Consider the following 57,671-nt stretch of genomic DNA (forward strand, 5'->3'; position numbering starts at 1 on the left):
CCGTATTCTCCCCGTTCAATGATGGGGATCCTGCTTTATGGGATCATGAAAGGACACTGCTCGCTCAGAGCACTTGAACACCTGGCGCGTTTAGATTTGGGGTGTATTTTTGTCAGTTATGGCGTGACACCTGATCACGCCAGCCTTGGGCGTTTCATTTATCAGCATCAAGCTGTCCTGACAGGGACGTTTTTTAAAGAACTGACCTTATCTGTTTTGCGCCGCAGCCAATCCGGGATTTCGTGCCTGGCGGGTGACGGAACAGTGATTGAAGCTGCGTGCTCTTATTATCATCTTTTGACTCAGGAAGCGATTTCACGAGAAAAAAGCGCCCTCACGGCAGCGCCCGCTACTGCGCGGACAGAAAAACGCATTAAGCAATTGGAACAGAGCGCCGAAGTATTACGGCGCCGACAAGAAAATCGGGAAAAAAAGGGTAAAGATGGCAGCCAGCTGCGTATTAATCCAACAGAACCAGAAGCGGTCGTCCAGAAGCTCAAGCGGGGAAAGGGATTTTCAACGGCTTATAAACCGTCTGTTTTAGTCAATACCAGGCGGATTATTGTCGCCCAGACCGTCGATCCGTCCAGTGAAACACAGGTGATGGCGGATTTATTGACGCAGAATTTCAATTTATCGGGATATCATCCGGACAAATTGTTATTGGATGCCGGTTATTTCCATGACGCGGTGATAGCTGAGACACAAAAATATCAAATCCGGCTGTTTTGCTCTGAAAATTCCCACCGGCAGACCCCCCGGAAAATTTACCCCAAATCGTTATTTATCTATGATGGCGAGCAAAACAGTTATACCTGTCCTGCCCGCCATCAATTATCCCTGAAAAGCACAGTAGCCGGGTCGGAAAAAACGCGAGGCTATCGGGTTTATGGCGGTGCCAATTGCGTCCAATGCAGGCAAAAAAACCAATGTACGCAGGCCAAAGGCGGGAGAAAAATAAAACGCTATCCGGAAGATGAAAAGCGGGATGAACTTCGTTTGCATATGGCGACCCCTGAATCAAAACAGATATTGAGTCAACGAAAGAGCATAGTGGAACCGGTATTTTCAGCCTTGCGAGGAATTCAGGGGCTGGAGCGCTTTCGGCGTAAGGGATTGTCAGCGGTAAAGTTGGAATTTACCCTGCATGCGATGGCCTATAACTTATCAAGAGCGGTAGCTCTGATATTATGGGTGATGTTTAGCCTGTTATTCGGACAAATAACAGGCACTAAAGAAGGGGAGCTGGATTCAATTTGACGCGTTGAAAAAATGACCTCAACCCTTTTGCGACACCCTCTTTTCAACGAGGTTTGTCAGAGGTCTGAGCCTCCAAAGAGGCTGCAACAGATTCAAATTTGCTTGTATTAACGTGATCAGTACAGCTTTTTCGCAGTTTCCAGCCAATCCTGTTTAAACACACGTTTCATATTCTGCACTGCATCAATGATGTCATGATGAACAAGTTTCTCATTCTGGATACCAACACAACGGCCACCATAACCTTCCAACAGCAATTGAATGGAATATGCTCCCATACGGGAAGCCAGAATACGGTCATAAGCGACCGGAGAACCACCACGCTGAATATGGCCTAAGACGGTTGCACGGGTTTCATGATGAGTCTCTTTTTCGATATGCTTCGCAAGTTCATAGACATCACAAACATGCTCAGTCATCGCAACGATCGCATGGCGTTTACCTTTATCGATACCCGCTTTAATCTCAGCGACCAATTCATCACGACTGAATGAGACTTCAGGCAGAACGATAAACTCACAACCTCCCGCAATAGCGGCTGACAGAGTAAGATCACCACAATAACGTCCCATCACTTCAACAATGGAAATACGTTTGTGGGAAGTTGAAGTATCACGCAGGCGGTCAATGGCTTCAACAACCGTTTCCAGCGCGGTGAAATAGCCGATGGTATAGTCCGTACCCGCCACATCATTATCAATGGTACCCGGCAGACCGATACATGGGAAACCGGCTTCGGTCAGTTTCTTCGCCCCAAGATAAGAACCATCACCGCCAATAACCACCAGTGCATCAAGACCGATTTTTCTCATGTTCTCAATAGCGATAGCACGAACTTTCTCATCCCTGAACTCAGGGAAACGGGCTGACCCCAGAAAAGTACCACCGCGGTTAATCATGTCGGATACACTGAAACGATCAAGTTTCTTCATACGGTTTTCATACAAGCCAAGATAGCCATCATAAATACCGAAAACCTCTAACCCTTCGGTTAATCCTGCACGAACCACACCACGAATAGCCGCATTCATACCCGGCGCATCACCGCCACTCGTTAAGACACCGATTCTTTTGATTTCGTTGATCATGATGACCTCTAAACTTGTAGATGTAATAATTGCAAACCCGCTAACGGCGGACTTCGTATGCTATCACTTTACCTGAAACAGAAATCTGCCTTTCTAACCTGTTATCGCCCAACGTACTGAGGCAATCATGCTGAATTGATTCAACCCTGCATATAATACGGTAAAAAACCAAGTCTGCATTAACAATAAGTCCCTTTTTGAGATCAATTTAACTGAGAATAATTTAATTATAGCTCCGCGACTCCTCACGCTGATCGGGAATACGCCTTATCAACAAAAAAGAGGCCAGTACTGTGGGCAACCTACACCACAGTACTGATCAATCACCAATAACCCTCATTCATTGCACTGGTATCTTTCCACTACGTATAGAAATAACGTGTCAGATGGAAAAATACTGGGGCGGCAAAACATAAAGAATCGATTCTGTCTAACATTCCGCCATGACCTTCAATCATTTCACCAAAATCTTTGATACCACTATCGCGTTTTATCGCTGACATACACAAACCGCCGATAAAGCCCATCAACGTAATCGCCAACGACATCAAACCCGCCTCCCACGGAGAAAATGGCGTTACCCAGTAAAGTGACATCCCCAATAAAACGGAAGCCAAAATACCACCGGCAAAACCTTCAACGGTTTTATTCGGGCTTAACTTAGGCACAATCGGATGTTTGCCAAACAATTTACCAAACACATACTGCAAAACATCCGACATCTGCACCACAATCATTAAAAACAGCAATAATTCGACATTCTCCCCTTCATAACCTGGAATATCCAACATTAATAAAGCAGGCGCATGGCTAATACAGAATACAGCAACTAACATCCCCCACTGTATTTTAGCTGTCCGCTCCAGAAAGTTCGTCGTATCTCCAGCCAATGCAATACGGGCAGGTAAAAACAGGAAAACATAAACAGGAATGAAAATAGAAAACACGCCATACCACTCAATACCAACAGCAATGTATTGCAACGGCATGAAAATAAAGAAACACCAGAACATGGCCTCATGGTCACTTCGTCGTGTTGGTGTCAAAGTGAAAAATTCCCGTAAAGCAAAAAATGACATACTTGCAAATAATAAAACTGAACCGATTGGCCCAACAATGACGGACAACACACAAACAATGCACATTCCCCACCAACCGCGAATGCGGGCATTCAGATTCTCAATTGTCGGATGGCTTCCCCCTGAATGCTTAGAGGCCAGTATTGCCCCAATAATACTGGCAATAATTAACGGCACAAACATGCCACCCAGCAACAAAAGCAATTTATTATTAAGCATGGTCATAGTATTAACGCCTCCAATGCCAGGCGAGCCCGCTGTAGAAAATCAGCTTTTTCCTCGTTTTCACCTAATTTTTCCAAAGGCCGGCCAAATGTCGCCGAACAAATAACCGGAACAACAAGTGCCGAACCTTTTGGCAAAACCCGGTTTAAATTCTCCAGATAGACAGGAATAAGCTCAACATCAGGGTATTTCTTGGCTAAATAATACAGACCACCTTTAAATTTATTGATTTGCTCGCCACTTCCCCGCGTCCCTTCCGGGAATAAGATCAAAGACTCCCCACGCCTTAATACATCCTCCATTGGTATAAGCGTATTTTCTTTTAAACCATCCTCCCCTTTGCGATCAATCAGGACAGCCCGAAAAACTTTATTGATAAAATATCTGCGCAGCCCCGTCTTACTCCAATAATCACGGGCAGCGACCGGATGCACCCGATAACGTAATACCCGGGGAAATCCGGCCCAAATAACTAATCCATCCAAATGGCTGGTGTGATTGGCATAATAAATCCGGGCAACTACCGATGGCTTACACCCAATCCAACGAATACTCACCCCGGTTAATAAACGGCAAAGCCCGGACAGAAAAGAGCCCATCCCTTTACTTACCAATGTCACTTCTTGTGATCTATTCATTACAAGCATCCTTCTCTTGCAATTCAGCCAATATGACTCTGGTTCGCCGAATACATGTCCAGAGACAGCCCAACGTGATAACGACTAATATCGCAAACAAAAGGTACTGGCCCCATAACTGAGATAAAAAAGCGGCGACGATTGAACCAACAGTAATTAATGCCATTCGGTGCTGTTTCGCCATCGGGCCAAGGAAACGCTGAGGCAAACCACAAGTACCACCTAATAAACGAATATAGGCTGTCAAAACAGCCAATAATGCAGCAATACAGCCAAGAGAAATCGCAAATGGAAAAAGTGTTAAACCATATCCCAATCCAATCAGAATAAAAGAATCCGCAATACGATCTGGAAGATCATTAAAAACAGCGCCGGCAGCCGTCTTCAATCCCCCTTCAACAGCAACCATCCCATCCAATAAATTACACATTAACCTGGCTTGAATAAGTATCGCTCCAGTAATCAATAAAACTGAAGTCAGCCAGAAAGGTTTGACCAAAAAACAAACCGCAAAACACAACCCAGCTAATACAGCAAAAACAACACTGGCAACAGATATGCCATTTGGTGTCACCCCTCTATATTGCAGCCACTTAGCCGTTCTCCCGACCCATATTGCATTACGTGTTTTGATCGGACGCCTATCTTTCACCTCATTACCAGACATATCATTTCCCTTCCAAAAAACAAATGAACAATCAAATCCACTTAAGTTAAATGAAATAAGATAAACAGGATTGGTTAGAATAACAACAATAAAAAAACCTGCCGGAGGGAGGAGGGAAAGGTTTTGGTGTCAGCATCATCTGCTGTACAGACTAGCCCGACAATGGCAGTGCTGACCGTGGTAATAGTGCGCGCGCCCTTGTTGATTTCCAGCACGCGGACGCCATGACGATAGTCTTGTGCCATAGCGAAGAGGGTGATTCCGCTACGGTGATCACTTTATTCTTCTGGAGGTGTGCAATATTCTGAGAATTTTTATATTTTCTATATCCTCATCGTAACGATAGAGATAAATTTGCTCCCGGTCAGTCCTTTAGAGGGTGTCAATAAGCTGGGTTTCAAGTTCGGTCTGCTTCTGTTTGATAGGAGTTATTTCGCCTATTTGTTGAGAAAGTGTGCTCACGGCTTCCACCGTGGCCTGCTGCTCTTGGGCGCATAATTCGACGGACTGATGGATATCGTTAAAGCGGGCATCGTCAGATTGCTGCTTCACTGGTGCTTGGTGGAGCATGAGATCCTTGTTTGATCTTGCGGATTGGTGCGGGGAATGGGGGGGTTTATGTACCCTTTGCGCACCCGCAACAAAAGAATAAAAAACGATCACTTTGTTAATGATAAGGATATTTTGATATCGTTAACACCACAGGCACGCGCATAGCGACTGAGTGTATCAATGGATGCCTTAACGATATTTTTTTCTATTTTTGATACAGTCGGTGGTTTGATACCCATTTTTTCAGCAACCTGAGCGCTGGTCAGCCCAGCATTTTTCCGCCATTCAGTCAGCATATTCTGCATCTCAATCGCTAACTCAAGCTCTTTCTCCTCTTCCGCTAACGTGGCTTTAAATCGGGGGTTTTCTTTGGTTCTTTCCTCAATGTAGAGGTCTAAATCATCACGCATCATATTTCCTCTTAATCTCTTGATGGTTCTGTCAGTTCATTTTTTCGCGCAATCGCTATCCTGAGTTCATTTAGGGGATGAAAGAAAAATTGCGCTGCTATGTCTCAGCACGGGTGCCAGATGGGGACAAGCAACGCACGTTCTACGCCACACATTCGCAAGTCATTTTGTGATGAAAGGTAGAAACATTGTTGCACTGCAACAAATACTCAGTCATGCCAATATACAACAAACTATGGCGTATGCTCATCTAGCACCCGACTATTTGCAATCACGTTAAATCCACTAAATGGAGGCATAGAAATTTAGCAATAACAAGCAACCGTAGCACTCAAAAGTGTCCACATTTAAGAATTTTCGCGTTACTTACAGTTGCTTATAAAATTTTTATCTGGTTGACTTTAAAGTAAATTAACCTTAGCCAGATAAAAAAATCCCGCCAAAAGGCGGGAGAAAAGACAGGGATGGTGTCTATGGCAAGGAAAAATTTCGTTTGCTACTATTTACTTTACTGCTATGGGTATTACAAATCAGTTCGGTAACTGAGACACATGCTGCTGATGATGTTGCTCCAATTGCACCTGCTGCTCAGGAGTCAACAATTGGTACATCTGATGATGAATACGGGCCATTTCTACCTGACGTTCAACATTATATTTAACCATCTTTTCAACCTGGGCCTTTACTGCCGCTTCATCAAAATCTTTCGCGGTAACCAACTTACGCATCTCTTCACGTTCTGCGCGACTCATAGACATTGATGAACGCTGTTGATGCTTTTGCCCCACCAAATCACGCATTTGCTGACGTTGTTGCTCAGTTAAAGTGATACCATTAAACATATGGTCGTTATCACCGATGTCATTATTACGGTAATGATGGTTTCCCTCGCTTTTATAACCACAAGGCGCACAATTACCGGGTATTGTAGCAGCGTGCACTATACTTGCTGTTTCAGCTAAAAATACTGTCGAGCCAAGAACAAATATTGACGCTAAAACTAACGCTGCTATGTTACGCATTAAACAACTCCTCGTTTCCCCGAACGATGCTATTCGATTCAAATTGTGGACAACTATACCTACGCGGCTGCAAACTAGCGTCAGAGCTTGTAAAAGAACGTAAAGTCGTGGAATAGCAAAGTTTGTTATCGTATTTTTGCTCTTGGAGGAAGTAATCGATGCATAAAATCCTATTAGTTGATGATGACCGAGAACTGACATCACTATTAAAAGAATTACTTGAAATGGAAGGATTTAACGTTGTTATCGCTCATGATGGAGAGCAGGCATTAAAATTCCTTGACGATTCAATTGATCTGCTATTACTCGACATTATGATGCCGCGTAAAAATGGCATTGCAACACTGAAAGAACTCAGGCTAGGCCATCAAACCCCGGTTATTATGCTGACAGCACGTGGCAGCGATTTAGATCGCGTGCTGGGGCTGGAATTAGGTGCAGATGACTATCTCGCCAAACCATTTAACGATCGTGAGTTGGTAGCACGTATACGCGCTATCCTTCGCCGTTCAAACTGGAGTGAACAGCAACAGGCAGAAAATGGCCCTCCCTCTCTTCAGATTGATAAACTACACTTGAACCCTGGCCGGCAGGAAGCCAGCTTCGCAAACCAAATACTGGATTTAACCGGGACTGAATTCACCTTACTCTATTTATTGACTCAACACTTAGGTCAAGTTGTTTCCCGCGAACTCCTGAGCCAGGAAGTATTAGGTAAACGACTGACCCCGTTTGACCGGGCAATTGATATGCATATTTCCAACCTGCGCCGTAAATTACCTGAACGAGAAGATGGCCTGCAATGGTTTAAGACATTACGTGGTCGCGGATATTTAATGATTTCCGCAACATGATAAACAGTCTAACAGCACGCATCTTCGCCATTTTCTGGTTTACCCTGGCATTAGTCCTGATGTTGGTCTTAATGGTGCCGAAACTGGATTCCAGGCAACTAACCTCCCTGCTGGAAAATGAATACCGGCAGGGCGTCATGCTGGAACAACATATTGAAGCAGAATTAGCTCAAGACCCGGCTAATGATTTACTTTGGTGGCGTCGTTTATTTCGCGCAATTGAAAAATGGGCACCACCAGGACAACGCCTGATCCTAGTAACCAGTGAAGGACGAGTTATTGGCGCCCAGAGAAGTGAAATGCAAGTTGTCCGCAACTTTATCGGCCAATCAGATAACGCGGATCATCCGAAAAAGAAAAAATATGGCCGTTCTGAGATGTTAGGGCCATTTTCTATCCGGGATGGGGAAGATCATTACCAACTTTATTTAGTTCGCCCGGCGAACAGCCCGCAGTCAGACTTTATTAACCTAATGTTTGACCGGCCACTACTATTATTAACGGCCACCATGTTAATCAGTGCGCCATTACTATTATGGCTGGCATGGAGTTTAGCCAAACCTGCCCGTAAATTAAAAAATGCCGCCGACGATGTTGCGAAAGGTAATTTACGTCAACATCCCGAACTGGAAGCGGGGCCACAAGAGTTTCTGGCAGCGGGTAACAGCTTCAACCAAATGATCAGCGTATTAGAGAGAATGGTCACAGCACAACAACGGCTCATCTCCGACATCTCCCATGAACTGCGCACGCCTCTTACCCGTCTGCAACTCGCAACGGCATTACTTCGCCGCCGTCATGGTGAAAGCAAAGAATTGGAAAGAATCGAGACAGAAGCCCAACGTCTGGACAGCATGATTAACGATCTATTAGTGCTCTCCCGCAGCCAGCATAAAAACGAACTTCTGCGGGAAAATATCAAAATAACCGATTTATGGAACGATATTCTTGATAACGCCATCTTCGAAGCTGAACAAATGGATAAAACCCTTGAAGCAACCTTACCACCGGGTTCCTGGACCATTTACTGCAACCCATTAGCGCTTGGCAGTGCTTTTGAAAATATCGTGCGTAATGCCTTACGCTACTCCCACCACCATATTGCGGTCACATTCCATGCTGATCATCAAGGGCTCACCATTACCGTTGATGATGATGGTCCAGGCGTCACCCCGGAAGACCGCGAACACATATTCCGTCCTTTCTACCGTACAGACGAAGCCCGCGACCGGGAATCCGGCGGCACAGGCCTTGGCCTGGCGATTGTTGAAACCGCCGTTAGCCAGCACCGCGGCTGGGTACGTGCTGAAGACAGCCCATTAGGCGGCTTGCGTCTGGTCATCTGGCTGCCGCTTCATGGACGGTAATACAAATATCAAGATCACCTAACCTTATTCTATCAATTCATCAAACAAGTATTCTGTCAGGCTTGACCCGGAAGGGCTGACAGTTTACTCTTTTCATTAATCATTAAAAAATCTTATATTTTGTTTCTTTTTATTGCGACAGGTAACTAAGAAAAACATTTAAAAATCATCAAATTAAATGAAATTACAGAACTATATGGATTTCTGGGAACCAATAACCTAGTGCGGTAGCTTTACTATTATTTCACTATTTATTATTTCAACAATAGACCTTACACAAACTATTTAAAAATAGCCTGTTAAAGTTTCACCTGTCAAATAACACTTATGAAAATAAATAGCACCCTAATTAGAAACTGCGAAATATTATTTATTTTCACAAGTTCATTTTCAGGTCACAATATTAAAGGCAAAATATGTCATCACTAAACATTCTCACCGATAAATTTGATAATAAAACAGCCATTATTGCCATTGTTGGTCTTGGTTATGTTGGCCTACCGTTAATGCTGAGATATAACGATATTGGCTTTAAAGTTATTGGGTTTGATATTGATAAAGAAAAAACAGATAAATTAAACTCAGGCCAAAGTTATATCGAACATATTCCCGCAGCCAAAATTAATCAGGCCATCCATTCCGGTTTCGAAGCCACAACAGATTTCAAAAAAATAACCAAATGCGATGCAATTATTCTTTGCGTCCCCACACCGTTAAATAAATACCGTGAACCCGATATCAGTTTCGTGATTAACACCACGGAGATGATAAAACCCCATTTAAGAGCCGGACAACTCCTCTCCTTAGAAAGCACCACTTATCCCGGCACAACCGAAGAAGAGTTATTACCCCGGGTGGAAGAAAACGGGTTAACCGTGGGTGAAGACTTCTTCCTGGTCTATTCACCCGAACGCGAAGATCCCGGTAACCCTGATTTCGAAACCCGAACCATCCCCAAAGTCATTGGCGGTCATACTGAAAACTGCTTAAAAGCCGGGATGGCCGTTTACCAACCGGCGATTGACCGGGTGGTTCCCGTCAGTTCAACCAAAGCGGCTGAGATGACTAAACTGCTGGAGAACATACATAGGGCTGTCAATATTGGTTTAGTCAACGAAATGAAACTGGTTGCCGACAAAATGGGCATTGATATCCATGAAGTGATTAAAGCCGCTGCAACCAAACCTTTCGGCTTTGTCCCTTATTACCCCGGCCCGGGATTAGGCGGTCACTGCATCCCGATTGACCCCTTCTATTTAACCTGGAAAGCCAGAGAATACGGTATCAATACCCGTTTTATTGAACTCTCCGGTGAAGTCAATTCATCCATGCCGGATTATGTTGTCACCAAAACTGTCTTAGCCCTGAATAAAGCGAATAAATCCATTAATAATAGCCGCATCTTAGTTTTGGGTATTGCCTACAAAAAGAATGTTGATGACATGCGAGAAAGCCCGTCGGTACATATCATGGAAAGACTCAGGGATTTAGGCGCCAATATTGAATATTCCGATCCTCACGTCCCAGTATTCCCTAAAATGCGTGAACACCATTTTAACTTAATCAGCCAGCCTATCACGGAAAAGAATCTCAAAGAATTTGACTGCGTTATTTTAGCCACCGATCACGACAAATTTAATTATGAATTCATCATTAATAACGCCAAATTAGTCGTTGATACCCGCGGTAAATATTCTCCGAATCACCAAAACGTTATCAAAGCTTAATCCAGGACGAACCATGCTTAACATAATTAAAGACAGAAAAATAAAATTCGCTTTAGTCGGTTGTGGAAGAATTGCTAAAAATCATTTTAATGCTCTGGAAACACATCAAGAAAACGCTGAATTAGTGGCAATCTGTGATAACGATCAAGCGGTATTAACCGCGACGATAGAAAAAACCGGCGTCCCAGGTTTTAACGACCTCAATACCATGCTGGATAATATCACCGCCGATATCATTATCCTGACCACCCCCTCCGGCCTGCATCCCGAACAAGCCATTGCCTGCTTTAATAAAGGCTTTCATGTCGTCACAGAAAAGCCGATGGCAACGCGACTGGCCGATGGCGAAAACATGGTCAAAGCCGCAGATAAAGCGGGAAAACGCCTCTTCGTCGTCAAACAGAATCGCTTAAACGCGACATTACAATTACTAAAACGCGCGGTCAGTGAAAAACGTTTTGGCAAAATCCATCTGGTTCACCTCAATGTTTTCTGGACCCGTCCGCAAGAATATTATGATCAAGCCGCCTGGCGGGGCACATGGGAATTTGATGGCGGCGCCTTTATGAATCAGGCGAGCCATTACGTTGATTTAATTGAATGGCTAATCGGCCCGGTCAAAGATGTGCAGGCCATGACATCAACACACCTAGATATCGAAACGGAAGATACCGGGGTACTGAACATCCGCTGGCGAGACGGGACCTTAGGCTCAATGGCCGTCACCCTGTGCACTTACCCCCAAAACCTTGAAGGCTCTATCACCATTCTGGGTGAAAAAGGCACCGTCCGGGTGGGGGGATTGGCCGTCAATGAAATCCAGGAATGGCGTTTTTCCGACGAAAAAGAGTATGACCGGCAAGTCAAAGAAGCCAGCTATGAAACCACTTCCGTTTATGGCTTTGGTCACCCGCTTTATTATAAAAATGTCATTGATGTCATGAAAGGCGAAGCTAATCCCATCACGGATGGCCGAGAAGGATTAAAATCATTAGAACTGCTTATCGCTGCCTATCTCTCAGCCCGAGATAATAAAACCATTTCTTTACCTTTAACGTATTAAATAAAGGGAAAAGATATCATGTCAACCGAACACGTAATGATACATCCCAGTGCCATCGTTGATGAAGGGGCCCAAATCGGGAAAAACAGCCGCATTTGGCATTTTACGCATGTTTGTTCCGGCGCCCAAATTGGTGAAGGCTGCTCTTTAGGGCAAAATGTCTTTATTGGTAACCAAGTCACCATCGGCAATCACTGCAAAATACAAAATAACGTCTCTGTTTATGACAACGTTCATTTAGAAGAGGGGGTATTTTGTGGTCCGAGCATGGTGTTTACCAATGTTTATAATCCACGTTCATTGATTGAAAGAAAAAGTGAATATAAAACCACCCGGGTGAAAACAGGCGCCACATTAGGCGCCAACTGCACAATTATCTGTGGCACCACCATTGGCGCCTATGCCTTTATTGGCGCCGGTGCGGTCGTGAATAAAGATGTGCCGGATTATGCCCTGATGGTCGGCGTACCGGCCAAACAGATTGGCTGGATAAGTGAATTTGGTGAGCAATTAGATTTACCGCTGCACGGACAAGCAATAACAACCTGCCGGCACACTCAACATATTTATCAACTCAACCATCATACCGTGACCCGAATTAAAGTATAAAAGGTAAAGAAAAATGCAATTCACCGACCTCGCGGCACAACAAAGCAGAATTAAAGATAAAATTGACGCGAATATCCAGAAAGTCCTCACCCACGGAAAATATATTTTAGGGCCCGAAGTAGCGGAATTAGAAGAAAAGCTGATGGCCTACACGGGAGCCAAATATTGTATTACCTGTGCAAACGGCACCGATGCCCTGCAAATTGCCTTAATGGCGATTGGCCTCAAACCCGGTGATGAAGTTATCACCCCCGGATTTACCTATATCGCCACCGCGGAAACCGTTGCGCTGCTGGGCGGCATTCCGGTCTATGTTGACGTCAAGCCCACAACCTATAACTTAGATCCGGCTTTACTGGAAGCCGCTATTACACCAAAAACCAAAGCGATCATTCCGGTTTCTCTATATGGGCAATGTGCCGATTTTGACGAAATTAATGCCATCGCCGAAAAACATAACCTAATCGTAATAGAAGACGCAGCCCAAAGTTTTGGCGCAATTTATAAAGAGGAGCGCTCCTGTAATTTAACGACTATCTCATGCACCAGCTTCTTTCCCAGCAAGCCCTTAGGCTGCTACGGTGATGGCGGGGCTATTTTCACCAACGATGAAGAACTGGCGAAAATTATCCGTCAAATTGCCCGTCATGGACAAGACAGGCGATACCATCATATCAGAATAGGTATTAATAGCCGTTTAGATACCCTGCAAGCGGCCATTCTGCTGCCCAAACTGGACATATTTGAGGAAGAAATGGCATTACGTCAAAATGTGGCAGAAAACTATAATCAAGCGTTGAATGCCATCGGCATCATAACCACGCCATATATCGAGCCACACAATCTTTCTGCTTATGCGCAATATACTATCCGGGTTAAAAACCGCGATGAATTGCAACACAGATTAAAAGCACAAGGCATTCCAACCGCGGTGCATTACCCCATTCCCTTGAATAAACAACCCGCGGTTGCCAGCAATATTGTTCTGCCTGTCGGTGACGAAATAGCCCAGGAAGTGATTAGCTTGCCTATGCATCCTTATTTATCCATAGATTTAATTAACAAAATCTCCAGCGCAATTTAACTCTATGAATAATAAGTTTATAAAGAATTTATCTGGCTTATTACTTTCGTCATTATTAAGCCAGATATTATTACTGCTATCAACACCTGTACTAACAAGATTATTCTCACCTGAAGAATTAGGAATTTATGCTTCACTTTCATCCATTTTAAGTATTTTGGCAGTAGGGGCTTGCCTCCGTTATGAATTTTCAATAAGCGCATCAGAAAAAGAACGTGAAATTAATTCATTAGTCACGTTATCTTGCATAACTTCAATCATCATTAGCTTTATAACAATCACTATTTTTGCAATATTTCATATTCCAGAAAAAATAATTATAGGAAACCACATATACTATATACCTCTAGGTATTATTACTTACGGGTTTTATAGAGCAATGAGCTTCAACAGCATAAGGAAAAGACAATACCGTGAATTCTCTATTACTAAAATAGCTCAAACGGTCACTATGATTAGTATTCAAATAATTGGCGGCATAGCTAGTTTAGGAGCAAGCAGTCTTATCTTAGGGCAGATATTAGGCCAATCATTAGGCGTCCTATTTTTACGTAAAAAATCCCAATATCGCCTGGTAATAAGGAAAAACGAGTTTAGAAAAATAAGACTTCTCGCTAAGAAATATTATAAATTTCCAGTTTATGACTTCCCTGCCAGTTTAATTAACACTGTTAGTAATGAACTACCTCAATTGTTTATAATGTCTGCATACGGACTAAAACCCGCAGGATTTTATTTAATTGCATCTAAAATATCAGGTGCACCGATTACACTGCTAAACCAAACAGTTTCGTCTATATTACAAGGATATTTAAAAGGTACGCCTGCATCATCTTTCTTAAAAATTAAAAAAACATTCTATTACCTGGGACTAATTTCTCTTTTATTTGCCATAGTAACATACTTGATTGGTATACCAACCATAACTTTTGTTTTCGGTGAAGAATGGTATGAATCAGGTAAATATCTATTATGCTTAATACCTCATTTATCTGGACAGATAATATATTCATCTTTATCGATATATTTATCCATTTATGAACACCAGAAGAGCAATTTATTTATTCAATCAACATCTATTATATTAAGATTTACAGCCCTTCTCGTCGGATATTTATTAGGGGATATTTACCTCACCCTTTTATTATTTTCACTCACAAGCTTCAGTCTTTATCTAATGAGTACAGCTTATATCTTAAGATTATCTTTTATGCGGAAAAGAGGATTAGAATGAAAAAAACAAAAAATATAATTAAAATAATTCCATATATAATCATCGTAATAATCGTCAGTTATACATTCAATAAATATGCTTATGAGATAGATGAATTCAACAGTAATGTTAGAAACTTAGTCATGAAAGGGAAATTTACCCAACGTGAATTTAATAGCAATGGTTTTCCATTATCACATTCACCGCGTATCCCTAAGCCATTTCTATCCCCGTTTTATGTCGTTCACTATGGAATAATATACTCATCCTTAAGTTTAGAGAAAGACAATACCAATATATTATGGAGAACGGATTCATCCTTATCAGGATGGAATGTACCACCCCCTAAATTCAATAAAGAGGAATTAATTTCTAATTTTAAATTCTCAGCCGATTGGCTATTGAATAATATCAAATTATTCCATGGTGAGAATCATTACCTATATGATTTTGATTGGCCATATAAAGGATATGAAAATAATAAACTCTCTGCTCCCTGGTGGTCCGGATTAACAGATGCATATGCAATTACTCTCTTATTAAGAGCTTATGACTATTTTGGTGATGATAAATATCTATTAACCGCCCGTTTACTATACAAATCATCGCTAGCTCCGGCCAATCAAGGCGGTAGCTTGACAATTTTAGATAATATGCCCTGGATCGAAGAATATGTTGATCCTAAAGCAAGTCCAGACAAATTAGCCTTTGTATTAAACGGAATGATTTACTCTACGTATGGGATTGAATCCTTCGAAAATTATCTCAATATAGATAAAAGTAAAAGAATGTCCGAAAATTTATATAAATCAATCAGTAGCAATATATTTAAATTCAACATAAAAAATGAATGGTCCAGCTATGATTTAGTTGGTAATCCGGCGAATATGAAATATCATAGAATACAGACCCTTCTTCTAAAAGATCTTATAGATAGAAATCAAAACTTTAAAAATAAAGAAATAATAAAATTATATAATAATTGGAATCGATCCGTCTCTAATATAGGGTATTATTACATAAAGCATGGGCCTATTAGTTGGGCATACTATCAGTTTATCACTATGTATTTACTATCTATATTAGTATTATCAATCATTTATTTTTTTATTAGAAAAAATGCAAAATAAAATCAAAATAATACTAAAAATATTCCTATATCAGGTAATTATATATCTAAATTCCGTGCTTATATTAGACACATTCCAAGAGGTAAGAGGCTATAATATTAACCCACAAGGTCACTTAAGTATCTTATTCTGCTGGATATCATTATTACCACTAACCTTACTTAATAACCAAAAAAATCCAATTATGGTTTTTTTATGGTTAATATATATAATTTACATTATACCATTGTCAATTATATTTCCTCTAATTAATTCAGCTTCTATATACTCAGTGATTTTCATATCCGCAATAAATATATTATTTTTATTGTCTATATTATTCTTTCGAATAATAAATAGAATTACGTTACCAAAACTACAAATCCCCTGGGATTTATATAAAACAATTATCATAGGATGCGGTGTTATTGTTTTATTCTTTGTTATTACTAACCCTGCATTCAGTTTAATACCACCTAATATATTTAAAGTTTATGCAGTAAGAGAGAACTTTAAAGAAAACACATCATTATTAACTATGTATATTATAACAAGTGGGGGATACGTAATTTCACCATTATTATTATTAGCTTCATTTTATGTAAAAGGTTTTGTTAAATATCTGCTTATTGCAATAAGCATTATGATTTCCTATTTAATATATTGCTCTTCAGGATTAAAAAGCATAGCGTTCATGAATATCACCGTTATAACACTATTTTTCTATATCAAAGGGAAAAAAAATATAAGTAACTCTGTGATAAATATAATCCTATACTCATTCCTTGCTGCCGGATTACTGTATTTTATTTTCGATTTCTATGACCCACTTATACACTGGTTACGCAGAATATTCTTCACACCAACATTAAATACCTTCTATTTTTATGATTATACATTCAATAATAATAGGGAATTCACTAACGATGCTCCAAAGATAATCTCTCGAATATATTATGGCACCATAGGCTCTGCTAATACAGGCTTTATTGGGGACGGTATAGCCAGATATGGTATCGTTGGCTTAATAATAAATTTCTTTATATTTAACATGCTCATCTTAGCAATGAACCTGAGTTCAAAAAAAGTTCCATTTGAATTTTCAACAACATTATATTTACCGTTCGTATACACAGTATCAAACACAGCAATTACAGCACTACTACTGACATATGGGCTGCTGGTATTAAGCATACTATTATTCTTATTTCCTACGAAAAATAACAAGAACTCCCTATGAAAATCACACATATGACATCGGCACATCCACGTTTCGATATACGTATTTTTCTAAAAGAATGTTCTACTTTACAAAGAGAACATGAAGTATCTCTTATTGTTGCAGATGGTAAAGGTAATGAAGTAAAGAATAACATAACGATCATTGACGTGGGTATGCTGCCAGGCCGATTAAATAGAATCTTTAAAACAACCGAGAGAGTTTATAAAAAAGCATTAGAATTAGATTCTGACCTATATCATTTCCATGATCCGGAATTAATACCTATAGGATTACGACTTAAAAAGAAAGGTAAAACAGTTATCTTTGATGCCCATGAAGATGTCCCCAAACAAATTCTTAGTAAACCTTATTTAAATAAATTAGCAAAAACGATTATTTCTAAAACATTCTCTCTCTATGAAAAGTATGCTATCCCTAAATTTAACGGAATTATTACTGCTACACCTTCAATAAGAGATAAATACTTAAAGTTAAATAAAAACACAATAGACATTAATAATTACCCGATATTAGGCGAACTAAGTAATCATAACAACAACTGGGATAAAAAAGAAAAACAAGTATGCTATGTAGGAGGCATATCTGCCATTAGATGCATAGAAGAAATGGTAGAATCAATATTTTACCTGAAGACTGATACAAAAATAAAATTAGCAGGCGATTTCTCTGAAAAAGATTTAGAAAAAAAAATAAAAAGCATGGAGAATTGGCATAAAATAGATGAACTTGGTTTTTTAAATCGGATAGAAACAAAAGAACTTTTATCTAAATCTATTGCTGGGATTGTTCTATTTCATCCATTACCCAATCATATCGATGCCCAACCGAATAAAATGTTCGAATATATGAGTGCAGGAATTCCTGTCATCGCTTCAAATTTCAAATTATGGAAGGATATTATTGTAGAAAACAACTGTGGAATTTGTATCGACCCATTAAACCCTAAAGAATTAGCTGATGCGATAGATTATTTATCGAATAACTATGATATAGCGGAAAGAATGGGTAATAACGGTTTTTTGGCAGTAAATAAAAAATACAATTGGGATATTGAACAGAATAAACTTATTAAATTCTATCAACAATTCGGAAGTTAATAAATATGAAGAAAATAATAACAGTATTAGGAGCAAGACCACAATTCGTAAAAGCAAGCCCGGTGTCTCGCGCCTTACAAAATCATAATAAATTCGAAGAAATTATCATTCATACCGGCCAGCATTTTGATGCTAATATGTCTGATATATTTTTCAATCAATTAAAAATTCCTAAACCTGATTACACGCTTAATATTCATGGTGGCTCGCACGGTGAAATGACAGGAAAAATGTTAATTGAAATTGAAAAGGTACTTATCACAGAAAAACCCGATGCAGTCATGGTATATGGCGATACGAACTCTACTTTAGCTGGAGCATTATCTGCATCCAAATTACATATTCCAGTTATCCATATTGAAGCCGGTTTACGTAGCTTTAATATGGATATGCCAGAAGAGATCAATAGAATATTAACAGATAATGTTAGCTCGATTCTTTTCTGTCCCACAGAGACAGCAATTAATAACCTACAACGAGAAGGCTTCAATTCAAAGCCAGTTAATATAAAAAAAGTGGGTGATGTTATGGAAGATGCTGCCTTATATTTTAGCCGAATGGCAAAAAAACCTGATGAACTTATTCCCACACAACACTTTATATTAACAACACTACATCGTGCTGAAAATACAGATAATCAAAAACGATTAACCGAAATAGTGGACGCATTAAATTATATACATAAAACAATTTACCCTGTTGTACTTCCTCTTCACCCAAGAACTAAAAAAATGTTGGGAAAATATCATTTACATTTAGATGTTCACTTAATCGAACCGGTTGGATATTTAGAAATGTTATGGCTACTTAAAAATACAGATCTGGTTATTACCGATAGTGGAGGACTACAAAAGGAAGCTTTTTTCTTTAGAAAACCGTGTGTAACAGTGAGAGATCAAACTGAATGGGTAGAATTAATTGAAACAGGTGTGAATAAATTATCAGATGCTGAGAATAAAAAAATAACCCAATCAGTTTATAATATGATTAATACTAATATACACTCTGTTCAATCTATATATGGTGGCGGCGTTGCTGCTATAAAAATTGCTGACGAATTAGAAAAATCACTATGAATATAGTCTACATAAATCATTATGCCGGTTCGCCAGATCTTGGTATGGAATTTCGACCATATTATCTAGGCCAAGAATGGCTTAAATCTGGCCATAATATTACCATACTTGCAGCTTCTTACTCTCATGTTCGTACAAAACAACCCAAACTAACAGATAATAAAAAAACCACCAAAAATCTTTGTGGATTGAAGTTTATCTGGTATCCGACCCCTAATTACCATAATAATGGATTAGGCCGGGTAAAAAATATATTCTCTTTCTTAAAGCAGATATGGTTCGATACAAACAACATAATAAAAGAGAATAAACCCAATATCGTTATTGCATCAAGTACTTACCCCTTGGACATTTGGGTCGCAAAACACCTGGCAAAAAAGGCTAAAGCTAAATTAGTTTATGAAGTTCACGATTTATGGCCTCTATCTCCTATCGAAATAGGCGGCATGTCCCCAAAACATCCTTTCATAAGATTATGTCAATTTGCTGAAAATTATGCTTATCGCCACTCAGATACGGTAATTTCAATACTCCCTAATGTACATGCTCATATGAAAGAGCATGGTTTGGACCTGAAAAAATTGCATATTATACCTAATGGCATAGTCGGAAATGATTGGCAAACTGAAAATATCGATCCCATTTCACCTCATATCAGAGAGGTAATCGACCACTGTAGAACAGAAAATAAAATCATTGTAGGTTATGCCGGATCGCTTGGAAAACCCAATGCCATGAACTACCTTATTGATGCTGCAAAATTATTAGAAAAACAAAACTTTCATTTTCTGCTGGTAGGTTCTGGGCTGGAAAAAGAAAATCTAGTAAAACAAGCTAATTTACTTAATTTGAGAAACATTACCTTTAGTGATCCAATACCAAAAACACAGATCCCTGCTCTGCTCCCATTATTCGATATTGCTTATATAGGCTGGCATAAAAAACCTATATATAGATTTGGGATTTCACCGAATAAACTAATAGATTATATGATGGCAGGATGCATAGTATTACATTCTGTTGAAGCGGGTAATGACATTGTTACTGATGCAAATTGCGGATTATCTATCCCACCTGAATCTCCCAAAGCTATTGCAAATGGATTACTTAAATTAAATAAACTCTCAAAGGAAAAGAAAATTGAATTAAGAAATAACGGTAAAAAATACATATCAAAAAATCACACATATAATGCTTTATCAAATAAATTCCTAAAAGCAATGATACATCACAAATAACAGATGCCTTCCTTTCGCGTTACCTGAAATTGGACAATCTAAAATAGAAAAAATTACTGATTGACTTAAAACTGGTTGGATAATTACCGGCCCAAAGCCAGAAGATTTGAACAAAATATAGAAATTATACTTAAATAACTATCATTACTGTCCAAATAGAGGTTATTATTCAATCATGATAAATATATCAGTAATTTGCCCTATATTAAATGAAGAGAAATATATAAAAGGATGTATCGAATCACTTCTAAAACAAGATTATCCTACCGAGCAATTAGAGATTATCTTTATAGATGGCTGTAGCTCAGACAACACTTTAAAAGTCATTCAAAGTTATACGGAGAAATATGAATTCATAAAACTACTATACAATCCTGAGAAACATGTCCCTGCTGCACTGAATATTGGTATAAAAAATTCATCAGGAGAATATATAGCCAGAATCGATGCGCATTCTAACTATCCTAGCAACTACTTATCCAAATTATATAGTTTATCAAAACAGTTTGATATTGATAATATAGGAGGAGTTCTTAATACAAAACCATGTAATTCTACAATGATTGCCCATACTATTGCATATGCCTTAAGTAGTCACTTTGGCATGGGTAATTCCCATTTTCGAATTGGTGTCAATAAAATAAAAAAAGTTGATACAGTGCCTTTTGGTTTTTTCAAAAGAAATATATTCGATAAAATAGGCCTATTTGATGAGGATTTAATTAGAAACCAAGATGATGAATTCAACAGCAGAATTATAAAACATGGAGGTAATATATATCTTGCTCCAGATATTATTATTGATTATTACCCCAGAGATTCAATTAAAAAAATTTGCTCTATGTTCTATCAATACGGTTTATTTAAACCATTAGTCAATTTGAAATTAAAAACAACAACATCATTTCGACAATTAATACCACCGACTTTTGTCTTAGGGTTAATCCTGGGGCCAATCCTCTCATTCATTAGCCCAATATTTTTATATCTATATATAAGCTGTATTTTTATCTATTTATCCCTGGCTTTACTGGTGTCAATAAAAGCCCATATTAAAAATAAAAAAAATTATATTTTCTTACCCTTAATATTTCTGTGCATACATTTATCTTATGGATCAGGGTATCTCATTGGAATAATGAAAATTATATTCAATAAGAAATTCCACGTAAAAAATAAAAGATAAGGATTATATCATGAGCTCTTTTTTTCTCCCTTTTGCACTCCCAGAACTCGGCCAAGAAGAAATTGATGAAGTCATTGACTCACTTAAAACAGGTTGGATAACTACCGGACCTAAAGCCAGAAGATTTGAACAAGACTTTACTCTGTATTTAAATTCTGATGTTGAAGCAATCGCGGTAAATTCAGCAACGGCTGGATTACATTTAGCATTGGAAGCCATTGGTATCCAACCTGGTGACGAAATCATCGTCCCTACCTACACCTTTACTGCAACGGCAGAAGTTGTCCGTTATCTGGGCGCTCACCCTATTTTTGTTGATTCTTTACCTAACAGCTTGAATATTGATCCAGCAGCAATAAGAAAAGCAATCACATCCAAAACTAAAGCGATTATACCGGTACACTTTGCCGGTTTATCCTGTGATATGGATGAAATCATTGCTATAGCTAAAGAATTCAATCTACGAATAGTTGAAGATGCAGCTCATTCATTCCCAACCTTATACAAAGGAAAAAAAATTGGCACTCTGGACACCGATGTCACCGTATTTAGTTTCTACGCCAATAAGACCATGACAACGGCTGAAGGCGGGATGCTAGTAACCCGAAATCCAGACATTATAAAAAGAGCAAAAGTCATGCGTTTGCACGGCATTAGCAAAGATGCTTTTGACAGATATCAATCTAAAACACCAGCCTGGTACTATGAAGTGATTGAACCAGGCTATAAATATAATATGCCAGATATTTGTGCGGCCATTGGTATTCATCAATTACAGAAAATAGACTCTTTTCAGAAGAAACGAGAAGAGATGGCTAAATTTTACGATAGTGAATTAAAAGACTTACCCATTATTTTACCGACTAAACCTAAAGAGCCTAATAGCCAGCACGCCTGGCATTTATATGCTATCAGACTGAATGATGAAGTTAAGATATCAAGAGACGACTTTATAATAAAAATGGCAGAAAAAAATATAGGTTGTTCTGTCCATTTTATCCCACTACATAAACAACCCATATGGAAAAACACCTATTCTCTTGATAAGAATAACTTCCCAGTAGCAGAAGAAAACTTTAAAAAAATTGTATCCATTCCTTTATACACAAAAATGACCCAAGAAGACCAGATCTACGTTATCAAGACAATTAAAGGGATTCTTGGATAAATGAAAATAACTTATTCAACCATAAAAATAGTTTTTGACTTCACTGCATCTTCAATTGGGCTAATCATCCTTTCTCCTATCTTAATCGCGATTGCCATTTGGATAAAAATAGACTCGGAAGGACCCATTTTTTTCCGGCAAAAGCGCGTAGGTCAATATAATAAAGATTTTTATATTCACAAATTTAGAAGTATGACTACCGGTTCAGAACAAAAAGGCCAACTCACTGTAGGTCATGATCTACGTATTACGAACTCTGGAAAATTTATACGCAAATACAAACTTGATGAACTAGCTCAACTCATTGATGTTGTTCGAGGAAAAATGAGTTTAGTCGGACCAAGACCAGAAGTCCCACAATTTATGGATAAATACCCAGATGACGTCAGAAACAAAATATTATCTATCAAACCTGGAATAACAGATTTGGCTTCTATAGAAATGATTGATGAAAATAAAATATTAGCTAAATATGCAGATCCACATCAAGCATATATTGATATTGTGATGCCTATAAAAGCCAAATATTACTTGGAATATGTTGATAATAAATCATTTTTCTCTGATCTGAAGATTATTTTTAAAACAATTTACAAATCAGTTTTAAGGTAATTAAAAATCATGAATAAAAGAATAATTTTCAGCCAAGATAGATTAATAAAGACCATCGTTCTACTAATAGTAGATATATTTATAATCAGTATTTCATACTGGCTAAGCATGTGGCTACGTCTTGACAGAGAAGTACCACTCTACAGTTTACAACATTGGATAACTATTATATTCACCGTACCTTGCACGCTATTTATTTTCTTAAGAATTGGCTTTTATAGATCGATATTGAAATACGTTAATATGAGTATACTGAAATGGGCCATTATTGGCTCATTATCATCGACTCTATTCTTAACCGCATTCTCCTTATATCAACAGGCATTCTTACCCAGAACTGTACCTATTATTTATTTCTCTTTTTTGGTTATATCACTCTGTGGCACAAGGTTCTTATATAGAACACTGCGTAATCTATTAAAATATAAAGGAACCCCAGTAATTATCTATGGCGCAGGAGAATCTGGTCGGCAACTTTTACCCATATTGACAATGCATAGAGAATTCAACCCAATTGCCTTTGTTGATGACAATACCAAATTACATAATTTATCTATCCATGGGGTTTACGTCTTCTCTCCAGAAAAAATAAATTTTCTGATAGAGAAATATAATATAAAGAAAATATTATTAGCCATACCCAGTGCTTCAATATCCAATAGAAAAAAAATAATTGAAAGACTACAAAAAGAACATTGTGAAATACTCACAATCCCAAGCTTCAATGATCTGGTTGAAGGAAAAGCCCAAATAAACTCACTAAAGCGGGTTTCCATTAATGATCTGCTAGGAAGAGAACAAGTTAACCCATTACAAGACTTACTCAGTAAAAACATCAGAAATAAAAACGTCCTTATTACAGGCGCTGGCGGTTCAATAGGATCTGAACTGTGCAGACAAATCATCAATCAGTCACCATCTCAGATAATATTATTTGAGCTAACAGAGTATTGCCTTTACTCAATAGAAATGGAACTGCAAAAAATAAATCTGGAAAAAGATCTCAATATAAATATCATTCCGATTTTAGGTGATATAAAAGACTCAGATAAAATAAATAAAATAATAAACAAATTCAACATTAACACAATATACCATGCTGCTGCATATAAACACGTCCCACTGGTAGAAATGAACACACTGGCGGGTATAAATAATAATATTTTTGGCACACTCTCACTTGCACAAGCAGCAATTAAACAAAAAGTTGAAAAATTTGTATTAATCTCTACCGACAAAGCCGTTCGCCCGACAAACACAATGGGGGCAACAAAAAGATTCGCAGAACTTATACTGCAAGCCTTTGCTAAAGAAAACAGCCATACAAAATTCTCAATGGTTCGTTTCGGCAACGTTCTTGGCTCATCTGGCTCAGTGGTCCCCCTTTTTGAGCAACAAATGGCAAATGGTGGACCAATAACACTAACTCACAAAGATATCACACGTTACTTCATGACTATCCCGGAAGCCGCCCAATTAGTTATCCAGGCGGGAGCAATGGGCAACAATGGTGACGTCTTTGTTCTGGACATGGGCGAATCAGTAAAAATTTATGACCTTGCCCGAAAAATGATTAACCTCTCCGGCCTGACAGTTAAAGATAAAACCAATCCTCATGGTGATATAGAAATCAAAATTACCGGATTAAGGCCAGGAGAAAAACTTTATGAAGAGCTACTCATTGGTGATAACGTTTCTGGCACCAACCATCCTAGAATAATGACAGCAAATGAAGTATTTTTACCTTGGGATAATTTAAACTCATTATTAAATGACTTAAAAATATCTTGTGAAAATTACGATTTTGAAAACATTAGAAAAATTCTTATTAACTCCCCTATTGAGTTTCATCCCAAAAAAGATTGTACTTACGATCTTTTAAAATAATATCTACGCTTTCTAACCGGCTAAATAGATATGATATAACCATATTAATCACTGAAGGAAATGGCTATACCAGCTCACACACCGCATCCGTGAAGAGACTCAATGGATCTGGCTGAAAGTTATATTGATTATCTGGATAAACAACAACCCTATGAAATCTTTAATATACGAATCATTAAAAATCATATAATTCAAAAAATTGAAATAACAAGCCACAAAAACTCATTATTAGATATATCATATGCATTATACTTCCTTCAGTTTTTATCTCAAAAAAGGAAAATGGAAATTATGGAATTGACTTCTTAAATACGAACCTATAACTTTATGAAAAAGCACCAAAATAGCTATGCTTACCAACCGTAAAGTAACAGCAAATGCCTATGGACTGTTCTCTGGTGTTTTTTGGGGACTCACAGGTGTTCTTTTAGCTATTTTATTAAAAAACAACACTCTTTCCTCTTACTTTCTTATTCCTATAATTATTGCCTTCCTGAATGACCTGATTTCATGTACATACATGTTTATATATCTACTATATCAAGATAAATATCGGGCAATAATCGCCATCACTAAAAATAAAAAATATTGGATAATCGTCCTGGCAGCAATACTGGGTGGCCCAATAGGCATGTCTTGTTATATCCTGGCAATTCAACATATTGGTGTTGGTTATACAGCAATTATCGCTGCAACCTACCCTGCTATTGGTTCTCTAATATCATTCTGCCTATTTAAAGACAGAATTCACCTTATAGGAACATTAGGCCTGATATTAGCCGTTGTATGTACCATAATACTAGGCTATTCAACAACAACACAAACAATATCCAGCTGGACAGGCTTCCTTTTTGCCTTTATCTGCGCACTGGGTTGGGGATCTGAAGTTGTTATCAGCTCCTACGGAATGAACAACAATATACCTGCTGACATCGCCTATTTTATAAGACAACTCTCCTCTTCGGTAGGTTATATTATCCTTATCATAGCCTTCATATTCTCTCTGCCTAATGCAATAGACATCTTCTCAAGTTTCACACTATCCAGCCTACTACTAATAACTTCACTGACAACTACCGTCTCATACCTCTTCTACTACCGAGCAATCAGCATACTCCAACCTATTCGTGCTATGGCTTTAAACATCACCTACACCGTTTGGGCAATATTCTTTGCTTACTTCCTTCTGGATGAATCTATATCCATAAAACTATTAATCCTGTGTATAGGTGTTTCTTTAGGATCATTCCTAACCGCCATCAATCCTCGTAATATCAAAAAATTAATATTGGACCTCAAGTGAGTGCAATTATAAAGAATTTCTTCATAATGTAATGGGGTTAAAGTTAACCAATATTCTAGAAAAGCAGGAAGTATAAATAGCGGACTATCATTGTGGACAACATTGAATGGAGGAAATGCCTTATGTACTGAACTGAATGGCTCTACTCCAAAAACACAGGATCATGATATAGGAGAAAGAATTCAATGAATAATTATTATCTAAACCCTTCAAAGTATCCCCACAGATCAGAAAAGATAACATTTTCACACCTTTATTTAATTAAACAGCTAACTGAATCCTTCTTAAGTCTACCGAACTTGACTCTCACCTAGTAAATAACCTCAAATCCAATCACAGGAACGATTCTAACAAAAAACCATCAAAACCCCTGATTGGCCGCCTTATTTTATCAATTAATTAAACAAGCAGCGTATTAAGCTTGACCCGGAGAAGCTTACAGTTTACTCTCCCTCCAAATAGTTACAAAACCTTATCCCCCATTACTTTTTGTTACGACAGACAAAAGTACTGGAAAATCAATATAGTGGGCAAGATTAGAGAATTCTATAGGCGTTCTGGGAGCCAACAACCTAGTGCGGTAGCTTTATTTAATGATTATTAACATGCTGACTCAGGTCTTTCATCTGTATATACAAGGAAATCCCTACATGTTAAGTAAAAATCATTAAATAACCTCATTTAATGGTTAACCATACAATTAACCTAAATCAGTAATAATATAAATAGCTTGACCAAATTAATATGAAAGGCATCATTCTAGCCGGTGGTTCCGGTACCGGATTATGCTCTATAATAATAGGTGTATCTAAACAGCCTTTTCCCTGCATATGATTAAATCCACTATCTGTACTGACGTTAAATACCTTTTCATAATGTGGAAGATGAGAATCTTGCGATTGACTGGCCTTTGGAAATCTCCCCTCAGCTTTCTGTTAAAGACCAAACCGCTCCGACATTTACAGATGCACAATATTATAAGTGAATAATGACTACGATAGTTAAATTGACTCCCTCTCAGGTTAAATTCAGCGCAGTAAAAAATAAAACAATTCTTGAATCTGCGCTGGAATCTAGCGTAATACTAGAATATAGCTGTAAGAATGGTTCATGTGGTATGTGCGAATCACTTCTACTTGCTGGTGAAGTTTCCGATGAACAAGAGCGTGTATATAAGGCTGGCGAGCGTTTCTTGACTTGCCAATGTAAGCCTAGCTCTGATGAGATTGTCATAGAAGCTGAATATTATCCAGAGCTTGCTGAGCTAACGAAAAAAATTGTGCCCTGCAAAGTCAGTTCAACCAGCATAGCGGCAGATGAATATATGGTCATTAAATTCAGGCTACCACCCACTGCATCTTTTGCATTCTTACCCGGTCAATATATTAATCTTCATTATCAAAGTGTGGTACGAAGCTATTCCATTGCCAATGCTACGGTTTCAGAAGGGATCGAATTACATATTAGACAGGTCGCCAATGGGACTATGAGTGGGCTTTTATTCAACGAACTGACTGTGAATACCCTGATGAGACTGGAGGGGCCATTGGGAACATTCTTTGTCAGAGACGATGATCGACCAATTATCTTTCTTGCTGGCGGTACCGGGTTTGCTCCAGTTAAAGCTATGGTAGAAAAACTTATCGAACAAAATTCCAAACGTGATATTCACATCTATTGGGGAATGAACAGCGGAGCTGATTTCTATTTAGACCTTCCGATAGAATGGGCTACCAAGCATGAGAATATACATTACGTACCCGTAGTATCTGGTGAAGATTCTCAATGGTCAGGAAGAAGAGGATTCGTACATAAGGCGGTAATGGAGGATTTTGATAGTCTCTCAGCATTTGCCGTCTATGCCTGTGGATCTCCAATTATGATCGAAGCAGCAAGAGCTGATTTTGTAAAAAATGGATTGCCTGGGAAGCACTTCTTCTCTGATGCATTCACCGTATCTAAATAAATGAGGAAATCATGAAGGCAGTAATATTGGCCGGGGGCTTGGGTACCCGCCTGAGCGAAGAGACAGTGGTAAAACCGAAGCCTATGGTGGAGATTGGTGGAAAACCTGTCTTATGGCACATCATGAAAATGTACTCTGCTCACGGTATTAATGACTTTATCATCTGCTGTGGTTACAAGGGATATGTTATCAAAGAGTATTTTGCCAACTATTTCCTGCATATGTCTGACGTAACATTTTATATGGCAGAGAATCGGATGGAAGTGCATGAAAAACGAGCTGAGCCTTGGAATGTCACCTTGGTTGACACCGGGGATACCTCTATGACAGGAGGACGTCTGAAACGAGTAGCGGATTATATAAGGGACGATGACGCTTTTCTGTTTACCTATGGTGACGGTATTTCCGATGTAAATATTCAGGCCACTATCGATTTCCATCGCAATCATGGAAAACTGGCTACCCTTACCGCCACCTTCCCACCGGGACGTTTTGGTGCGCTTGATATCAACAAGAATAAACAAATCCGCTCTTTCCAAGAAAAGCCAAAAGGCGATGGTGCCATGATCAATGGTGGTTTCTTTGTACTCAGCCCAAAAGTGATTGATCTCATCGATAATGATGCTACTACCTGGGAACAAGAACCGCTAATGACCCTAGCAGAACAGGGCGAATTGATGGCATATGAACATACAGGTTTCTGGCAACCCATGGATACTTTGCGCGACAAACATTATCTCGAAGCATTATGGGAGAAGAGGCAGGCTCCGTGGAAGATTTGGGAGTAAACACCGTGATTGAAGCGAACTTTTGGTGTGGAAAACGCGTTTTTCTCACAGGTCATACCGGTTTTAAAGGGGGATGGCTCTCCCTGTGGCTTGAAGAGATGGGAGCAATTGTTCGCGGGTATTCGCTGCCTGCACCGACTGAACCCAGTCTGTTTGAAGTGGCGAGCGTTTATAAAGGGCTACTCTCTGAAGAGGGAGATATCCGAGATTTCTTCCATCTGCGTGAAACCATAACTGACTTCAAACCCGAGATAGTCTTTCACATGGCTGCGCAGCCACTGGTAAGGCTCTCTTATGATGACCCTATTGAAACCTATTCCACCAATGTGATGGGTACAGTCTATCTGCTGGAAGCTATCAAGCAGGTTGGCGGGGTTAAGGCAGTTGTCAACATTACCAGTGACAAATGTTACGAAAATAGGGAATGGGTTTGGGGCTACCGTGAAAACGAAGCTATGGGTGGCTACGACCCCTATTCCAATAGCAAAGGATGTGCAGAGCTGGTAGCTTCTGCCTACCGTAACTCTTTCTTTAATCCCAAAGATTATGAGCATCATGGGGTCGCTCTGGCATCAGTACGAGCCGGTAATGTGATTGGCGGAGGTGATTGGGCCAAGGATAGACTGATCCCAGATATTTTACGCTCTTTTCAAAATAACGAACCTGTTGTGATCCGTAATCCTCACTCTATTCGTCCATGGCAGCATGTATTGGAACCACTTTCCAGCTATCTGCTATTAGCTCAACACCTTTACCGGGATAGATGTGCCTTCGCTGAGGGATGGAACTTTGGCCCCAATGACAATGATGCCAAGCCGGTACAGTTTATTGTTGAAACGATGGTCCAAATATGGGGAAAGGATGCCACTTGGCAACTCGATGGCACAGAACACCCGCATGAAGCGCATTACCTAAAGCTGGACTGCTCCAAAGCTAAGATGAGAATGGGCTGGCATCCCCGCTGGGATCTGGTCAATACACTGGAACGTATCGTCAACTGGCATAAGGCATGGTTGGCAGGTAAGGATATGCGTGAAACCTCACTGCGCGAAATTCGTGATTACATGGCTGCACAATAAAATGAATCTGCCACGGTCACATGACTTTTGAGGTTTATAGCCGTAATATATCGCCCCTTTATATTTTTGTTTGTCTGCCGCCCTGAGGCCAGCAAAGACAGGTAATACAATCCATTGATAGGAAATGAATTAATGAGTTCTCAAGCATTACGTGAACAGATCTCCTCGCTGGTTGCCCAGTATGCAGAAGAAACGATGGCTCCTAAACCTTTTGTAGCTGGTGCCAGTGTAGTACCACCTTCCGGCAAAGTGATCGGTGCCCGAGAACTGCAATTGATGGTTGAGGCTTCTCTGGATGGCTGGCTGACCGCCGGACGTTTCAATGATGCCTTTGAAAAAAAACTGGGGGAGTATATTGGCGTACCCCATGTGCTAACCACCAGCTCAGGCTCATCTGCCAACCTGCTGGCATTAACCGCACTGACTTCCCATAAGCTGGGTGAACGTGCACTTAAACCGGGTGATGAAGTCATTACTGTAGCGGCCGGTTTCCCGACTACTGTTAACCCGACTATCCAAAACGGTCTTATCCCCGTCTTCGTTGATGTGGATATTCCGACCTACAATATCGATCCGACACTGATTGAAGCAGCGGTGACCGATAAGACCAAAGCTATCATGATCGCCCATACTTTGGGTAACCCGTTTAACCTGGCCGAAGTGCGCCGTATCGCCGATAAGTATAACTTGTGGCTTATTGAAGACTGCTGTGATGCACTGGGTACCCGTTATGACGGTAAAATGGTCGGTACTTTCGGTGATATTGGTACTGTTAGCTTCTACCCTGCGCACCATATCACTATGGGGGAAGGCGGTGCTGTGTTTACCAAGTCAGGTGAACTGAAAACAATTATTGAATCTTTCCGAGATTGGGGCCGTGATTGCTATTGTGCACCGGGTTGCGATAACACCTGTGGCAAACGTTTCGGTCAGCTATTAGGGTCATTGCCTCAGGGTTATGATCACAAGTACATCTACTCTCATCTGGGTTATAACCTAAAGATCACCGATATGCAGGCAGCCTGTGGTCTGGCTCAACTAGAGCGTGTTGAAGAGTTTGTTGAACAGCGTAAAGCTAACTTTGCCTATTTGAAAGCAGGTCTGGAAAACTGCACTGAGTTCCTTGAGTTGCCAGAAGCAACCGAAAACTCTGAACCTTCCTGGTTTGGTTTTCCTATTACCCTAAAAGAGACCAGCGGTATTAACCGTGTTGAACTGGTTAAGTTCTTGGATGAAGCCAAAATTGGTACGCGTCTGCTGTTTGCCGGCAACCTAACCCGTCAACCCTATTTTGCTAACCGTAATTATCGTGTGGTTGGCAAGTTGACCAATACCGACCGCATTATGAATCAAACTTTCTGGATTGGTATTTATCCTGGCTTGACCAATGACCACTTGGATTATGTCATTGCTAAATTTGAAGAGTTTTTTGGGTTGAATTTCTGACAATAAATAGATGGTAGCCAGCAATGGCTACCTTAAAAATAATGAATAGTATATTAAGAGATGATTTACAGAGGTTAATTTCAGATAATAGAAATTTATTTTCATCCTTTCATGAACAAAAAATATTTATTACGGGAGGAACTGGATTTATTGGTAAGTGGTTATTATATAGTTTATGTTATGCCAATGATGAATTAAAATTATCATGTGAGCTCATTGTTATTAGCCGAAATCCAGAAAAGTTTATTCAAGATAATCCTTATTTTAAATTACGTCAGGATGTTTATTTTATTAAATCTGATGTGGTTTTATTACATCCAAATGAACTACCTAAATGTGATTATTATATTCATGCAGCAACGGATGTGGCAGATCCGTCAGGTTCTACAGATTATCTGAGTATAATGGATGTAAATACTAAGGGTACAACAAATATTTTGGAAGCGGCGCGATTAGCTGGCGCTAAGTCGGTTTTACTTCTTAGCAGTGGTGCTGTTTATGGTGCTCAGCCTACTCAATTGGATTATTTTACTGAAGAATATAACGGTGCTCCTTCTTCAACTGATGTTAAGTCAGCTTATGGGTTAGGCAAACGCTATTCAGAATGGTTAAGTTCTTTATATCATTCTAAATATTCATTAAACGTTATCAGTGCTCGTTGCTTCGCATTTGTTGGACCATTTCTACCTTTAGATAAGCATTTCGCAATTGGTAATTTTATTAATGATGCGATACATGGACGAGATATAAATATTGGTGGAGATGGAACACCTCTGCGTTCTTATATGTATGCAACAGATTTAACGAAATGGCTCTTAGTATTAATGCTCAATGGTAAAGGTGCAGTTGCATATAATGTAGGTTCTGATCAAGCTATTTCAATTGCAGAACTTGCACAGTTGGTCTCAGATGTTGTAAATCCATCATCCAAAATTCATATAGCTAAAACCCCCGTCCCAGGCACTCCTCCTGCGAGGTATATTCCCTCTATCCAAAAATCTTATCAAGAACTGGGGTTATCGATTCATACTACGTTGACAAATGCTATTGAAAGAACTGCACATTGGGCAATTGAGGAAAAAAAATGAATTCAGTTATCTTAGGCAATCAGATTAGAAAGTCTGTACTTGAATTGTGTCATAAGAAAAAGGCATCACATATAGGTGGTGCTTTTTCAATCGCAGATGTTCTTGCAGTATTATATAGTAATGTCATGAATGTAAAAGTTGATAATCCCGATTGGCCTGAACGTGATCGCTTATTTTATAGTAAAGGGCATGCATGCACAGCTTTATATGCGGTTCTTCAGGAAAAAGGATTTTTCAAAGAATTAAATCTATTCGAAGATTACACATCAGATAGTTCATACTTTACATCTCATGTGAACCATAAGTTACCAGGTATTGAACTATCAACAGGTAGCCTTGGTCATGCTCTCGGTGTAGCTTGTGGCGTTGCTCTAGCTGCTAGACGCCAAAATAAGAAATATCATATTTATACTATTGTCAGCGATGGAGAATTGGATGAAGGATCGAATTGGGAAGCTATATTATTTGCTCCTCATCATAAATTGGACAATATGACATTGATTGTTGATTATAATAAAATCCAGAGTTTTGGTCGGATTGAAGAAGTTCTTGCACTTGAGCCACTGAAAGATAAATTTGAAGCTTTTCAATGGAATGTTATCGATATTGATGGTCATGACCACCGAGCAATCAAGAATGCATATGATATTAAATTTGATAACCTTAAACCTAAAGTGATTATTGCTCATACAGTTAAAGGAAAAGGGGTTTCTTTCATGGAGAATGAATTGCTCTGGCATTATCGTTCACCAAGTGATGAGGAATATATTAAAGCACTGGGAGAACTGGAGGCGAATAATGCGTAATACTTTTATAAAATCTTTATGCGAGCAGGCAGAAAGAAACGACAAAATATTTTTACTCTGTGGTGATTTAGGTTTTTCTGTTCTTGAACAATTTGCTGAGCGTTTTCCTGACCGCTACTTAAATGTGGGAATTGCAGAACAGAATATGCTACAAGTTGCATCGGGTCTTGCTTTAGAAGGTTATAAAGTATTTGTTTATTCGATAGGTAATTTTCCTACATTAAGGGCAATGGAACAGATCCGTTATGATGTTTGCTATCATAATTTAGATGTGACAATAGTTGCTGTAGGTGCAGGTTACGCTTATGGACCACTAGGAACATCACATCATACGACTGAAGACATCGCGATGATGAGAGCCATTCCTAATATGTTTGTGTGTGCTCCGGGAGATCCTGCTGAAGCTGAATTAGTGGCAAAAGAATTGTGTGAGCGGCATAATGGCCCGGCTTATGTAAGAGTTAATAAGGCTGGTGAAAAACGAATACATATTGAAAAATTAGAATCAGAAAAGGAATTGCCAATCTTTATTAAAAAGAAAGGAAATGATTCAACTGTTGTATTTTCTACCGGAGCAGTCCTCTCCTACTCACTAAGCCAATTAGAATCTGAATATGATGATTATGTGTTATATTCAGTTCCTTTTATCTCAGGTTTAACAAAAGAAGCGATTTTGAAATCAATATTATCTGCCAATAATGTCATTACAATTGAAGAGCATCAGCTTAATGGCGGTTTTGGTAGCCATATTCTTGAGTTATGTAACGATTTATATTCATCCGGAAAATTGTCTGTATTTCCTAAAATACGGAGAATTGGAATAAATAATCAATTTACTGGTGTTGCTGGCTCTCAGGATTATTTAAGAGAAATATCGGGTGTTCATTTTTAATGCTTATAATTATATTATAAATATGTATCCAATAGATAGATGATTATTGTTTGTGAGATATTCATTATGTTTCTTACATGTCCATTAAAGTCTAATTATTAGTTTGTGGTTTTTTAATAGGCTATCCATGGTGGTTAATCCAGAGTTTTCTATTAGTCCATTTGATTTGTGTCGGTCTCTAAATACGGTTTTTCGTGATCGAGATGTGCATTATGTAGCTGATGTTGGTAATAACCAAATGTGAGCTACACACTTTATATTACTAACTAGAAAACAAGCTATGCATCATTCTGTTGGCTTAGGAGCAATGGGATTTATCCCTACCGCAATCGGAATTTCGTATGCAAGTCAATTACCTGTGGTGGTTCTGACTGGTGATGGAGGAGCACAACTCAATATCCAAGAACTACAAGAACTAGATATTATTGTTCGTGAAAATTTACCTAGATTCCCTTGGCATGGTTCGCTCATTTCAAGAAATGTATTTTTATGGTAGAAATTAATCAACATATTGGAATGGTTATAGTTCTTCATTTTGCAGAGTGGGCAAGACTTATTATAATATTATTTCTTTTTTAATATCTGATATAAATGAATTCACAATCTTGGTAGAAAAATTTTTGAATCAGCCTACGCCAATGTTAATTGAAATCTTGATGAGTGAAGCCCGAGAATGTCGTCCAAGATTAGCTTTTGGTAACCCTATTGATAAAAAATTAATTTAAATGAAGGTGGCTATTTTAGGGGCAACGAGTCAAATTGCTAAAGATCTTCTCCGTCAATGGTCAGATAAAAAGCAAAAACATGAATTGTATTTATTTGCACGCCGTATTACCGTAGTAGAAGATTTTATAAGTACTGTAGTTTGGCACAACAATGTTAAGATCTATTGTCTGGAGCAGTTTACATCAACAAAAATAAAATTTGACGCTATTCTGAATTTTATAGGTATAAGTGATCCATCACTTGTTGCTGATCGTTCTACTGAAATTATCGATGTTACCTCTTATAAGATTAAAGCTAATATTATTAATGCAACCGGATTAAAGAAAAATTATTACTCAACTAATTATAAAGCTCGAATGTTCGGATATAATCCATGCTATTCATCATTAGATACTATTTCTATAGAAAGCTCTATGATTTTAAACACCGCAGGAAATAATTTTAATATTTGACCCATAGAAATAAAATTCATTGGTGGTTTATGTTAAAAAATTTAGCATTCATTCTGGGTATAGATAAAGCAATTTTTTATACTTTGTTGGCTAGAGGATGGGGAGCCGCTTCCAGTCTTATTACACTATATTTGATCTCTTTATTCCTAATGCCCAGCGAACAAGGATATTATTATACTTTTGCAAGTATATTGGGAATACAAGTAATTTTTGAACTAGGTTTTGGTGCTGTCTTAGTTCAATTTGTTAGCCATGAGATGGTAGGTATCTCTCTTAAAGATGGTAAAATCTCAGGAATACCTTATCACCTTTCAAGGTTATTCTATTTAATTAGATTGGCTATTCGTTGGTATGCTTTTATTAGCTTATTTGTACTAATATTAATTTTCCCTATCGGATTTGTTTTTTTTAAAAATTCTCCTGCAGATGAAGTTGGAATAATTTATTGGAAGTTACCTTGGCTATTTTTAGTAATAAGTTCTTCACTGTCTTTATTAGTGACACCAATAATATCAATAGCTGAAGGCTGTGGTTTTATCTCTCAAATAGCGAAAATGCGTTTTATCCAATCAATTCTTAGTGGTTTGTTTGCTTGGTTTTTCCTTTCTTTAGGGCATGGATTATATGCAGCTGGGGCCGCGTCTCTATCTTTTTTTCTTGTTAGTATATTTTGGATAAAGGTACATTTTTATAAGATAATAAAACAAGCATTTTGTAAAAATACACAAGATATCAATAATCCTTTATCTTGGATTAAAGAGATTTTTCCTATACAATGGAAAATTGGTCTAAGCTGGTTGTGTGGGTATTTTATATTTCAACTTTTCACTCCATTTGCATTCAAAGTGTTTGGATCATATTTTGCAGGTCAATTAGGGCTTTCATTAAGCCTTGTTACATTGATGTCAACAATTTCTTTATCATGGCTTACGACTAAGATTCCAAAATTTGGTTTTCTCATTGCTAACAATCAATATTATGAACTGAATATATTATACAATAAAGTATTTCTCCAATCATTATACTTCCTTATTTTTCAAATGGCGTTAGCTGTGTTAATACTACATTTTTCAAAAATTATGGAGTTCACTATTGCAACAAGATTTATACCAACTGAATACTTTATTCTTCTCTGTATTACAATACTTGGTAATCATATTGTTGCATGTCAAGCCACATTCATTAGAGCCCATAAAGTTGAAAAATATCTCTGTAATTCAATAGCTACAGCTATTTTAGTCTTTCTAGGACTGTATGTCATTAGTTATACTACACAGGCATATTATATTATAATTTCCTATTTTTTAGTTATTTGGGGTTTTTGTGTTCCTCATAGTTGCTATACATTTTTTCAGTTCAAATCAGCTTGTAATATAAAATAATTTAACGAGTTTATAAAAATGACGTCTTTATCCATTTTAATTCCTACATATAATCATGCTCTTTTTTTGCCGAAATTGTTGAATTCAATAATTAGCCAGCTTCTATCTATAAATAAAAATATTGAAGTGATTATATCTGATAATGCATCGCCTGATAAAACTGAAGAACTCTGTATGGAGTACAACGATAAATATGATTTTGTAACATATTATAGACAAGAAGAAAATATTGGTTTTGAAAATAATGTAGTAACTTTACTGAGAAAAGCAAAAAATGAATATGTATGGATTATTGGTAGTGATGATTGGCTTGAAGATGGAGCTATTAATTACATTTTTGAATGTTTGCAATCCAATACAGGAATATCTGGTTTAACAATGGAAATAAATTCATATTCGAAAGATGAGAGGCCTCTTGTTATTAATGGAAATTTTTCACAAACTATTATATTGAATGGCATGAGTGAAATATACTCATATAAAAAAATGGGGTATCGATTTGGTTTTATTAGTGCTCATGTTTTTAAACGCCAACTAGCATTATATTTGCTAGATAAAAAACTTGTTAATGTTAATGCTCATTTAATCCATAGCATACTGACCAGCATGTGCAATATATGGCCAACATGGATTTTTATCCCTTATGGACTATTAGCCTGGCGTTCAGAAAATGATAATCTTGCAAAAAGAATTGGTCTATATAAACGTTATCTTATTGATATAGATTGCTACCTTAACAATATTGATAAAGCTGTTCTTCAGAAAGATATTAGGGATGAATTTGTTAACAATCAATTAATGTATTGCGTTCGTGGTTATATAGTATCTTCCGCAATGAATTTTTTACCATCTTATTCTATCCGAATTGATTCTTTATATAGATTTTGGTTATACAATAAATATTGGTCTATTATCTTCCCTATTAGCACAATGCCTAATTTTATTATTCGAATTCTAAAAAAACAATATTATTTATTGAAAAATTTAATTTCAAATTAAGTAAAAACTATGACTAAAAAAAAGATAACTATTGTCTTACCCAATTTAAATGCAGGTGGTGCTGAACAAGTTGTTTTAGTATTATCTAAATGGTTGGCTTTTTATGGGCATGACGTGAAATTAGTTCTGTTTAACAAAACCGGACAATTTTTGACTCGTTTGCCTAATGGCTTGGAACCTATTACCCCTAAGTTTAACTTAGGTAAAATTTTTAATTTAATCCAATCTTTTGGAATAATAATTAAGTGTGCCAGGAAATCAGATGTAATATTAGCTGGGTTAGAATTATCCCCAACATATATATGTTATTTGATTGGAGCCCTGACAAATAAACCAGTAATTGGATGGTTGCATATTGATCTTTGTGAGTATTTTAAAAGATTACGTTTTATTCACAAATATATAATGAAATTTATTTACCCTCGCCTAGATGCTGTTGTTGCTGTGTCAGAAGGTGTTAAAGAGACAGCCATTCGCGAAGTATTAGGTGGTAATTGTGCTTCTATTGTCCGAATCTATAATATTAATTATAATCTCAGATCGTATACAGAACAATCCTGCCATATAAACGAAATAATTACTAATAAAAAATACATCCTTGCAGTAGGAAGACTTACTGAGCAAAAAGGCTTTGACCTTATTATTAAAGCACATTCCAAATTAGTTGAGTATAATCCTGATCTTCATCTTCTCATTCTTGGTGAAGGACCAGAACGTACCAAACTAGAACAACTTGTCAAAGAGTTAAAAATTTCTAACTATGTTCATATGCCTGGTTTTGTTGACAATGTTACTAAGTATTATGAACATTGCTGGCTATTTGTTCATCCTGCCAGATTCGAAGGTCTAGGTATGGTGCTTATTGAAGCGATGGCAAAAGGAAAACCAGTTATTGCGACTAATTGTCCATCAGGTCCTAATGAAATTTTATGTGGCGGGGAGTTTGGGGTTCTTATTCCTCCCAATAATATAGACCTAATAATCCAAAGTATTATTAAGTTTGAATCTGATGCTTATTATGAGCATTATTCTATGCTATCAACTAAAAGAGCAAAGGATTTTTCTTATATAAAAATAATTCCAGAGTGGGAAATATTATTAAATAAATTAATACGCATCTAATTAATTGTCAGGGCGGGATTTTACTTCGTTTAAAAATCAATTTCATGACGCTTGTAGGTAAAATCTGATTCATTTTCTTGAATGAAACAATAAATGTCTCACGTAGGAGAGTATTTTTAGGTTAAAAAACAATCCATTTAAAAGTGGAATCCCTCCCTGAATTAATTGTATAAATAAGAATTCACAATAATAGAACACTTGAAAGGAACTCAGTCCGATTTTTACGATCTGACGATTGCTAAAAATCACAAATCACTAAATGGACTGAGTTATGCCTATCATAGCACCAATACCTCGAAATAAACGACAGAAAATGAAAAAGCTTATCCAGAAAACCCGTAAGGACTATGCTAGCCGACAGATGGCACTATCGATGCTATACAAGGGGTATGCGGTTTCCCACATTACCAAAACCCTTTGTACCTCACGTTCTTCGCTCAACCACTGGATAAATTGGTTTACATTATATGGACTGAAAGGGCAGGGAGGGCCTGCCGTCTGGAATGTAGGGCCACTTCTCGCTGTTGTTTCTTTCTTATTACAGCATTCTCCACAACATTTTGGTTATCTTCGTTTACGCTGGAGCCTTGAGCTTATCACTCATAAAATCAATATATTACTCTCTCAAAGTACACTTTATCGCTACTTTTATCGGTCGCAAATGGTCTGGCTAAGTGTAGCTACAACCTTAAGATTATCTGACCCTGAACGTGATGAGGAAATGGCAAAAATCACTGAAGCCTTATCCAATATCAGAACAACACCCTGTTTTTTTATGAGGATGATGTGGATATCTACCTTAACCAGAAAACCGGGGTAAATTGGTGTTTCAAGGGACAACAAAAGCGTGTTATGACACACGGAAAGAACCCAAAACATTATCTTGCGGGCTACCTCAAGCGAAAACAAAAAAACACTTATGCTGGTGGCTTGAGAAAGGATTCGGATTTATTTATTAAACTGTTAGATAAACCTAATAATCAATAGATCACCCTGATTTTAGATAACTATTGTATTCATAAAAGTTAGAAAGTCATGGCTTGGCTGGCAAAAAATCCTAAATTTGATCTCTTATTTTTACCCAGGGCGGGATTCCACTTTGTGCAAAAATAAATTAATAGGTGAATATTGATAATCTTGTCCATTCAATACGGCTTTATCAATAGGCTTTAATAGCTATTGCGTGTGTTTTTGAATTTAAATTGATTTATTTTCGAGCAGAATGTCCATGTTAAAATGTGAGATCTCCCCCTGTATTTTTACCGGTTTATTCTCCTTAGTTGAATAAAATTGAACACGTCTCTATGGCAATCCCTGCATGAAACCGTGACACGAAAGCACTATTGTAAATTTATGTGGCAATCGCTTAAAAATGTAAAACCTTCATGGAAATAGCTTCATCACAACAGCAAAAATCAGGGATGATAAAAATGAGTGTATCACTATTATGAAGCTTATTTACACCCAATGGATTTTGAGTCGCAGTACAGCGGTAAGGGAATATCCCTTAGAACCTGTTTACGACCTCTAAAAACTGGCCGATAATACAAGGCATGAGAAAAATATACCCCAGCGATATCACTCACGAACAATTTGCCACCGTACAACCTCTTTTAGAAAGCGTACGTAAGATCACCAAACCACGCACGGTTGAGCTGTATGATGTGTTTTGTGGCGTACTTTATGCACTGACGGGCTGCCAGTGGCGCGCACTGCCCAGCGACTACCCGAAATGGGAAACGGTCTATTCCTATTTCGCCAAGTGGAAAAAATCCGATGCAGATGGCGTTAGTGTTCTTGAGCTGGCTTTAAAAAAAGCAGGTATTAGAGGCCCGTATTCTGGCTGGACGCAATGACTGTCCGAGTCTGCTTCTTATTGTGGATGCCCAGAGTGTAAAAAATACCGATACCGCTGAGGAAAAAGACTACGACGCCGGAAAGAAAGTGTCTGGCATCAAACGGCACATAGCCGTTGATATCCTCGGATTATCCCATGCCGTCGCCATAATCTCGGCAAACGTGACAGATCGCAAAGGCGCTCTTGCTACACTGGCCCCTGTTGAAGTCGCAGACCCTGCAAGTCAAATTACAAGAATAAATATCATGGCATCGCACAGCTGTCCCTGGGTAAGGAATGATGATCCATATGTGGAATCGCTGTTCCGCGCGTTGAAATATGTCCCCCTGTGGCCGGAGACAGGTTCACGACTCTGGAGGAAATCCGACCCGAGTCTGGGCAGATTTGCCCGAAGAATATCGTCACAGTGGACTACGCTATGTCACGCCAGCACACGGCATAGAGGAGAGGAGAAAACTGGATGCGGTTTATCGTGTGGGACAACCGTCTCATATTGAACGCTGGTCAGGCAAGACGAAGGAACAGGAAACCTGTTAGCATTGTGATGTGGAATCCAGAACAGGAAGGAAAAGCGGCTTAAATTAATTAGGGATACCAACTACCTTGATACTTATCTATCTTCGATGGCGACAGGTATAACTCAAATAGAGAAATTCAAAATAAATCATTATTTTTTATTTACATTATATAGAATCTTATTTTCACTCTGGTTCTAACATTTAAATTTATTAATAATATTTTAGTCATTGTTAATGACTGGGGGGATATAGTGATTAAATTTTTTTTTACTTTATCAATATGGACTGCAATTTTTATTCCTATTTTACCAAAAATAATGATACTACCTGAAGTTTATATGTATTTTTATGATATACTTATGGTTGTCTTTTTTATTCCTATTCTACTTCTTAAGCCAAAATGCTTATTATTCTCACAGTCCTCAAAATCTCTAACTATGTTCTGGCTTATTATTTTATTTTCATCATTGCTCTGGTCAAATTATATATTTTCTCCAATAGGACTTGCTAAAATATTCAAAGGAATGATTTATATACCTCTCATATATGCAGCATCTCTAGGTGGGATTATTGTACTGAAAAGAATAATATCTATATCTATAATTTCACAATCACTAAATCTAATATTTTATATCCATAACCTAATTTTGAATGGATTTTCAATTTGGGATGCAGAAAAACTATCATCTGGATTTAGTAATAAGTATTTTGATTTTTCTGATTTTATCATCAGAAATATTCAGGGACAAGGTGCTCATGGTATCTGGGGTACATATTGTGCTATGAGCCTCGCATTAGCCTTTTTTTTGTGGAAAAAGGGAAGTATTAGCTGTGGAAAAACTTGCTTAGTAGCAATACTATCCTTAATAAATATTGCTGCAACTGTTAGCCGAGAGTCCGCGCTAATTTTAATTTTGATGATGTTTTTATTCTTTTTCACTTCAGGATTTCGTTATATTTTATATTTTTTCATTACTTCTGTTGCTCTTTGTCTAATCTCAACATCAATAATTTTGTATTTTAATATTGACTTTAAAACAATACCAATTATTGCTAAGATGTTATATACCGTACACTCAGTTGAAATTAATGGAAACGAATCCAATATTTCATTAAGATTAGGGGCTTGGTGGCTCATTATATATAGTTTTATCTCCCAACCCATATTCTTAATTACTGGGGTTGGTTATAATTTAGAGCTCTTAAGTTTTCTAATGAGCAAAAATTCAGATGCAGCAGGAATTTTTAAATATGTTCCTTTACCTGAAAGTTTATTCTTTTTTTCATTATCTTTTGGTGGAATCATATCTGTTTTTGTTATTTCTATTTTCATATTTAATGCTTTTAAATTATTTTTACTGGATCGTGACTCGAAGATACTAGTGTGTTTTTTGGTTGGATTAACAGTTGCCAACATTCTATCTGGTGCCTCAATTCTATCAGATCTTGTTTATAGTCAATTTTTAATGATTCTTGGCTATTTCGTCGGAAACGTTAAATATCGTAATATAATAGCACTACATCATAAAAAAAATATCAAATATTATTAGTAGGTTAAAATTATGGAGAACAGAATTGAAAGTGTTACATATCACATCCAGGGCTGATATTGGTGGTGGTCCGCAACATATTAACACGTTGCTTCAATACGTTAGCAATGATATTGAATACTATATTGCCTGCCCAAAACAAGAACCATACTGGAACAAATATAAAGAACTTATATCTGAAAATAACATGTTTGAAATTCCTTTTAGGAGATGCAATTTAACTTCTTTATTATCAATTCTGAAATTCTGTATAAAAAACAATATAAATATTATTCATTCTCATGGTAAAGGAGCTGGGGTCTATGGGCGCTTACTTAAACTTTTTCTACGATTAAAACACGTACATACACCTCATGGGATTAATCTGAATCAAAAGATATATTTTAAAGAAATTATTTATCTTTCCTATGAATGGTGTACATCATGGTTGACCGACATTGTGATTTTCGTATCTGAGAGTGAAAAACAGAAAGCAATCATTCATAATTTGTACAAAAAAAAAATAGAAAAAGTAATAATCCCTAATGGTGTTCCTATTTGCCCTGACAACAAAAATAATCGCATGTCTCGGGCTTCTTTTAGAAATAATTTTAACTTAGGAGACGATCGTATTATCGTTATATCAATGAGCAGATTCGACAAAGTAAAAAATCTTACTCTAGTAATAGAAATAGCAAAAAAATGCCAAAGTTTGATATTTTTTATTTACGGTGATGGCCCTGAAAAAGATATAGTCATTAAAAAAATCAAAGATGAACAAATTCAAAATGTTATTTTACCAGGTGTTACTCTCGAACCTTATCAAATATTACCATTGTGCGACATATATTTAAGCACATCCCTTATGGAAGGACTTCCTCTTGCTATTTTAGAGGCGATGAGTTGCCAATTACCGATTGTTGCATCAAAAGTCACTGGTAATATTGATTGTATTTCTCATGGAGTTAATGGCTATCTGTATGACTTAGAAGATATAGATAGTGCCGCTAATTTTTGTAATTTATTATATAAAAATCCATGCTTACGTGAAATCATGGGGCAACAAGGTAAAAAAGCTCACAAAAAAAAATATTCGGCGGAACTAATGGCACATCGAGTTCATGAATTTTACTGTTTATGATCTATATTGCGAGTCTATATAAATGCGAGTTTCTATTGTACATGAGTGGTTACTAAGTTTCGCTGGTTCTGAACAAGTAACTGCAAAAATTTTCGATATATTCCCTCAGGCAACATTGTATTCTTTAGTCGACTTTTTGAATGACAGTCAACGACAGAACTTTCATGGAATTTTTCCAATAACTTCATTTATTCAAGACCTTCCATTTGCACATAAATATTATAAGAAATATTTGCCATTAATGCCTTTAGCTGTAGAGCAATTCGATGTTAGTAATGCTGATGTAATAATATCAAGTTCTCATGCCGTCGCCAAAGGGGTACTGACAGGCCCTGATCAATTACATATCAGTTATGTCCATTCTCCAATGCGTTATGCATGGGATCTACAACACCAATATCTAAGAGAATCAGGGCTGAATAAAGGTCTCAAAGGTTGGATAACTAAATGGCTATTACATAGATTACGACTGTGGGATTACCGTACTGCCAATGGTGTTGACCATTTTATTGCTAATTCTCATTTTATCGCCAGACGAATCAAAAAAGTTTATGGTCGTGATGCAACAGTTATCTATCCACCGGTTGCCGTAGATAATTTTCCTTGCGTTGAACAAAAGGAAGATTTCTATTTTACCGCTTCACGCATGGTGCCCTATAAAAAAATGGATCTGATTGTTGAAGCTTTTACTCAGATGCCGGACAAAAAGCTTATTGTGATAGGCGATGGTAGTGAATACAAACGAATAGCAGCACTCGCTGATGGACATTCCAACATTACTTTACTAGGTTACCAGCCGTTTGAAGAACTTAAGTCTTACATGCAACGCGCCAAAGCGTTTGTATTTGCTGCGGAAGAAGACTTTGGTATTACACCCGTTGAAGCGCAAGCCTGTGGCACTCCTGTGATTGCTTTTGGCAAAGGCGGAGCTCTCGAAACAGTTCGACCATTAGGAAAAGATAATCCTACAGGATTGTTTTTCGGAGAACAAAATGTGGAATCACTTTGTTCTACAGTGGAACATTTCGAGCGTAATATTAGTCATATCCATCCTCAGTTCTGCCGTAAAAATGCAGAACGTTTTTCAGAAGTAAGATTTGCTCAAGAATTTACTTCATTTGTTGAAGATAAGTGGCAAGAATTTCAGTCAAAAAAGCAAATTCATTATTAATCAATCGAGATATTGTTATGAGTTCAGTTGTTCCCGTCATCATGGCCGGTGGTTCAGGCAGTCGGTTATGGCCCCTTTCCCGCGAGTTATACCCAAAACAGTTTCTTAAACTTGATGGTGAGTTCACTATGCTGCAAACAACAGTACAGCGTCTGAATGAACTATCAATAGAATCTCCTTTAGTAATTTGCAACGAAGAGCATCGTTTCCTTGTGGCTGAACAATTGCGTCAACTGGGCAAGCTGGCACACAACATCATTCTCGAACCAATCGGGCGTAATACGGCACCAGCAATTGCACTGGCAGCACTCACCGCTCTTCAAACCGCAAGTGAAAGAGAGGACCCACTATTATTGGTGTTAGCCGCCGATCATGTGATTCGGGATGAAGAAACCTTTATTGATGTGGTGAGACAAGCGATCCCTTGTGCAGAGGCCGGTAAACTCGTCACCTTCGGTATCGTAGCTACCCATGCAGAAACTGGATATGGCTACATTCGCCGTGGAGCCAAGCAGGAGGATGCCTTCGACGTGGTGCAGTTTGTCGAAAAACCTGACGTAATGACCGCAGAACAATATTTACAGAGTGGGGAATATTACTGGAATAGCGGCATGTTTCTGTTCCGTGCCAGCCGTTTTCTAGATGAACTTAAAGCGTTCCGACCCGATATTCATTCAGCCTGTGTGGCAGCGGTGGGAACTGTCAATCCCGATCTCGATTTCGTGCGAGTTGATAAGTCGGCATTTCTCGCCTGTCCAAGTGAATCGATTGATTATGCAGTTATGGAAAAGACGGCTGATGCCGTTGTCGTTCCTCTGTCTGCCGGCTGGTCCGATGTCGGTTCTTGGTCTTCCTTGTGGGACATATCGGAAAAGGATGATGATGGTAATGTGTTCATAGGAGATGTATTGCAACACAATAGCAGCAGCAATTACGTTTACTCTGAAAACAACTTGGTTAGTCTTGTCGGCGTAAAAAATTTGGTTGTGGTTCAGACCAAAGATGCCATTCTGGTTACGGATCAATCTCAAGTACAAGATGTAAAGAAGATTGTCGAGAACTTGAAAGACTCCGGACGTTCAGAGCATCGTTTACATCGAGAGGTCTATCGTCCTTGGGGAAGATACGATGCTATTGATAAAGGGCAACGTTATCAGGTCAAGCGCATTACTGTAAGGCCAGGTGAAAGCCTGTCTACCCAGATGCATCATCATCGTGCAGAGCACTGGATTGTAGTCGCAGGGACTGCCCGAGTAACTCAGGGAGATAAGTCTTATTTGGTTACCGAAAATGAATCTACTTATATACCCGTGGGCGTTATCCACACTCTGGAAAATCCGGGTAAGGTTCCGCTGGAAGTGATAGAAATCCAGTCCGGTGCTTACCTAGGGGATGATGATATTGTCCGTCTTGATGATCGTTATGGCAGAGTGGGAACAAAAGAAGATGAATAACAAAAAACTGAGTAGCCGGGAAGCTATTGCAGCAAGTGGTGTCGCCTTTGGTACCAGTGGAGCCCGTGGACTGGTTGTTGATTTTACCCCGGATGTCTGCGCAGCTTTTACCCATGCCTTTGTATCGGTAATGCAAAAGCAATATGAGGTAACCCAAGTTGCACTGGCTATCGACAACCGTCCCAGCAGTCCTGATATAGCAGAGGCTTGTGCAACAGCTCTTCGCCAAGCAGACATCGAACCTGTTTACTATGGCGTGATACCAACGCCAGCGCTTGCCTATAAAGCGATGCAAGATGGCATGCCATGTATTATGGTTACCGGCAGTCATATTCCCTTTGACCGTAATGGACTCAAGTTTTATCGCCCTGATGGGGAGATTACTAAGGCAGACGAAGAGGCTATCCTTTCGGCGGAGGTTGTTTTTGAACCTCTTACTGAAATGACATCGTTGATTGTCTTATCAGATGCCGCTGAAGCATATATAAATCGTTATCGCTCTCTGTTTTCCGCAGATCTGCTGGCAGGAAAACGTATTGGTATCTATGAACACTCCAGTGCCGGGCGCGATCTTTATGCCCCTCTTTTCAGATCATTGGGGGCGGAGGTTATTTCGCTTGAGCGTACTGATAAATTTGTTCCCATTGATACAGAGGCTGTAGCTGAGGAAGATCGACTTAAAGCCAGAGACTGGTCGGACGAACTTGCTCTGGATGCCATCTTCTCGACTGACGGCGATGGGGATCGCCCGTTGCTAGCGGATGAACACGGGGAGTGGTTGAGAGGTGACATACTAGGACTATTGTGTGCTGATGCCTTAGGCATCGAAGCTCTGGCAGTACCCGTGAGCTGCAACAGTGCAGTGCAGCGTTGTGGTCGTTTCGCCAGTGTTGTTTTGACCAAAATCGGTTCTCCCTATGTTATTGCCGAATTTGTGTCGCTTTCACATCAGTTTAAACATATTGCTGGTTTTGAAGCTAATGGCGGCTTCTTGCTCGGCAGTGATATTGATGTTGGAAACAAAGTATTAGCGGCTCTTCCTACTCGCGATGCACTTTTACCCGCGCTTATCACATTGAGTGCAAGCAAAGATAAAGGGGTTGCTTCTCTGGTGGGTGCTCTGCCCTCGCGTTACACGCATTCCGACAGGCTTAAAGAATTTCCCGCAACATTGAGCCGCACTATTTTGGATAAAGGAATTCAGGCTCCAGAGCAACTACTGGCTTCATTGGGGCTCGATAATCGCCAAATTATTCATATTGATCTCACTGATGGTTTAAGAATGACCCTTGATAACAATATTATTGTCCACCTGCGTCCATCCGGTAATGCGCCAGAGCTACGCTGCTACGCTGAAGCCGACGATATAGATAGGGCAAAAGAGGCTGTCAGAACCTGTCTGGACGCACTTGCAACCCAAAAATGATTGCAACTTACGGCAAAGTGCTTATTTAGCACTTTGCCGAATACTCTTTCGAATTTAGGTAAATATTATATGGATTCAAAAGCAATGATCCGGCATTCGAAGGACGGATATCTCGAATATGGAAATTATTCAGCATCTGTTAACCGTTTTTCTCTGATGGCAAGCGACTTTCTGGCTATGGCTGGTGCTTTTGTTCTTTCATGGTGGTTTGAAAGTATTCGTACCGATGTTTCATTCTCCCTCGTGTTTAAAAACGGGTCGGATGTGGCTAGAGCATGGAGTTTTCTGGCAATTGCCTTAGCTGCGCTTCTCTGGTCCTGGGCGCATTTGCGACATTACACTTATCACAAGCCATTCTGGAATGAGCTGAGGGAAACTCTGCTGATGCTCATCGGACTGGCCGTGGCCGATTTGGCGATAGTGGCTATCTCTAAGTGGAATTTCTCTCGCTACCAGTGGGCAATGTTCTGGTTGATTATCATGTTCGCCCTGCCATTTTGCCGATGGCTGACTAAACTGTTATTAGTTAAGCTTAGATACTGGAGTATGCCGACTATTATCATCGGCAGCGGAAAGAACGCTCGTGAAGCTTATCTAGCTATATGCAGCGAGCATTTACTTGGCTTTGGGGTCATAGGCTTTGTTGCTCCAAACAATAATTGTGCTGTCAGCCCAGTGGAAACGCTTCCGCTCTTTCATCTCACTCCTGAGCAGTTGCTTGAAAGGCACCATCAACATAAGATCTTCATCGCTCTTGAGTATGAACAGAACGAACTACAGGACGAGTGGCTGCGTTATCTCTCTGCCCATGGTGTTCGTAATATCTCAGTGATCCCAACCTTACGTGGGGTGCCGCTCTATGGCACTGATGTGTCTCACTCTTTTAGCCATGAACTTTTGATGCTGAGGGTTAAGAACAATCTGGCCAGACGGTCATCGAGTATTCTTAAGCGTGGTTTCGATATTGTCGTTTCTTCCCTTCTGTTGATACTCCTTTCCCCTCTGTTTCTTTTTATCGGCTGGAAGGTTTCCCGTGATGGAGCGTCTCCTTTCTATGGTCATGAGCGTATAGGGCAAGGAGAGCGCCGATTTAAATGTTTGAAGTTTCGCTCCATGATTATCAACTCTAAAGAAGTGCTGGAAAATCTGCTCAAGACAGATCAGAACGCCATGGAAGAATGGAAGAAGGATTTCAAGCTCAAGAATGATCCGAGAATCACCCCTATCGGCCACTTTCTGCGCAAAACCAGTCTTGATGAGCTTCCACAGTTGATCAATGTACTAAGAGGGGAAATGAGTCTCGTTGGTCCAAGGCCCATCGTTCAGGAAGAACTTGAACGCTACGGAGATGACAAGTCATATTATCTCATGGCGAAACCTGGTATGACGGGACTGTGGCAAGTGAGTGGACGTAACGATGTTGACTATGCGACACGCGTATATCTTGATAGCTGGTATGTAAAAAATTGGGCACTCTGGAATGATATTGCGATTTTGTTTAAAACAGTCAATGTAGTAATTAAACGAGATGGTGCCTATTAATCGTGAGGTAAAACTGTGTGCCATAGTATTTCTATAAATACAGAATATCACTGACAAAGGAACAGTTTATTTTCAGGTTCTTTAATAAGAACATTTAAAAAATAAACTCTTAAGTTCGTATTCAGCTTAATCAAATACTATGGCTGAAACAGGTTTTATTCCGCGAGTTTCTTTGGAAAAGAGCACCCCTCGCGACTTTTATAAATGGGATTTAAATAACAGTTAATATAAAATCTATATACTAAACATTATCTGGCTTTTACCTGAGATAATAAGGGGTTGTATTGGTTAGATTATCATGAACTCAGAAATAATTAATAAAGTACACAGGAATATTTAAATGCCAACCCTCATCACCGGCGGAGCCGGCTATATCGGTTCACATACAGTATTAGCGCTTCTGGAAAGAGAAACTGATGTTGTTGTTATCGATAATCTCTGCAACTCATCACCAGAATCTCTTCGCAGAATTGAAAAAATCACTGGCAAATCAGTGAAATTCTATCAAGGAGATGTACTTGATTTAGATTTACTCAATAAAATTTTCCAGGAAAATAACATCGAATCTGTGATTCATTTCGCAGGCTTGAAAGCAGTTGGTGAATCCACTCGAAAACCACTTGAGTATTATCAGAACAATGTTACTGGCACTTTAGTTCTGTTACAGGCTATGCGTGCCAATGGTGTACATCAACTGATTTTCAGCTCGTCCGCAACGGTTTATGGTGATCCTGAGTTTGTCCCACTAACTGAAAATGCCAAAGTAGGTGGTACGACTAACCCTTACGGCACTTCCAAACTAATGGTTGAGCAAATTCTAAAAGATTTTGCCGCTGCCGAGCCAAGTTTCAAAATCACCAGTCTAAGATATTTCAATCCCGTCGGTGCACATTCATCAGGCATGATTGGTGAAGATCCTAATGGTATTCCTAATAACCTGTTGCCTTATATCACTCAGGTTGCTATTGGTCGTCTGGAATGTTTATCAGTCTATGGCAACGATTACCCAACCAAAGATGGTACCGGCGTCCGTGACTATATTCATGTGATGGATTTAGCTGAAGGCCATATTGCTGCAATTGACTATCTGGCTAAACAACAATCTTATGAGGTATTCAACTTAGGGACTGGGACTGGTTATTCTGTACTTGAGCTACTTCATGCTTTCGAAAAAGCAGCAGGTAAAGCAATTCCATACAAGATCACAGACAGACGCCCTGGAGATATTGCTGAATGTTGGTCTGATCCATCCAGAGCTCGCAATACTCTTGGCTGGCAAGCAACACGTAATATTGACGATATGATGCGTGATAGCTGGAACTGGCAGAAGAATAACCCCAATGGTTTTCGCTCTCATTAAGGTGTATGTTTATTTTGCTTGGAACCTCAAAGGAAGTAAGATTCAGAATAAATCTGAATGACTACCTACTCGATATAGTTTCAATTCAGTATTTGTACGCTGATAAATAAGCAAAATATCTGGCGCTCCGTGGCATTCAAGGTAGCCAATATATTGGCCTGCTAATGAATGTTCACGGTAACGCTCTGGTAAAGGTTCACCAGTCTGTAAAAGCTCAATGGTTTTCAATTGAGCTTTATTTACCATCCAAGATCATGCTTTAGTTCATCTATCGTATCAACTCGGTGAACACCTACGCCATTTTCCAGATCTCGAATAGCCTGTAATGTCTCCTGATTAAGTTGCAGCAACTCAGCAGGTAATTCTGGCTCAACAGCCAGACGATTAACCACCATACGAATTATAGTGGAAAGATTCAGCCCCATCGCTTTCGCATTAGCCATCGCCGCCGCTTTGGATTTAGGATTAACACGGGCACGTACAACGGTATCAGCCATAAGAAACCTCCATCAATGTTTGTCTACATAATAGCCATATTGTAGCCACAAGCAAATGAATGTGTCCAAGTGATGAGTAATTTCTGAAAGATGTTCCAACAGATAAACCAGAGATGAAATCCCCCTGCATCCCTACTCAATTTCTGCTAATCTGTGCCCCTCGTTTCTGGGGGGCATATGCTAAACATCGTCTTATTTGAACCTGAAATCCCACCTAATACCGGTAATATTATTCGTCTTTGTGCCAATACTGGTTTTCAATTACATCTGATTCAGCCCCTAGGTTTTACCTGGGATGACAAACGGCTGCGCCGGGCTGGGCTTGATTATCATGAGTTTGCCAATATCAAACAGCATCATGATTATTACGCCTTTTTGGAGAGTAAAGGGTTAACTGGAGAATCTTCTGCCCAGCTGTTTGCACTCACCACGAAAGGAACGCCGGCACACAGTGCGGTAAGTTATCAAGGCGGGGATTATTTGATGTTCGGGCCGGAAACCCGAGGGTTACCATCTTATGTTCTGGATGATATGCCACCCCAACAAAAAATCCGTATTCCAATGCTGGCAGACAGCCGGAGTATGAATCTTTCTAATTCAGTTGCTGTTGTGGTTTTTGAAGCCTGGCGGCAATTGGGTTATTCAGGTGCTTTATTGAAAGAGTAATTGCCATTGACTAAAGTTAATGCCGTGCATCTAATCAGTTAAAAAGACACGGCATTTTTGAGTATCCAGTTTTGTGAACGATATTTCTCAAACGTGGTTATTCACAAAATCAAATCCCATCACCATATTCAAAGCCATTGTTGATACCATTAAAATGCTGGTTCATATCCAATGATGGCTTTTCGCTTTCAGGTTTACCGACAATACGGGCAGGCACTCCAGCAGCTGTTGTGTGTGGTGGAACCGAACGAAGGACTACCGAACCGGCACCAATTTTTGCCCCACGACCAATTTCTATATTGCCAAGTATTTTCGAGCCTGCGCCTATCATCACCCCTTCCCTGACTTTCGGATGACGATCACCCTCGGTTTTACCTGTACCACCAAGGGTGACGGATTGCAGGATAGAAACGTCATTCTCCACCACCGCCGTTTCACCAATCACAATGCCGGTAGCGTGGTCAAGCATGATGCCACAACCAATCTTGGCCGCCGGGTGAATATCAACACTAAAAGACATCGAGATTTGGTTTTGCAGGTAAATAGCCAGTGCCTTACGCCCTTCTCCCCATATCCAATGGGCAATACGATAGGCTTGCAAAGCATGGAACCCTTTGAGGTAAAGCAGAGGCGTTGAGTATTTATCTACCGCAGGATCACGTAAACGCACCGCTATGATGTCGCGGGCAGCAGAGACTATCATTTTCTGGTCTGAGTTATAAGCCTCTTCTACGATCTCTCTGACGGCAATAGCCGGCATAATCGGCGTAGCCAGTTTATTCGCCAGCATATAACTTAGGGCACTACCAAGATTTTCATGCTTGAGTAATGTCGCATGAAAAAAACTGGCTAACATCGGTTCACATTCAGCCAGTGCTCTCGCTTCTGTTTTTATGTTTTTCCAAACTTCGTCCAATTCTTCCAGCGACATATTTTTTACTCTCACAGTTAGAACCTATCTTTTTTATTAGATTTTTTCTGATTCAAGAGCGTATATTATCGCTCTCGTCCTTTCTGGCTCTTCCTAATAATGCTTGAGCAGCTTCTATCACATTTTTATTGCAATACAGTATTTGATAGATTTGTTCTGCAATCGGCATTTCCACACCGGCACGTTCGGCCAATGCGCGCACTTCTTTGGTGTTACGGTAACCTTCAACAACCTGCCCAATCTGATTCTGAGCTTCTTCGACGCTAATTCCCTGCCCCAGCATCATGCCAAAGCGACGGTTACGTGATTGGTTATCTGTACAAGTTAAGACCAAATCTCCCAATCCCGCCATGCCCATAAAGGTTGAAGGATCAGCGCCAAGAGCAGTACCAAGACGACTCATTTCTGTTAATCCACGGGTAATCAGCGCAGTACGGGCATTAGCGCCAAACCCCATGCCATCAGATATCCCCGCGCCTATAGCAATTACGTTTTTTACGGCGCCACCAAGTTGAACGCCAATAAAATCAGGATTTTTATAAACACGGAAACTTTTGCCACAGTGGAATAGTTGCTGAAGTTCATCACTAAAAGCAGATTCAGTGGCTGAAATCGCTATCGCTGTAGGTAAACCAGCCGCTAATTCTTTCGCAAAGGTTGGGCCAGAAAGTACCGCCAACGGTATTTCATCGTCTAAGATCTCACGGGCTACGTCCTGCAATAACCGGCCAGTATCAGCTTCCAAGCCTTTAGTTGCCCAGACGATTCGCGAATCAGGCAGCAGATGGGGTTTTACCTGCTTTAACACTTCACCAAACACATGGCTGGGAACCACAACAAGAATGTTGCGGCTTGCTGTCAGTGCTTTTGTCAGGTCTGTTTCAAGCAATAAACTGTCAGGGAAGGAGACATCCGGCAGAAATTTCTGATTGCAACGTGCCTGTTGCAATGCCCGGATATGTTCTGAGTTATGCCCCCAAAGCACAACATCATGACCATTACGTGCCAACGTAATGGCTAATGCGGTGCCGTATGAACCGGCACCGATAACTGTCATAGAAACAGTACTATTCATTAAGCTTCCTGTTGAGCTTCTTCATCATTCTGAGGTTGCTCTGCTTGCTGTTGCAGGTAGTTCATGAACAGAGCATCAAAGTTTACCGGAGCCAGGTTGAGTTGTGGGAAGGTACCACGGCTCACCAGGCTGGTGATGCATTCACGAGCATATGGGAACAGAATATTCGGACAATATGCACCCAAGCAATGAGCCAGTTGAGTTCCTTCGATACCTTCAATAGAGAAAATACCGCCTTGCTGTATTTCACACAGGAATGCTGTCTCTTCGCCCAGCGCTGCCGTCACAGTTACACGCAGAACAACTTCATAAACCCCCTGTGCCAACTCACTGGAAGCCGTATCCAGATCGAGCTTTACTTCCGGCTGCCATTCCTGTTGGAACACCTGCGGTGCGTTTGGTGCTTCAAAAGAGATATCTTTGGTGTAGATACGTTGGATCTGGAAAGCCATTTCTGTATTGTTTTGTTCTGACATAATAATTGTTACCTTTAGATGTCCTTATTAAATTTTTTACGTGAATGTTTCCACTCACACCCAAAATGATTACTTTTTACCACGCGCCAATGGTAAGTTTTCGCCTGTCCAACCCGCCAGACCTTCTTTCAGGGAACATACGCGTTCAAAACCAGCACGGAGAAGGTTCTCAGCCGGAGTACGCGATTCAGTGCCATTCGCTGAAACAACAATCACCGGCTGCTTTTTATGTTTTTCCAACTCAGCCAAGTTGCTGTCTTTAATTTCAGATGGGGTCAGGTTTATTGAACCAATGATATGCCCTTTGCGGAAATCTTCACGGGAACGTAAATCCACGACGATGGCTTCTTCTTTATTGATCAGATTAATCGCTTGTGCACGGGTTATCTCTTTGGTTTTAGAGAAGAGACTTTTCATCGTAGTCACAATAACGGCAACCAGCAGCGCAATCCAGATGAGGCTTAAGGTCATGTGCTGATTAATAAATTGCATGATTTCTTGCAGCATGGGGGGCAAAAACTCCCGTTGGTTATTAACAAATATCTAAGTCTTCAGAGTATACCTTTGTGTTGCGTCAATTACAGCCAAATAGCATAAGCTCAATGCAAATTTTGCGGAGAGTTTCGAGAAAAAATAAAAATACGCTGGAAATGGAACGCGTTAAGTACACGATCAGAAGATTCTCTGTCACACTGAATGAATACAGGAATTTAAGCAATAAATAGGCTAAAGTGGCTAATGTGCCCAGTTATTAGCTGATTTTAATGTTGAAACCATATTATCCGAAAGTGTGAAAAATCAGCACAGTATCTGGTAACCAATTGTTCAACATGAAATAATCTGATGCTATACAGTCGCAAGGTATATTTATAGAAATGGCAAATAACAAGGAAATACCTGGCCGTCATTATCGGTTCAATCAGAACTCATGGCAGAATAGAATTCGTGCCTTATTGTTCTGTGCTTTCCTGTCCGCTGTTTTCAGCTTTCATACCTTTGCCAATCAGATTATCGAGAATAAAAATCAGCTTAAAAATCTTCAGCAAAACATTGCAGAGAAAGAAAAAAGCGTGCAACAACAGCAGCAAAAACGCAGTACGTTGTTGAGCCAACTGAAAGATCAGGAAAATACAATTTCTAAAGTTGGCCTCTCTCTGCACAGCACCCAAACTCAACTCAGTAAGCTGAATAAAGAGATTACCGCGCTTAATGCCAATATCAAGAAACTGGCAAAACAACAGACAGCACAACAGGATATGCTGGCACGTCAATTGGATGCCGCTTTTCGTCAAGGGCAGCATCAAGGGCTTGAGCTCATGTTCAGAGGTGAGGAAGGCAAGAGGGGGGAGCGCATCCTCGCTTACTATAGTTACCTTAATCAAGCCCGCCAGGATACTATTGTTAAGCTTGAGCAAACTACCGTTGATTTAACTGAACAAAAAAAACTTGAGCAGCAAAAACAGGAAGAGCAGAAACAAGTTCTGACGGAACAGCAACAACAGAAGCAGCAGATGGAAGTGGCCCGCAGCGCCCGGCAGAAAACCTTGACTGAACTGGAATCTTCCCTGAAGAAAGACCAGAAAAGTCTCGCTGAACTAAAACAAAATGAAACCCGCCTGCGGGATAAAATTGCTAAGGCAGAACGGGAAGCGAAAGCACGTGCTGAACGGGAAGCCAGAGAAGCTGCTCGTGTCCGTGCTCAGATTGCGGCGAAACAGAAACAAGCGCAGAAAAAAGGTTCCAGCTATAAACCCACTGAAGATGAACGCGCATTAATGGCACGGACGGGTGGCCTTGGCCGTCCGGCTGGTCAGGCAATCTGGCCTGTCCGTGGCAAGGTAATACATGAGTTTGGTGAAGCACTGCAAGGCGAATTGCGCTGGAAAGGCATGGTGATTTCTGCCACAGAAGGCACTGAGGTCAAAGCGATATCCGATGGCCGGGTACTGTTGGCTGACTGGTTGCAAGGCTATGGGCTGGTTGTCGTTATAGAGCACGGTAAAGGTGATATGAGCCTTTATGGCTATAATCAGAGCGCTCTGGTCAGTGTCGGCCAGCAAGTTCGTGCCGGGCAACCCATCGCCCTGGTCGGTAACAGTGGCGGTCAGGAACAACCCGCCCTGTATTTTGAAATCCGCCGTCAGGGTAGAGCGGTAAACCCACAACCTTGGCTTGGGAGATGATCAGGTGAAACAACACAAGTTTACAAAACTCATTGGCACTATCGTCCTGTTACTCTTGAGCCTGCAAGCCAGTGCTGCCCGTCTGGCAATTGTTATCGATGACTTTGGCTATCGTCCTCATAATGAAAACAAAATATTGCAGATGCCTGTTGCGGTTTCTATCGCAATTCTGCCGGATTCTCCCCACGGCAGGGAAATGGCTGAAAAAGCACATAAACAAGGACGCGAGATTTTAATCCACCTGCCAATGGCACCTTTAAGTAAGCAACGGTTAGAACCGGATACTCTCCAGCCAACAATGAGCAGTGAAGAGATTGATCG

General features: G+C 39.3%; 54 protein-coding genes and 4 pseudogenes (1 of these 58 running past the window's edge). 44 read left to right on the forward strand and 14 right to left on the reverse strand.

Going from position 1 to position 57,671, the window contains the following annotated elements; all coding sequences use genetic code 11:
* Nucleotides 1-1,260 (forward strand): transposase (locus LGZ99_RS05515; RefSeq protein WP_262978914.1); only part of this gene is annotated, 1,260 nt, incomplete at its 5' end.
* A gap of 116 nt (nucleotides 1,261-1,376) precedes the next feature.
* Here LGZ99_RS05515 and pfkA read toward each other — a convergent pair.
* The 7 genes and pseudogenes from pfkA to LGZ99_RS05550 all read right to left on the reverse strand — a co-directional run bounded on the left by pfkA (nucleotide 1,377) and on the right by LGZ99_RS05550 (nucleotide 5,922).
* Nucleotides 1,377-2,348, reverse strand: coding sequence for a 6-phosphofructokinase (pfkA, locus tag LGZ99_RS05520; protein ID WP_262978915.1), 972 nt, complete (start codon nucleotides 2,346-2,348; stop codon nucleotides 1,377-1,379).
* Between the two features lie 362 nt (nucleotides 2,349-2,710).
* Entirely contained in the window at nucleotides 2,711-3,652 is a 942-nt protein-coding gene (locus LGZ99_RS05525) for a phosphatidate cytidylyltransferase (RefSeq protein ID WP_023043631.1), read from the reverse strand.
* Nucleotides 3,649-4,290 carry a lysophospholipid acyltransferase family protein gene (locus LGZ99_RS05530; protein ID WP_021326584.1) on the reverse strand — a complete coding sequence of 214 codons (642 nt, stop codon included), beginning with the start codon at nucleotides 4,288-4,290 and terminating at the stop codon, nucleotides 3,649-3,651. Before LGZ99_RS05530 ends, LGZ99_RS05525 begins: the two co-directional genes overlap by 4 nt.
* Nucleotides 4,283-4,957, reverse strand: coding sequence for a CDP-alcohol phosphatidyltransferase family protein (locus tag LGZ99_RS05535; protein WP_023043630.1), 675 nt, complete (start codon nucleotides 4,955-4,957; stop codon nucleotides 4,283-4,285). The genes LGZ99_RS05530 and LGZ99_RS05535 overlap by 8 nt, the downstream gene beginning before the upstream one ends.
* 113 nt (nucleotides 4,958-5,070) lie before the next feature.
* Nucleotides 5,071-5,202 (reverse strand): annotated as a pseudogene (locus tag LGZ99_RS05540) (phage tail protein); the annotation flags it as partial.
* A 127-nt stretch (nucleotides 5,203-5,329) separates the two neighbouring features.
* Nucleotides 5,330-5,527, reverse strand: coding sequence for a hypothetical protein (locus LGZ99_RS05545; RefSeq protein WP_023043628.1), 198 nt, complete (start codon nucleotides 5,525-5,527; stop codon nucleotides 5,330-5,332).
* Between the two features lie 89 nt (nucleotides 5,528-5,616).
* Nucleotides 5,617-5,922 carry a helix-turn-helix domain-containing protein gene (locus tag LGZ99_RS05550; protein WP_031281288.1) on the reverse strand — a complete coding sequence of 102 codons (306 nt, stop codon included), beginning with the start codon at nucleotides 5,920-5,922 and terminating at the stop codon, nucleotides 5,617-5,619.
* A 124-nt stretch (nucleotides 5,923-6,046) separates the two neighbouring features.
* On the opposite strand from LGZ99_RS05550, the pseudogene LGZ99_RS05555 reads away from it, so the two are divergent.
* A pseudogene (locus LGZ99_RS05555) lies at nucleotides 6,047-6,228 on the forward strand (tyrosine-type recombinase/integrase); the annotation flags it as partial.
* Between the two features lie 221 nt (nucleotides 6,229-6,449).
* Here LGZ99_RS05555 and cpxP read toward each other — a convergent pair.
* A complete protein-coding gene (gene cpxP, locus LGZ99_RS05560; protein ID WP_023043962.1) occupies nucleotides 6,450-6,941 on the reverse strand; it encodes a cell-envelope stress modulator CpxP in 492 nt (163 codons plus the stop codon).
* A 158-nt stretch (nucleotides 6,942-7,099) separates the two neighbouring features.
* On the opposite strand from cpxP, the gene cpxR reads away from it, so the two are divergent.
* The 39 genes and pseudogenes from cpxR (at nucleotide 7,100) to galE (ending at nucleotide 51,522) form a co-directional block, all read left to right on the forward strand.
* A complete protein-coding gene (cpxR, locus tag LGZ99_RS05565) occupies nucleotides 7,100-7,795 on the forward strand; it encodes an envelope stress response regulator transcription factor CpxR (RefSeq protein WP_021326578.1) in 696 nt (231 codons plus the stop codon).
* Nucleotides 7,792-9,162, forward strand: a complete 1,371-nt coding sequence (gene cpxA, locus LGZ99_RS05570; RefSeq protein ID WP_021326577.1) for an envelope stress sensor histidine kinase CpxA — start codon at nucleotides 7,792-7,794, stop codon at nucleotides 9,160-9,162. The genes cpxR and cpxA overlap by 4 nt, the downstream gene beginning before the upstream one ends.
* Before the next feature lie 416 nt (nucleotides 9,163-9,578).
* Nucleotides 9,579-10,889: a nucleotide sugar dehydrogenase gene (locus LGZ99_RS05575; protein ID WP_262978916.1), complete on the forward strand. Its 1,311-nt coding sequence runs from the start codon at nucleotides 9,579-9,581 to the stop codon at nucleotides 10,887-10,889.
* Between the two features lie 13 nt (nucleotides 10,890-10,902).
* Complete coding sequence (locus tag LGZ99_RS05580) at nucleotides 10,903-11,952, forward strand: Gfo/Idh/MocA family protein (protein WP_036839958.1); 1,050 nt, start codon at nucleotides 10,903-10,905, stop codon at nucleotides 11,950-11,952.
* Between the two features lie 18 nt (nucleotides 11,953-11,970).
* Complete coding sequence (locus tag LGZ99_RS05585; protein WP_023045302.1) at nucleotides 11,971-12,561, forward strand: acyltransferase; 591 nt, start codon at nucleotides 11,971-11,973, stop codon at nucleotides 12,559-12,561.
* Between the two features lie 13 nt (nucleotides 12,562-12,574).
* Nucleotides 12,575-13,645 carry a DegT/DnrJ/EryC1/StrS family aminotransferase gene (locus LGZ99_RS05590; protein ID WP_262978917.1) on the forward strand — a complete coding sequence of 357 codons (1,071 nt, stop codon included), beginning with the start codon at nucleotides 12,575-12,577 and terminating at the stop codon, nucleotides 13,643-13,645.
* A 4-nt stretch (nucleotides 13,646-13,649) separates the two neighbouring features.
* Nucleotides 13,650-14,879 carry a lipopolysaccharide biosynthesis protein gene (locus tag LGZ99_RS05595; protein ID WP_031281106.1) on the forward strand — a complete coding sequence of 410 codons (1,230 nt, stop codon included), beginning with the start codon at nucleotides 13,650-13,652 and terminating at the stop codon, nucleotides 14,877-14,879.
* The gene (locus tag LGZ99_RS05600; protein ID WP_036839968.1) at nucleotides 14,876-15,988 is read left to right on the forward strand and encodes a D-glucuronyl C5-epimerase family protein; all 1,113 of its coding nucleotides are present in this window, start codon (nucleotides 14,876-14,878) and stop codon (nucleotides 15,986-15,988) included. The genes LGZ99_RS05595 and LGZ99_RS05600 overlap by 4 nt, the downstream gene beginning before the upstream one ends.
* A complete protein-coding gene (locus LGZ99_RS05605) occupies nucleotides 15,978-17,207 on the forward strand; it encodes a hypothetical protein (protein ID WP_262978918.1) in 1,230 nt (409 codons plus the stop codon). Before LGZ99_RS05600 ends, LGZ99_RS05605 begins: the two co-directional genes overlap by 11 nt.
* Nucleotides 17,204-18,307, forward strand: coding sequence for a glycosyltransferase family 4 protein (locus LGZ99_RS05610; RefSeq protein WP_262978919.1), 1,104 nt, complete (start codon nucleotides 17,204-17,206; stop codon nucleotides 18,305-18,307). The genes LGZ99_RS05605 and LGZ99_RS05610 overlap by 4 nt, the downstream gene beginning before the upstream one ends.
* A gap of 5 nt (nucleotides 18,308-18,312) precedes the next feature.
* Complete coding sequence (wecB, locus tag LGZ99_RS05615; RefSeq protein ID WP_023045309.1) at nucleotides 18,313-19,383, forward strand: non-hydrolyzing UDP-N-acetylglucosamine 2-epimerase; 1,071 nt, start codon at nucleotides 18,313-18,315, stop codon at nucleotides 19,381-19,383.
* A complete protein-coding gene (locus LGZ99_RS05620) occupies nucleotides 19,380-20,621 on the forward strand; it encodes a glycosyltransferase family 4 protein (protein WP_262978920.1) in 1,242 nt (413 codons plus the stop codon). Before wecB ends, LGZ99_RS05620 begins: the two co-directional genes overlap by 4 nt.
* A 175-nt stretch (nucleotides 20,622-20,796) precedes the next feature.
* The gene (locus LGZ99_RS05625) at nucleotides 20,797-21,807 is read left to right on the forward strand and encodes a glycosyltransferase family 2 protein (RefSeq protein ID WP_262978921.1); all 1,011 of its coding nucleotides are present in this window, start codon (nucleotides 20,797-20,799) and stop codon (nucleotides 21,805-21,807) included.
* 10 nt (nucleotides 21,808-21,817) lie between these two features.
* Complete coding sequence (locus tag LGZ99_RS05630; protein ID WP_262978922.1) at nucleotides 21,818-22,975, forward strand: DegT/DnrJ/EryC1/StrS family aminotransferase; 1,158 nt, start codon at nucleotides 21,818-21,820, stop codon at nucleotides 22,973-22,975.
* Nucleotides 22,976-23,587, forward strand: coding sequence for a sugar transferase (locus LGZ99_RS05635; RefSeq protein ID WP_023044170.1), 612 nt, complete (start codon nucleotides 22,976-22,978; stop codon nucleotides 23,585-23,587).
* 9 nt (nucleotides 23,588-23,596) lie between these two features.
* Entirely contained in the window at nucleotides 23,597-25,474 is a 1,878-nt protein-coding gene (locus LGZ99_RS05640) for a polysaccharide biosynthesis protein (RefSeq protein ID WP_262978923.1), read from the forward strand.
* Between the two features lie 349 nt (nucleotides 25,475-25,823).
* Entirely contained in the window at nucleotides 25,824-26,777 is a 954-nt protein-coding gene (locus LGZ99_RS05645; RefSeq protein WP_262978924.1) for a DMT family transporter, read from the forward strand.
* A gap of 988 nt (nucleotides 26,778-27,765) precedes the next feature.
* Nucleotides 27,766-28,743 carry an FAD-binding oxidoreductase gene (locus LGZ99_RS05650; RefSeq protein WP_262978925.1) on the forward strand — a complete coding sequence of 326 codons (978 nt, stop codon included), beginning with the start codon at nucleotides 27,766-27,768 and terminating at the stop codon, nucleotides 28,741-28,743.
* An 11-nt stretch (nucleotides 28,744-28,754) separates the two neighbouring features.
* Nucleotides 28,755-29,531 carry a glucose-1-phosphate cytidylyltransferase gene (rfbF, locus tag LGZ99_RS05655; RefSeq protein ID WP_262978926.1) on the forward strand — a complete coding sequence of 259 codons (777 nt, stop codon included), beginning with the start codon at nucleotides 28,755-28,757 and terminating at the stop codon, nucleotides 29,529-29,531.
* Nucleotides 29,532-29,536: 5 nt separating this feature from the next.
* Entirely contained in the window at nucleotides 29,537-30,610 is a 1,074-nt protein-coding gene (gene rfbG / locus LGZ99_RS05660) for a CDP-glucose 4,6-dehydratase (protein ID WP_262978951.1), read from the forward strand.
* Between the two features lie 132 nt (nucleotides 30,611-30,742).
* Nucleotides 30,743-32,056: a lipopolysaccharide biosynthesis protein RfbH gene (gene rfbH, locus LGZ99_RS05665; protein ID WP_262978927.1), complete on the forward strand. Its 1,314-nt coding sequence runs from the start codon at nucleotides 30,743-30,745 to the stop codon at nucleotides 32,054-32,056.
* 23 nt (nucleotides 32,057-32,079) lie between these two features.
* Complete coding sequence (locus LGZ99_RS05670; protein ID WP_262978928.1) at nucleotides 32,080-33,144, forward strand: NAD-dependent epimerase/dehydratase family protein; 1,065 nt, start codon at nucleotides 32,080-32,082, stop codon at nucleotides 33,142-33,144.
* The gene (locus LGZ99_RS05675) at nucleotides 33,141-33,950 is read left to right on the forward strand and encodes a transketolase (protein WP_262978929.1); all 810 of its coding nucleotides are present in this window, start codon (nucleotides 33,141-33,143) and stop codon (nucleotides 33,948-33,950) included. The genes LGZ99_RS05670 and LGZ99_RS05675 overlap by 4 nt, the downstream gene beginning before the upstream one ends.
* The gene (locus LGZ99_RS05680; protein ID WP_262978930.1) at nucleotides 33,943-34,842 is read left to right on the forward strand and encodes a transketolase family protein; all 900 of its coding nucleotides are present in this window, start codon (nucleotides 33,943-33,945) and stop codon (nucleotides 34,840-34,842) included. The genes LGZ99_RS05675 and LGZ99_RS05680 overlap by 8 nt, the downstream gene beginning before the upstream one ends.
* 256 nt (nucleotides 34,843-35,098) lie before the next feature.
* The gene (locus LGZ99_RS05685) at nucleotides 35,099-35,338 is read left to right on the forward strand and encodes a thiamine pyrophosphate-dependent enzyme (RefSeq protein ID WP_262978952.1); all 240 of its coding nucleotides are present in this window, start codon (nucleotides 35,099-35,101) and stop codon (nucleotides 35,336-35,338) included.
* 229 nt (nucleotides 35,339-35,567) lie between these two features.
* Nucleotides 35,568-36,020, forward strand: coding sequence for a hypothetical protein (locus LGZ99_RS05690; RefSeq protein ID WP_262978931.1), 453 nt, complete (start codon nucleotides 35,568-35,570; stop codon nucleotides 36,018-36,020).
* 29 nt (nucleotides 36,021-36,049) lie between these two features.
* The gene (locus LGZ99_RS05695) at nucleotides 36,050-37,402 is read left to right on the forward strand and encodes a hypothetical protein (protein ID WP_262978932.1); all 1,353 of its coding nucleotides are present in this window, start codon (nucleotides 36,050-36,052) and stop codon (nucleotides 37,400-37,402) included.
* 18 nt (nucleotides 37,403-37,420) lie between these two features.
* Complete coding sequence (locus LGZ99_RS05700; RefSeq protein ID WP_262978933.1) at nucleotides 37,421-38,401, forward strand: glycosyltransferase family 2 protein; 981 nt, start codon at nucleotides 37,421-37,423, stop codon at nucleotides 38,399-38,401.
* A 9-nt stretch (nucleotides 38,402-38,410) separates the two neighbouring features.
* Nucleotides 38,411-39,523: a glycosyltransferase gene (locus LGZ99_RS05705; RefSeq protein ID WP_262978934.1), complete on the forward strand. Its 1,113-nt coding sequence runs from the start codon at nucleotides 38,411-38,413 to the stop codon at nucleotides 39,521-39,523.
* Between the two features lie 271 nt (nucleotides 39,524-39,794).
* Nucleotides 39,795-40,549: pseudogene (locus tag LGZ99_RS05710) on the forward strand (IS630 family transposase); the annotation flags it as partial.
* Nucleotides 40,550-41,076: 527 nt separating this feature from the next.
* Nucleotides 41,077-41,575 (forward strand): annotated as a pseudogene (locus tag LGZ99_RS05720) (IS5 family transposase); the annotation flags it as partial.
* 124 nt (nucleotides 41,576-41,699) lie between these two features.
* On the forward strand, nucleotides 41,700-41,918 hold the full coding sequence (locus tag LGZ99_RS05725; RefSeq protein ID WP_262978956.1) for a hypothetical protein: 219 nt from the start codon (nucleotides 41,700-41,702) through the stop codon (nucleotides 41,916-41,918).
* Nucleotides 41,919-42,150: 232 nt separating this feature from the next.
* Nucleotides 42,151-43,449 carry a hypothetical protein gene (locus LGZ99_RS05730; RefSeq protein ID WP_262978935.1) on the forward strand — a complete coding sequence of 433 codons (1,299 nt, stop codon included), beginning with the start codon at nucleotides 42,151-42,153 and terminating at the stop codon, nucleotides 43,447-43,449.
* A gap of 31 nt (nucleotides 43,450-43,480) precedes the next feature.
* Nucleotides 43,481-44,569: a glycosyltransferase family 4 protein gene (locus tag LGZ99_RS05735; RefSeq protein WP_262978953.1), complete on the forward strand. Its 1,089-nt coding sequence runs from the start codon at nucleotides 43,481-43,483 to the stop codon at nucleotides 44,567-44,569.
* A gap of 22 nt (nucleotides 44,570-44,591) precedes the next feature.
* Nucleotides 44,592-45,740, forward strand: a complete 1,149-nt coding sequence (locus LGZ99_RS05740; protein ID WP_262978936.1) for a glycosyltransferase family 4 protein — start codon at nucleotides 44,592-44,594, stop codon at nucleotides 45,738-45,740.
* A gap of 17 nt (nucleotides 45,741-45,757) precedes the next feature.
* Nucleotides 45,758-47,194, forward strand: coding sequence for a mannose-1-phosphate guanylyltransferase/mannose-6-phosphate isomerase (locus LGZ99_RS05745; RefSeq protein WP_390894002.1), 1,437 nt, complete (start codon nucleotides 45,758-45,760; stop codon nucleotides 47,192-47,194).
* Nucleotides 47,187-48,620, forward strand: a complete 1,434-nt coding sequence (locus tag LGZ99_RS05750; protein WP_262978937.1) for a phosphomannomutase — start codon at nucleotides 47,187-47,189, stop codon at nucleotides 48,618-48,620. The genes LGZ99_RS05745 and LGZ99_RS05750 overlap by 8 nt, the downstream gene beginning before the upstream one ends.
* 69 nt (nucleotides 48,621-48,689) lie before the next feature.
* The gene (gene wbaP, locus LGZ99_RS05755) at nucleotides 48,690-50,162 is read left to right on the forward strand and encodes an undecaprenyl-phosphate galactose phosphotransferase WbaP (protein WP_262978938.1); all 1,473 of its coding nucleotides are present in this window, start codon (nucleotides 48,690-48,692) and stop codon (nucleotides 50,160-50,162) included.
* A gap of 340 nt (nucleotides 50,163-50,502) precedes the next feature.
* Nucleotides 50,503-51,522 carry a UDP-glucose 4-epimerase GalE gene (gene galE, locus LGZ99_RS05760; protein ID WP_262978939.1) on the forward strand — a complete coding sequence of 340 codons (1,020 nt, stop codon included), beginning with the start codon at nucleotides 50,503-50,505 and terminating at the stop codon, nucleotides 51,520-51,522.
* Nucleotides 51,523-51,564: 42 nt separating this feature from the next.
* On the opposite strand, the gene LGZ99_RS05765 is transcribed toward galE, so the two are convergent.
* Nucleotides 51,565-51,768 carry a type II toxin-antitoxin system RelE/ParE family toxin gene (locus LGZ99_RS05765; RefSeq protein WP_081858306.1) on the reverse strand — a complete coding sequence of 68 codons (204 nt, stop codon included), beginning with the start codon at nucleotides 51,766-51,768 and terminating at the stop codon, nucleotides 51,565-51,567.
* Nucleotides 51,762-52,019: a type II toxin-antitoxin system RelB/DinJ family antitoxin gene (locus LGZ99_RS05770; protein WP_262978940.1), complete on the reverse strand. Its 258-nt coding sequence runs from the start codon at nucleotides 52,017-52,019 to the stop codon at nucleotides 51,762-51,764. The genes LGZ99_RS05765 and LGZ99_RS05770 overlap by 7 nt, the downstream gene beginning before the upstream one ends.
* 177 nt (nucleotides 52,020-52,196) lie before the next feature.
* Between LGZ99_RS05770 and trmL the strand changes: the two genes are divergently transcribed.
* The gene (gene trmL, locus LGZ99_RS05775) at nucleotides 52,197-52,685 is read left to right on the forward strand and encodes a tRNA (uridine(34)/cytosine(34)/5-carboxymethylaminomethyluridine(34)-2'-O)-methyltransferase TrmL (protein WP_262978941.1); all 489 of its coding nucleotides are present in this window, start codon (nucleotides 52,197-52,199) and stop codon (nucleotides 52,683-52,685) included.
* Between the two features lie 109 nt (nucleotides 52,686-52,794).
* On the opposite strand, the gene cysE is transcribed toward trmL, so the two are convergent.
* The 4 genes from cysE to LGZ99_RS05795 form a co-directional block, all read right to left on the reverse strand.
* Nucleotides 52,795-53,616 carry a serine O-acetyltransferase gene (gene cysE, locus LGZ99_RS05780; protein WP_262978955.1) on the reverse strand — a complete coding sequence of 274 codons (822 nt, stop codon included), beginning with the start codon at nucleotides 53,614-53,616 and terminating at the stop codon, nucleotides 52,795-52,797.
* A gap of 52 nt (nucleotides 53,617-53,668) precedes the next feature.
* The gene (gene gpsA, locus LGZ99_RS05785) at nucleotides 53,669-54,691 is read right to left on the reverse strand and encodes an NAD(P)H-dependent glycerol-3-phosphate dehydrogenase (RefSeq protein WP_262978942.1); all 1,023 of its coding nucleotides are present in this window, start codon (nucleotides 54,689-54,691) and stop codon (nucleotides 53,669-53,671) included.
* Nucleotides 54,691-55,167 (reverse strand): protein-export chaperone SecB, encoded by a 477-nt coding sequence (gene secB / locus LGZ99_RS05790; protein ID WP_262978943.1) that lies wholly within the window; start codon nucleotides 55,165-55,167, stop codon nucleotides 54,691-54,693. The genes gpsA and secB overlap by 1 nt, the downstream gene beginning before the upstream one ends.
* 69 nt (nucleotides 55,168-55,236) lie before the next feature.
* Nucleotides 55,237-55,674 (reverse strand): rhodanese-like domain-containing protein, encoded by a 438-nt coding sequence (locus tag LGZ99_RS05795; protein WP_021324089.1) that lies wholly within the window; start codon nucleotides 55,672-55,674, stop codon nucleotides 55,237-55,239.
* Between the two features lie 368 nt (nucleotides 55,675-56,042).
* On the opposite strand from LGZ99_RS05795, the gene envC reads away from it, so the two are divergent.
* Both envC and LGZ99_RS05805 read left to right on the forward strand, forming a co-directional pair.
* Nucleotides 56,043-57,350, forward strand: coding sequence for a murein hydrolase activator EnvC (envC, locus tag LGZ99_RS05800; protein WP_036838882.1), 1,308 nt, complete (start codon nucleotides 56,043-56,045; stop codon nucleotides 57,348-57,350).
* 31 nt (nucleotides 57,351-57,381) lie between these two features.
* Nucleotides 57,382-57,671: the 5' end (the start) of a divergent polysaccharide deacetylase family protein gene (locus LGZ99_RS05805; protein ID WP_390894003.1), read on the forward strand. Its footprint extends 595 nt past the window's final position; 290 of the gene's 885 nt are visible here — the first part of the coding sequence; the start codon lies at nucleotides 57,382-57,384; its stop codon lies off the right edge, out of view.

The sequence above is a fragment of the Photorhabdus temperata genome (genome assembly GCF_025384845.1).
In the GTDB taxonomy this organism is placed as follows: domain Bacteria; phylum Pseudomonadota; class Gammaproteobacteria; order Enterobacterales; family Enterobacteriaceae; genus Photorhabdus; species Photorhabdus temperata.

Coding starts and splice junctions, on each gene's coding strand:
- pfkA (WP_262978915.1), bottom strand. CDS start 2,348: ATGATCAACGAAATCAAAAGAATCGGTGTCTTAACGAGTGGCGGTGAT.
- LGZ99_RS05525 (WP_023043631.1), bottom strand. CDS start 3,652: ATGACCATGCTTAATAATAAATTGCTTTTGTTGCTGGGTGGCATGTTT.
- LGZ99_RS05530 (WP_021326584.1), bottom strand. CDS start 4,290: ATGAATAGATCACAAGAAGTGACATTGGTAAGTAAAGGGATGGGCTCT.
- LGZ99_RS05535 (WP_023043630.1), bottom strand. CDS start 4,957: ATGTCTGGTAATGAGGTGAAAGATAGGCGTCCGATCAAAACACGTAAT.
- LGZ99_RS05545 (WP_023043628.1), bottom strand. CDS start 5,527: ATGCTCCACCAAGCACCAGTGAAGCAGCAATCTGACGATGCCCGCTTT.
- LGZ99_RS05550 (WP_031281288.1), bottom strand. CDS start 5,922: ATGATGCGTGATGATTTAGACCTCTACATTGAGGAAAGAACCAAAGAA.
- cpxP (WP_023043962.1), bottom strand. CDS start 6,941: ATGCGTAACATAGCAGCGTTAGTTTTAGCGTCAATATTTGTTCTTGGC.
- cpxR (WP_021326578.1), top strand. CDS start 7,100: ATGCATAAAATCCTATTAGTTGATGATGACCGAGAACTGACATCACTA.
- cpxA (WP_021326577.1), top strand. CDS start 7,792: ATGATAAACAGTCTAACAGCACGCATCTTCGCCATTTTCTGGTTTACC.
- LGZ99_RS05575 (WP_262978916.1), top strand. CDS start 9,579: ATGTCATCACTAAACATTCTCACCGATAAATTTGATAATAAAACAGCC.
- LGZ99_RS05580 (WP_036839958.1), top strand. CDS start 10,903: ATGCTTAACATAATTAAAGACAGAAAAATAAAATTCGCTTTAGTCGGT.
- LGZ99_RS05585 (WP_023045302.1), top strand. CDS start 11,971: ATGTCAACCGAACACGTAATGATACATCCCAGTGCCATCGTTGATGAA.
- LGZ99_RS05590 (WP_262978917.1), top strand. CDS start 12,575: ATGCAATTCACCGACCTCGCGGCACAACAAAGCAGAATTAAAGATAAA.
- LGZ99_RS05595 (WP_031281106.1), top strand. CDS start 13,650: ATGAATAATAAGTTTATAAAGAATTTATCTGGCTTATTACTTTCGTCA.
- LGZ99_RS05600 (WP_036839968.1), top strand. CDS start 14,876: ATGAAAAAAACAAAAAATATAATTAAAATAATTCCATATATAATCATC.
- LGZ99_RS05605 (WP_262978918.1), top strand. CDS start 15,978: ATGCAAAATAAAATCAAAATAATACTAAAAATATTCCTATATCAGGTA.
- LGZ99_RS05610 (WP_262978919.1), top strand. CDS start 17,204: ATGAAAATCACACATATGACATCGGCACATCCACGTTTCGATATACGT.
- wecB (WP_023045309.1), top strand. CDS start 18,313: ATGAAGAAAATAATAACAGTATTAGGAGCAAGACCACAATTCGTAAAA.
- LGZ99_RS05620 (WP_262978920.1), top strand. CDS start 19,380: ATGAATATAGTCTACATAAATCATTATGCCGGTTCGCCAGATCTTGGT.
- LGZ99_RS05625 (WP_262978921.1), top strand. CDS start 20,797: ATGATAAATATATCAGTAATTTGCCCTATATTAAATGAAGAGAAATAT.
- LGZ99_RS05630 (WP_262978922.1), top strand. CDS start 21,818: ATGAGCTCTTTTTTTCTCCCTTTTGCACTCCCAGAACTCGGCCAAGAA.
- LGZ99_RS05635 (WP_023044170.1), top strand. CDS start 22,976: ATGAAAATAACTTATTCAACCATAAAAATAGTTTTTGACTTCACTGCA.
- LGZ99_RS05640 (WP_262978923.1), top strand. CDS start 23,597: ATGAATAAAAGAATAATTTTCAGCCAAGATAGATTAATAAAGACCATC.
- LGZ99_RS05645 (WP_262978924.1), top strand. CDS start 25,824: ATGCTTACCAACCGTAAAGTAACAGCAAATGCCTATGGACTGTTCTCT.
- LGZ99_RS05650 (WP_262978925.1), top strand. CDS start 27,766: ATGACTACGATAGTTAAATTGACTCCCTCTCAGGTTAAATTCAGCGCA.
- rfbF (WP_262978926.1), top strand. CDS start 28,755: ATGAAGGCAGTAATATTGGCCGGGGGCTTGGGTACCCGCCTGAGCGAA.
- rfbH (WP_262978927.1), top strand. CDS start 30,743: ATGAGTTCTCAAGCATTACGTGAACAGATCTCCTCGCTGGTTGCCCAG.
- LGZ99_RS05670 (WP_262978928.1), top strand. CDS start 32,080: ATGGCTACCTTAAAAATAATGAATAGTATATTAAGAGATGATTTACAG.
- LGZ99_RS05675 (WP_262978929.1), top strand. CDS start 33,141: ATGAATTCAGTTATCTTAGGCAATCAGATTAGAAAGTCTGTACTTGAA.
- LGZ99_RS05680 (WP_262978930.1), top strand. CDS start 33,943: ATGCGTAATACTTTTATAAAATCTTTATGCGAGCAGGCAGAAAGAAAC.
- LGZ99_RS05690 (WP_262978931.1), top strand. CDS start 35,568: ATGAAGGTGGCTATTTTAGGGGCAACGAGTCAAATTGCTAAAGATCTT.
- LGZ99_RS05695 (WP_262978932.1), top strand. CDS start 36,050: ATGTTAAAAAATTTAGCATTCATTCTGGGTATAGATAAAGCAATTTTT.
- LGZ99_RS05700 (WP_262978933.1), top strand. CDS start 37,421: ATGACGTCTTTATCCATTTTAATTCCTACATATAATCATGCTCTTTTT.
- LGZ99_RS05705 (WP_262978934.1), top strand. CDS start 38,411: ATGACTAAAAAAAAGATAACTATTGTCTTACCCAATTTAAATGCAGGT.
- LGZ99_RS05725 (WP_262978956.1), top strand. CDS start 41,700: ATGTCCCCCTGTGGCCGGAGACAGGTTCACGACTCTGGAGGAAATCCG.
- LGZ99_RS05740 (WP_262978936.1), top strand. CDS start 44,592: ATGCGAGTTTCTATTGTACATGAGTGGTTACTAAGTTTCGCTGGTTCT.
- LGZ99_RS05745 (WP_390894002.1), top strand. CDS start 45,758: ATGAGTTCAGTTGTTCCCGTCATCATGGCCGGTGGTTCAGGCAGTCGG.
- LGZ99_RS05750 (WP_262978937.1), top strand. CDS start 47,187: ATGAATAACAAAAAACTGAGTAGCCGGGAAGCTATTGCAGCAAGTGGT.
- wbaP (WP_262978938.1), top strand. CDS start 48,690: ATGGATTCAAAAGCAATGATCCGGCATTCGAAGGACGGATATCTCGAA.
- galE (WP_262978939.1), top strand. CDS start 50,503: ATGCCAACCCTCATCACCGGCGGAGCCGGCTATATCGGTTCACATACA.
- LGZ99_RS05765 (WP_081858306.1), bottom strand. CDS start 51,768: ATGGTAAATAAAGCTCAATTGAAAACCATTGAGCTTTTACAGACTGGT.
- LGZ99_RS05770 (WP_262978940.1), bottom strand. CDS start 52,019: ATGGCTGATACCGTTGTACGTGCCCGTGTTAATCCTAAATCCAAAGCG.
- trmL (WP_262978941.1), top strand. CDS start 52,197: ATGCTAAACATCGTCTTATTTGAACCTGAAATCCCACCTAATACCGGT.
- cysE (WP_262978955.1), bottom strand. CDS start 53,616: ATGTCGCTGGAAGAATTGGACGAAGTTTGGAAAAACATAAAAACAGAA.
- gpsA (WP_262978942.1), bottom strand. CDS start 54,691: ATGAATAGTACTGTTTCTATGACAGTTATCGGTGCCGGTTCATACGGC.
- secB (WP_262978943.1), bottom strand. CDS start 55,167: ATGTCAGAACAAAACAATACAGAAATGGCTTTCCAGATCCAACGTATC.
- LGZ99_RS05795 (WP_021324089.1), bottom strand. CDS start 55,674: ATGCTGCAAGAAATCATGCAATTTATTAATCAGCACATGACCTTAAGC.
- envC (WP_036838882.1), top strand. CDS start 56,043: ATGGCAAATAACAAGGAAATACCTGGCCGTCATTATCGGTTCAATCAG.